The 57,671-nt window shown below is 68.2% G+C and carries 47 protein-coding genes and 3 pseudogenes (1 of these 50 running past the window's edge); 32 read left to right on the plus strand and 18 right to left on the minus strand.

Features of this window, described 5'->3' with window-relative positions; translation table 11 throughout:
- Positions 1–568: 568 nt before the first annotated feature.
- The 3 genes from ACFFRH_RS39830 to ACFFRH_RS39840 all read right to left on the minus strand — a co-directional run bounded on the left by ACFFRH_RS39830 (position 569) and on the right by ACFFRH_RS39840 (position 3,109).
- A complete protein-coding gene (locus tag ACFFRH_RS39830; protein WP_386162814.1) occupies positions 569–889 on the minus strand; it encodes a hypothetical protein in 321 nt (106 codons plus the stop codon).
- A gap of 32 nt (positions 890–921) precedes the next feature.
- Positions 922–1,407, minus strand: coding sequence for a GmrSD restriction endonuclease domain-containing protein (locus ACFFRH_RS39835; RefSeq protein ID WP_386162817.1), 486 nt, complete (start codon positions 1,405–1,407; stop codon positions 922–924).
- An 857-nt stretch (positions 1,408–2,264) separates the two neighbouring features.
- Positions 2,265–3,109, minus strand: a protein-coding gene (locus ACFFRH_RS39840) for an IS5 family transposase (protein WP_386162953.1) whose coding sequence is annotated in 2 segments (ribosomal slippage) — positions 2,265–2,749 and positions 2,749–3,109 — 846 coding nt in all. Because the reading frame shifts where the segments join, the coding sequence is not laid out codon by codon here.
- 72 nt (positions 3,110–3,181) lie between these two features.
- On the opposite strand from ACFFRH_RS39840, the gene ACFFRH_RS39845 reads away from it, so the two are divergent.
- The 3 genes from ACFFRH_RS39845 (at position 3,182) to ACFFRH_RS39855 (ending at position 8,344) form a co-directional block, all read left to right on the plus strand.
- Positions 3,182–4,432, plus strand: coding sequence for a hypothetical protein (locus ACFFRH_RS39845; RefSeq protein WP_386162819.1), 1,251 nt, complete (start codon positions 3,182–3,184; stop codon positions 4,430–4,432).
- A gap of 38 nt (positions 4,433–4,470) precedes the next feature.
- On the plus strand, positions 4,471–4,764 hold the full coding sequence (locus ACFFRH_RS39850; protein WP_386162822.1) for a hypothetical protein: 294 nt from the start codon (positions 4,471–4,473) through the stop codon (positions 4,762–4,764).
- A gap of 1,069 nt (positions 4,765–5,833) precedes the next feature.
- Positions 5,834–8,344, plus strand: coding sequence for a tetratricopeptide repeat protein (locus ACFFRH_RS39855; protein ID WP_386162825.1), 2,511 nt, complete (start codon positions 5,834–5,836; stop codon positions 8,342–8,344).
- Positions 8,345–8,560: 216 nt separating this feature from the next.
- Here the strand turns inward: ACFFRH_RS39855 and ACFFRH_RS39860 are convergent, their stop codons facing one another.
- Positions 8,561–8,836 carry a hypothetical protein gene (locus tag ACFFRH_RS39860; RefSeq protein ID WP_386162827.1) on the minus strand — a complete coding sequence of 92 codons (276 nt, stop codon included), beginning with the start codon at positions 8,834–8,836 and terminating at the stop codon, positions 8,561–8,563.
- A gap of 194 nt (positions 8,837–9,030) precedes the next feature.
- Here ACFFRH_RS39860 and ACFFRH_RS39865 point away from each other — a divergent pair, with 194 nt between their 5' ends.
- Together ACFFRH_RS39865 and ACFFRH_RS39870 are read left to right on the plus strand one after the other, a co-directional pair.
- Positions 9,031–9,441: a hypothetical protein gene (locus ACFFRH_RS39865; protein ID WP_386162830.1), complete on the plus strand. Its 411-nt coding sequence runs from the start codon at positions 9,031–9,033 to the stop codon at positions 9,439–9,441.
- Complete coding sequence (locus ACFFRH_RS39870; protein WP_386162832.1) at positions 9,438–10,103, plus strand: tyrosine-type recombinase/integrase; 666 nt, start codon at positions 9,438–9,440, stop codon at positions 10,101–10,103. The genes ACFFRH_RS39865 and ACFFRH_RS39870 overlap by 4 nt, the downstream gene beginning before the upstream one ends.
- Positions 10,104–10,190: 87 nt before the next feature.
- On the opposite strand, the gene ACFFRH_RS39875 is transcribed toward ACFFRH_RS39870, so the two are convergent.
- Entirely contained in the window at positions 10,191–12,731 is a 2,541-nt protein-coding gene (locus ACFFRH_RS39875) for a tetratricopeptide repeat protein (protein WP_386162835.1), read from the minus strand.
- Positions 12,732–12,957: 226 nt separating this feature from the next.
- On the opposite strand from ACFFRH_RS39875, the gene ACFFRH_RS39880 reads away from it, so the two are divergent.
- Both ACFFRH_RS39880 and ACFFRH_RS39885 read left to right on the plus strand, forming a co-directional pair.
- On the plus strand, positions 12,958–13,353 hold the full coding sequence (locus ACFFRH_RS39880) for a hypothetical protein (protein WP_386162838.1): 396 nt from the start codon (positions 12,958–12,960) through the stop codon (positions 13,351–13,353).
- Positions 13,350–13,475 carry a hypothetical protein gene (locus ACFFRH_RS39885; RefSeq protein ID WP_386162841.1) on the plus strand — a complete coding sequence of 42 codons (126 nt, stop codon included), beginning with the start codon at positions 13,350–13,352 and terminating at the stop codon, positions 13,473–13,475. Before ACFFRH_RS39880 ends, ACFFRH_RS39885 begins: the two co-directional genes overlap by 4 nt.
- Positions 13,476–13,581: 106 nt before the next feature.
- Here the strand turns inward: ACFFRH_RS39885 and ACFFRH_RS39890 are convergent.
- From ACFFRH_RS39890 to ACFFRH_RS39900, 3 genes and pseudogenes are all read right to left on the minus strand, one after another.
- Positions 13,582–13,893: pseudogene (locus tag ACFFRH_RS39890) on the minus strand (MazG C-terminal domain-containing protein); the annotation flags it as partial.
- Between the two features lie 504 nt (positions 13,894–14,397).
- Positions 14,398–15,048, minus strand: a complete 651-nt coding sequence (locus ACFFRH_RS39895) for a response regulator transcription factor (protein WP_386162844.1) — start codon at positions 15,046–15,048, stop codon at positions 14,398–14,400.
- Entirely contained in the window at positions 15,045–17,051 is a 2,007-nt protein-coding gene (locus tag ACFFRH_RS39900; protein ID WP_386162846.1) for a sensor histidine kinase, read from the minus strand. The genes ACFFRH_RS39895 and ACFFRH_RS39900 overlap by 4 nt, the downstream gene beginning before the upstream one ends.
- A gap of 155 nt (positions 17,052–17,206) precedes the next feature.
- Between ACFFRH_RS39900 and ACFFRH_RS39905 the strand changes: the two genes are divergently transcribed.
- Positions 17,207–17,803 carry a hypothetical protein gene (locus ACFFRH_RS39905; RefSeq protein WP_386162849.1) on the plus strand — a complete coding sequence of 199 codons (597 nt, stop codon included), beginning with the start codon at positions 17,207–17,209 and terminating at the stop codon, positions 17,801–17,803.
- Positions 17,800–18,534, plus strand: coding sequence for a calcium-binding protein (locus ACFFRH_RS39910; RefSeq protein ID WP_386162851.1), 735 nt, complete (start codon positions 17,800–17,802; stop codon positions 18,532–18,534). Before ACFFRH_RS39905 ends, ACFFRH_RS39910 begins: the two co-directional genes overlap by 4 nt.
- A gap of 85 nt (positions 18,535–18,619) precedes the next feature.
- On the opposite strand, the gene ACFFRH_RS39915 is transcribed toward ACFFRH_RS39910, so the two are convergent.
- Positions 18,620–18,925, minus strand: a complete 306-nt coding sequence (locus ACFFRH_RS39915) for a hypothetical protein (protein ID WP_386162854.1) — start codon at positions 18,923–18,925, stop codon at positions 18,620–18,622.
- A 182-nt stretch (positions 18,926–19,107) separates the two neighbouring features.
- Between ACFFRH_RS39915 and ACFFRH_RS39920 the strand changes: the two genes are divergently transcribed.
- Positions 19,108–20,184: an ATP-binding protein gene (locus ACFFRH_RS39920; RefSeq protein ID WP_386162857.1), complete on the plus strand. Its 1,077-nt coding sequence runs from the start codon at positions 19,108–19,110 to the stop codon at positions 20,182–20,184.
- A 203-nt stretch (positions 20,185–20,387) separates the two neighbouring features.
- Here ACFFRH_RS39920 and ACFFRH_RS39925 read toward each other — a convergent pair whose 3' ends face one another.
- Positions 20,388–20,528 (minus strand): hypothetical protein, encoded by a 141-nt coding sequence (locus ACFFRH_RS39925; protein WP_386162859.1) that lies wholly within the window; start codon positions 20,526–20,528, stop codon positions 20,388–20,390.
- A gap of 673 nt (positions 20,529–21,201) precedes the next feature.
- On the opposite strand from ACFFRH_RS39925, the gene ACFFRH_RS39930 reads away from it, so the two are divergent.
- Positions 21,202–22,110 carry a tyrosine-type recombinase/integrase gene (locus ACFFRH_RS39930; RefSeq protein WP_386162861.1) on the plus strand — a complete coding sequence of 303 codons (909 nt, stop codon included), beginning with the start codon at positions 21,202–21,204 and terminating at the stop codon, positions 22,108–22,110.
- Positions 22,111–22,168: 58 nt separating this feature from the next.
- Here the strand turns inward: ACFFRH_RS39930 and ACFFRH_RS39935 are convergent, their stop codons facing one another.
- On the minus strand, positions 22,169–22,369 hold the full coding sequence (locus ACFFRH_RS39935; RefSeq protein ID WP_386162864.1) for a hypothetical protein: 201 nt from the start codon (positions 22,367–22,369) through the stop codon (positions 22,169–22,171).
- Between the two features lie 788 nt (positions 22,370–23,157).
- Entirely contained in the window at positions 23,158–24,144 is a 987-nt protein-coding gene (locus ACFFRH_RS39940) for a helix-turn-helix transcriptional regulator (protein WP_386162867.1), read from the minus strand.
- 62 nt (positions 24,145–24,206) lie between these two features.
- On the opposite strand from ACFFRH_RS39940, the gene ACFFRH_RS39945 reads away from it, so the two are divergent.
- The 11 genes from ACFFRH_RS39945 (at position 24,207) to ACFFRH_RS39995 (ending at position 38,407) form a co-directional block, all read left to right on the plus strand.
- Positions 24,207–25,337, plus strand: a complete 1,131-nt coding sequence (locus tag ACFFRH_RS39945; protein WP_386162870.1) for an epoxide hydrolase family protein — start codon at positions 24,207–24,209, stop codon at positions 25,335–25,337.
- A 75-nt stretch (positions 25,338–25,412) separates the two neighbouring features.
- A complete protein-coding gene (locus ACFFRH_RS39950; RefSeq protein ID WP_386162873.1) occupies positions 25,413–26,573 on the plus strand; it encodes a winged helix DNA-binding domain-containing protein in 1,161 nt (386 codons plus the stop codon).
- 242 nt (positions 26,574–26,815) lie between these two features.
- Complete coding sequence (locus tag ACFFRH_RS39955; protein WP_363956133.1) at positions 26,816–27,166, plus strand: hypothetical protein; 351 nt, start codon at positions 26,816–26,818, stop codon at positions 27,164–27,166.
- Positions 27,163–29,748 carry a tetratricopeptide repeat protein gene (locus ACFFRH_RS39960; RefSeq protein ID WP_386162876.1) on the plus strand — a complete coding sequence of 862 codons (2,586 nt, stop codon included), beginning with the start codon at positions 27,163–27,165 and terminating at the stop codon, positions 29,746–29,748. The genes ACFFRH_RS39955 and ACFFRH_RS39960 overlap by 4 nt, the downstream gene beginning before the upstream one ends.
- Before the next feature lie 267 nt (positions 29,749–30,015).
- Positions 30,016–32,085, plus strand: a complete 2,070-nt coding sequence (locus ACFFRH_RS39965) for an NACHT domain-containing protein (protein WP_386162879.1) — start codon at positions 30,016–30,018, stop codon at positions 32,083–32,085.
- 320 nt (positions 32,086–32,405) lie between these two features.
- Positions 32,406–32,924 (plus strand): hypothetical protein, encoded by a 519-nt coding sequence (locus ACFFRH_RS39970; protein ID WP_386162882.1) that lies wholly within the window; start codon positions 32,406–32,408, stop codon positions 32,922–32,924.
- Between the two features lie 556 nt (positions 32,925–33,480).
- The gene (locus tag ACFFRH_RS39975; RefSeq protein WP_344748987.1) at positions 33,481–35,520 is read left to right on the plus strand and encodes a glycoside hydrolase family 44 protein; all 2,040 of its coding nucleotides are present in this window, start codon (positions 33,481–33,483) and stop codon (positions 35,518–35,520) included.
- A 452-nt stretch (positions 35,521–35,972) separates the two neighbouring features.
- Complete coding sequence (locus tag ACFFRH_RS39980) at positions 35,973–36,212, plus strand: hypothetical protein (RefSeq protein WP_344748988.1); 240 nt, start codon at positions 35,973–35,975, stop codon at positions 36,210–36,212.
- A 180-nt stretch (positions 36,213–36,392) separates the two neighbouring features.
- Positions 36,393–36,545: a hypothetical protein gene (locus ACFFRH_RS39985; RefSeq protein WP_344748989.1), complete on the plus strand. Its 153-nt coding sequence runs from the start codon at positions 36,393–36,395 to the stop codon at positions 36,543–36,545.
- A gap of 252 nt (positions 36,546–36,797) precedes the next feature.
- The gene (locus ACFFRH_RS39990; RefSeq protein WP_386162887.1) at positions 36,798–37,343 is read left to right on the plus strand and encodes a hypothetical protein; all 546 of its coding nucleotides are present in this window, start codon (positions 36,798–36,800) and stop codon (positions 37,341–37,343) included.
- A gap of 299 nt (positions 37,344–37,642) precedes the next feature.
- Positions 37,643–38,407, plus strand: coding sequence for a site-specific integrase (locus ACFFRH_RS39995; RefSeq protein WP_344748991.1), 765 nt, complete (start codon positions 37,643–37,645; stop codon positions 38,405–38,407).
- Positions 38,408–39,654: 1,247 nt separating this feature from the next.
- Here the strand turns inward: ACFFRH_RS39995 and ACFFRH_RS40000 are convergent.
- The 5 genes from ACFFRH_RS40000 to ACFFRH_RS40020 form a co-directional block, all read right to left on the minus strand.
- Positions 39,655–40,608: a helix-turn-helix domain-containing protein gene (locus tag ACFFRH_RS40000; RefSeq protein ID WP_344748992.1), complete on the minus strand. Its 954-nt coding sequence runs from the start codon at positions 40,606–40,608 to the stop codon at positions 39,655–39,657.
- Positions 40,609–41,309: 701 nt separating this feature from the next.
- Positions 41,310–41,714, minus strand: coding sequence for a DUF4279 domain-containing protein (locus ACFFRH_RS40005; RefSeq protein WP_344748994.1), 405 nt, complete (start codon positions 41,712–41,714; stop codon positions 41,310–41,312).
- A gap of 6 nt (positions 41,715–41,720) precedes the next feature.
- Positions 41,721–48,362, minus strand: a complete 6,642-nt coding sequence (locus ACFFRH_RS40010) for a polymorphic toxin-type HINT domain-containing protein (protein WP_386162892.1) — start codon at positions 48,360–48,362, stop codon at positions 41,721–41,723.
- Positions 48,363–48,838: 476 nt separating this feature from the next.
- On the minus strand, positions 48,839–49,204 hold the full coding sequence (locus ACFFRH_RS40015) for a hypothetical protein (protein WP_386162961.1): 366 nt from the start codon (positions 49,202–49,204) through the stop codon (positions 48,839–48,841).
- On the minus strand, positions 49,089–49,508 hold the full coding sequence (locus ACFFRH_RS40020) for a DUF4265 domain-containing protein (RefSeq protein ID WP_386162955.1): 420 nt from the start codon (positions 49,506–49,508) through the stop codon (positions 49,089–49,091). Before ACFFRH_RS40020 ends, ACFFRH_RS40015 begins: the two co-directional genes overlap by 116 nt.
- 394 nt (positions 49,509–49,902) lie before the next feature.
- Here ACFFRH_RS40020 and ACFFRH_RS40025 point away from each other — a divergent pair, with 394 nt between their 5' ends.
- The 3 genes from ACFFRH_RS40025 to ACFFRH_RS40035 all read left to right on the plus strand — a co-directional run bounded on the left by ACFFRH_RS40025 (position 49,903) and on the right by ACFFRH_RS40035 (position 52,220).
- Positions 49,903–50,817: a hypothetical protein gene (locus tag ACFFRH_RS40025; RefSeq protein WP_386162894.1), complete on the plus strand. Its 915-nt coding sequence runs from the start codon at positions 49,903–49,905 to the stop codon at positions 50,815–50,817.
- A 338-nt stretch (positions 50,818–51,155) separates the two neighbouring features.
- Positions 51,156–51,695, plus strand: coding sequence for a winged helix-turn-helix domain-containing protein (locus tag ACFFRH_RS40030; protein WP_386162897.1), 540 nt, complete (start codon positions 51,156–51,158; stop codon positions 51,693–51,695).
- Positions 51,696–51,962: 267 nt separating this feature from the next.
- Positions 51,963–52,220 (plus strand): transposase, encoded by a 258-nt coding sequence (locus tag ACFFRH_RS40035; protein ID WP_446697432.1) that lies wholly within the window; start codon positions 51,963–51,965, stop codon positions 52,218–52,220.
- Positions 52,221–52,661: 441 nt separating this feature from the next.
- Here the strand turns inward: ACFFRH_RS40035 and ACFFRH_RS40040 are convergent, their stop codons facing one another.
- Entirely contained in the window at positions 52,662–53,483 is an 822-nt protein-coding gene (locus tag ACFFRH_RS40040; protein WP_386162902.1) for an SDR family NAD(P)-dependent oxidoreductase, read from the minus strand.
- Between the two features lie 86 nt (positions 53,484–53,569).
- On the opposite strand from ACFFRH_RS40040, the gene ACFFRH_RS40045 reads away from it, so the two are divergent.
- The 7 genes and pseudogenes from ACFFRH_RS40045 to ACFFRH_RS40075 all read left to right on the plus strand — a co-directional run.
- Entirely contained in the window at positions 53,570–53,995 is a 426-nt protein-coding gene (locus ACFFRH_RS40045) for a MarR family winged helix-turn-helix transcriptional regulator (protein ID WP_355522279.1), read from the plus strand.
- A 25-nt stretch (positions 53,996–54,020) separates the two neighbouring features.
- Positions 54,021–54,284, plus strand: a complete 264-nt coding sequence (locus ACFFRH_RS40050) for a hypothetical protein (RefSeq protein WP_386162905.1) — start codon at positions 54,021–54,023, stop codon at positions 54,282–54,284.
- Positions 54,285–54,427: 143 nt separating this feature from the next.
- Positions 54,428–54,670: a PadR family transcriptional regulator gene (locus tag ACFFRH_RS40055; RefSeq protein ID WP_386162908.1), complete on the plus strand. Its 243-nt coding sequence runs from the start codon at positions 54,428–54,430 to the stop codon at positions 54,668–54,670.
- Positions 54,667–55,041 (plus strand): hypothetical protein, encoded by a 375-nt coding sequence (locus ACFFRH_RS40060; protein ID WP_386162911.1) that lies wholly within the window; start codon positions 54,667–54,669, stop codon positions 55,039–55,041. Before ACFFRH_RS40055 ends, ACFFRH_RS40060 begins: the two co-directional genes overlap by 4 nt.
- Positions 55,038–55,367, plus strand: a complete 330-nt coding sequence (locus ACFFRH_RS40065) for a hypothetical protein (RefSeq protein WP_386162913.1) — start codon at positions 55,038–55,040, stop codon at positions 55,365–55,367. Before ACFFRH_RS40060 ends, ACFFRH_RS40065 begins: the two co-directional genes overlap by 4 nt.
- Positions 55,368–55,673: 306 nt before the next feature.
- A pseudogene (locus ACFFRH_RS40070) lies at positions 55,674–57,337 on the plus strand (DUF4158 domain-containing protein).
- Positions 57,338–57,363: 26 nt separating this feature from the next.
- Positions 57,364–57,671: pseudogene (locus tag ACFFRH_RS40075) on the plus strand (Tn3 family transposase) (it continues 360 nt past the right edge of the window).

Below are 57,671 nucleotides of genomic sequence, written 5' to 3' on the forward strand. Positions count from 1 at the left end.
CGGCCCGGCTTTTTGCGTCCGCACCACACCGCAGCCATTCACGATGGCCAACAGCAGCACGGCGACAAGGGCAATCAAGATCTTCATGCCTCAACACTCGGACACGGCGAACCAGGACACAAGTCACGCCGGTGGCAGCGAGGCGATCTGGTCGTGTTCGCCACTTGGGGGTCGAGGAACATCGGACCGGAAATTGGCGCTTGTAGGCTCCGTGATGGCCCGCCACGGATAACAGTCTGTTATCCGTACCAATGGTGAAGATGGCCTGCGGCTTCGCACGTCTGTCTTCACCCGAAGCAGCCCCGTTATCTGCGGCAACGCCCTTACCGCCAGTTTCCGTGCGGATGTTCCTCAACCCCCGTACACGCCCCATACGGCCTCGTACGGGAGCCTGGCCAGTCCGTACACCCGCAAGCTCCGTACGGCTCAGGGCTTGCCCTCGCGTGCACACGGGCGCCTATGGCTCGCCGAGGGGCCCGCTCCCGTGGAGGAGTTCCACAGGAGGAGTAGCGCGCCAGCCCCGCTCAGGAACAGTGGTGCGCCTTGGGGGGACGTTCCGGGGCGCTCCTCACCGGTTGCCGGCCTTGTCAGGGAGTTCTTCGGGGAGCCGGTCGCGAACGGCACGCACGATCGCGCTTCTCACCGCTTGCGCGGTGCGGCCGGCGAGCGGGACGGGGCTGCCGGTCATCGTGTACCACTCCTCGGCGCCGGTGTACTGCACCCGCACCTGCGCCTGCGTCTGGTCGTTGGAGAGGGTGATGGCCACGGTGAGATCCCCGGTGATGACGCCGGCCTCGTCGGTCATCACCCCACCCGGCCCGGCAACCGCCTCACCCCGGTACTGCTTACCGGCCGCGTTGCTGATGGCCTTACCGCTCGCGTCGCTCATCGCTGCTCCGATCTGCCCGGCCCGCACCCTGCTTACCTGCAGGTGTCCAGCATCGTGGCCAGCGTTTTCTTCTCCGGGGCGGTGACGGTAAGCGCGTAGCACTTCTTGACCTGCACCCAGGCGCGGGCGTACACGCACCAATACGAGCGCTGGGGCGGCTGCCACTGATCCGGGCTCTGATCGCCCTTGGAGCGGTTGGAGGCGGCCGAGACCGCGATCAGCTGCGGGCGGGTCAGGTCGTTGGCCAGCGCGCGGCGCCGCTGAGTGCTCCAGGTGTTGGCGCCCGAGCGCCAGGCGTTGGCCAAGGGCACCATGTGGTCGATGTCCACGCTGGCGGCGCGGGTGTAGGTGCGGTTGTCATACAGCGACCGCCAACTCCCCGAGATCGCTTTGCACTCCTCATCGCGGGTGACGTTGCGGCCGTCGCGGGCCAGCACCACCTCCCGGGTGTCGCAGCCGGCGCCCTTGCGCGACTGGCTGATCCAGTGCGGGAACTTCGCGCGGCTGTAGCCGGCCATCGAGGCCCGGCGCTCGGGTCGGTGTCACCAGACGCAAAGTAGAGCGTCCGCGCTGGTCAGAGGACCCGGACGGCGGGTGGCCGCCGGAGCGGTTACGGCTGTGGACAACCGGGGCGGGGCAGTGGCCGAATCACGGCGTTCAGGCGTCCTAGGGCGCTGACCTGGACGGATGTGATTCAGAAGACCGGACAGAGTTAACGTTCTGTCCGGTCAGACCTCACGCTGAGCTACTTTTCCCCTGGTGACACCGACCCGAGCGTCGGGCCTTTCTCGGAAGTGCCGAGCTGGGGTTTCAAACCGGAATCACGTGTGTTCTCGAAAGTCGGTAGTGTCTCCCCTTCCGAGAACACGATCTTCTTGGAACCTCGGTGACCTGCACTGATCAGCTCAATTGGGGCTGGGGCCACGTTCGGGAGGAGGGCGCCGGTTTCTTACCGCCGGGGCTCGTCGTAGGGAGCGACGGTCCTGATGGGAATGGCGGGCGTTCACCGACGGTCAGCGACGCATGGTCCCAATGCTTGTCAAGACGCTGATGATATTGCCGAACCGCCCTGTTATGGCCGCCTTGAGCGATCTTGTCACGCTCCAACGCTGAGCGATTGGATCTAGAGGTGATTTTCTGCGGTGCGTCACAGGCGGATTTCGGATACGCGACCCATGTCGCCGCCTGTCCTGCCCGGCCCGGTCCTCTTGCCGCGGGCGGGCCATCGGCCCGCGCCGTCCTCCAAGAAAAGGAGTCGTGACCATGACCATGCTGACCTACACCCTCATCACCGACCCGGCGCCCCTGGAAGCGTCAGCGGCCAATCGATCCCCGTCCACGGGAACGGTGTACCTAGGTCGTGTTTTCGAAGTGCTTAGAGCCAGAGGAGAATCGCGGCGATGGTGATGACGGCGGTGTATGAAGTGGCGGTCTTGTCGTAGCGGGTGGCCAAAGTGCGGGACTGTTTGAGCTGGTTGAAGCAGCGTTCGACAACGTTTCGGCGCTTGTAGAGGTCGCGGTCGAAGGCTGGTCGGCGACCGCCTTTGCTACCGCGGTTGGCTCGGTTGGCGATCTGGTCGCTCCGCTCGGGAATGGTGTGGCTGATCCCGCGTCGCCGCAGGTAGGTGCGGATGGCGCGGGAGCTGTAGCCCTTGTCGGCCACCACATGGTCGGGGCGGGTGCGGGGGCGTCCCAGGCCCAGGCGGGGAACGCGGATGGATTGCAAGACCTGCTCCAGGCGAGTGCAGTCGTTGACGTTGCCGCCGGTGATGACGAACGACAGCGGTCGTCCGTGTCCGTCGCAGGCCAGATGGATTTTGGTGGTCAGTCCGCCACGGGATCGGCCGAGGGCGTGATCTGCCGGCTCGTCTGGGGCTGGTCCCCCTTTTTGGCCCCGGCGGCGTGCTGGTGGGCACGCACGACGGTCGAATCGACCGCGACCAGCCAATCAATGTCGGCTCGGGCATCAGCGTCAGCTTGAAGGGCTTGCAGCATGTGGGTGAAGGTGCCGTCCAAGGCCCAGCGGCGAAAGCGGGTGTAGATGCTCTGCCAGGACCCGTACCTGGCCGGGACATCCCGCCAGGCCGCCCCGGAACGGATCTTCCACACGATGCCGTTGAGCACGCGGCGGTCGTCGTCCCGTGGACGGCCCATCAGCCCAGATGGGAGAAACGGCTGCAGCTTCTCCCATTCCTCATCGGTTAGTTCATACCGGCGAATCACGCTGAGCATGATCGCAAAACAAGATCACATTGAAGACACGGCCTAGTCATCACCAACACCGGGCAGCAGGTGGCGTACTGGTCCACGATCACGGTGGAGGTGCCCGTCGGCAACGGCGCCGGCGACCTCACCTCGGACTTCAACAAGATCAAGCCCAAGGGCGAGCACGGCACCCGGTCGGGCACCCGGTCGTCGGTGAACGTCCAGCCGGGACCACAGGGCTCCAACGCCTTCCAGGCCACCGCCCCTGGCGGCAGAACCCCTTTCGCCCCCGGCGACTACATGGTGCTGACGCTGGAGAACGTCACCGTCGCCCCCACCGCCGGGCTAGCCGTGCTGACGGTGACCGAGAACACCAGCAGAACCAAAACCGCCCGCCTGAGCACCAGCTTCGCGGCGGTAGCGCTGGTGAAGACCGCACCAAAGGAGCTCCCGGCGCCGCGCGACTTCCATCCGGACAAGGCCATGGTGGACGCCGGTGAAAAGCTCACACTGCGCTGGGAGCAGTCCGCCGGCTTCCGCTACGAGATCACGTACCCGGGCGCGCCGCAGCCCGTCCCCGTCTCCCGGGGCAGCTGGTCACCGCCCGACGCTCCGAAGCGGGCTACCACCTACATCCTCATCGCCACCAACCCCAACACTCAGCAGCAGCACTTCCTCACCACGACCGTTCAGGTGCGCAATCCCGTCCTGGACACCCTCACCGCCACCACCGGCATCGACACCCCGTGGGTAGGAGGACCGAACAGCGGCGACGGAGCCGTCGCCTTCTCCCCGGGCGGGGCGACCGTACGGCGCGCGCGCGGCTCCAATGACCTGGGCACCTTGCACGCCGGCGAGGCCACCGTCAGCGGCGTGGCCACCGGGGGGGTCATCGCCGACAGAATCACAGTCAACCAGGTGAATACCGAACGGGTCCAAGGGAAGGCGAACACCGGAGGCCTCACCTTCAACACCTACGGGGTGGAGGTCTCCACCAACTCCGGCAGCCAGGGAACGGTCCTGGCCGACAGCATCGCAGTTAACCGGGTGAACGCCGCACGGGTCCAGGGGAAAAGCACCACCGACGGATGGATCAGCTTTCCTGAATCTGGCATACAGGTAAGCCATGGCGCGTACAACGACCCCCCCCGAATCGGCGCCGTGTACGCCGAGGCGGGCATATATCGGAGCCAATCCTTCACCAAAGGGGAGACGAATGCGTGGCTCACCCTGTCAGATGGCGGAGGGGTATCCCTGGAACAAAGGCATGAGGACGGGACGACGACCTACGGGGTCCTGAGGGTGTCCAGGATAGAAACCGATGCTGCCCGCTGGTGAGCGGATGATCGGCAGCCTGCTGCTTTAGGGTGGGCTGCATGACGGACGCCTCCGACCTGTATGAGGCGCTCGCCGCTGCGGCGCGGTCGGCGTACGCGGACTCCAACCTGCGGGTGCGCTCCAGCGGCATCGTGCACGCGGTCGTGATGACCCGGTGGCTCGGCGGGGAACGGATGCCCGGCCCGGCCTGCATGGTCGGCGTCAGCGGCTGGGACCCGGGCGCCACCCACCCGGACCGGGGACCGGTCACCTGCCCGCGCTGCCTGAAACTGGTGACCCCCGAGGAGCCCGAACCCAGCCAGGGCAAGCAACTGGAGCTGTTCGGGATCTGACCTAGACCCGGCGGTATTTTCTTGTCACACGCATACACGCATCTCTGCGGTGTACAGTCGGCGGCCGCGTCGGCCGCTTCCTACGTATCGCTCAAGAACGGATCCACTCGGCTGTCTCTGTACTTCACGCTTGTCATCTGCGCAGTCGCTGCGGTGGGGTTCATGATTGCGGCGATCGTGGCCTTTGTGAACGGCGACGATCGGTAGAGGCGCCCGTCCGGGATGGCGCTGACTTCCGATGGCCTGGCCAGGGGAACGGCAGATCATCGCCGATTTCCTACTCCGGCGGAGAGTGCGACCCTGCGGTCTCTGCGTAGAGGTAGAGGGCGCTGGCGGGCTCTCGGACGTCGCGCGCCACCGCGAGCAGGTACGCCACTAGGCGTTTTCGGGCCAGGACCGAGACCTTTCCCTGCGCGTCAACGACCCGTTGACACGCACCTCCGCCTCGTCGTTCCGCAACTCCATGGATAACTCTGATTATCCGGGAAGGCGAGCGGGTGGCCCCTTCCCTGCACACCAAGACGAGCGCCCGGCAGAGCTTGAGGGCGCGCGGTGAGCATTGGTGGTTACGTATTTGGCCGATCACCTTTCGTGGCCCTTTGGCAGGGTTGATGATGGCGTGTATGAGGAGAGGTGCGCTGGTGTGGGCGGGCGGGATCCTGATCGCGGTGGCCGCGGGGTTGGGCGGTTATGTGGCCGGGGTCGGGTTGGAGGAGGGGGATCGGCTGGCCAGTGTGATCGCCGCGATCACCGGCCTGGCTGGGCTCGGCGTGGCCCTGTACGGCCTGAAACAACCCTCCCCGGGTTCCGCACCGGCCGAAACGACTCCTGACGCCCCGGTCGTGACCAGCCCAGCGGCACAGTCAACGGCGGGAGCGGGAGCATCATCGCCCTCGCCCTCCCCGAACTCGTCATCGCAGCCTGGGGCGGGGCGTTCCTATGGCGGGGATCATGTGGAGATCCACGGCACCTTCCACGGCCCGGTCCAGGGCAAGGGCGTCCAGCACAACCACCCGCCTTCGCCTCGGCCCTCATCCGCACCTGCGCCGCCGTCTTCGTCGTCATAGCCGTGAGTAGCAACCCCCGCGGCGGCTACAGCGGTGATCACGTTGAGCTGCACGGTGCTTTCCATGACAAGGTGTTCGGGAAGGTCGACGCCTACATCGAGCACTACCACCCCCCGGCCGACCACCAGGAGCGGCCACAGATCGTCGAGGGTGACATTCCCCGCCAACCGCCTGGGTTTCAGCCCCGTGCGGAGTTGGTGAAATATCTGGCCGAGCAGGTGGCGGCGCGGGGGGCGGCGGTGGTGTGCGCACTGACCGGCACCCCCGGGGTGGGCAAGAGCGTGCTGGCCGCCTCCTACGCCTGGGCGTGTCAAGCGGCGCGGTGGCCAGTGGTGGCCTGGATCGCGGCCGAAAGCCAGGAGCAGATCCTCACCGGCCTGGCCGCCCTCGCTGAACGGTTGGGGGTGCGGGGCGCCGACGATGACGCACACACCGCGGCAAGCCGGGCAAAGAATTGGCTGGCGGCCGCCGATCAGCGGTGCCTGGTGGTGTTCGACAACGCCGCCGACCCTGAGCTGGTGCGGCGCTGGTGCCCGGCCACCGGCGCGGCGCGGGTGGTCATCACTTCTCGCAACGCCGCCTTCAGCCGCATCTACGCGCCGGTGGAGGTCGCCGCTTTCACTCCCGCCGAGGCTCGGCGCCTGCTGGCCGAGCGCACCGGCCGGACCGGCGAAGCCGACCAGGGTGATGCTGATCGGGTCGCCGATGAGCTGGGTCGGTTGCCGCTGGCGGTGTCTCAGGCCGCGGCCGTCATCGCCCAGCGCCGCATCCCCTACGCCGACTACCTGCGCCTGCTCCAAGACTTCCCACTGGCCGACTACCTGCCGGCCCAAGCTGGGGAGGGGTATCCGGCCGGGGCCGCGCAAGCGATGCTCCTGGCAGTGCACCAGGCCGAGACCACCATCGAGGAGGCTGGCTCTTTGTTGGGAGTGCTGGCAGTGCTTTCCCCCGCGGGTATCCCCCGCTACCTGCTGTATCCCAATCCCACCCCCGCTCCGGACACCGATTCGCAGGCTGATCTCGCCGGCCGGGCGCGGGTGGATGGAGTGCTGGCCGAGCTGGCCGACACCTCACTGATCACCTTCACCGCTGATGGTTCAACGATCGTGATGCACCGCCTGGTCCAGCGAGTCCTATGCGAACGCGCTCACCACGACGACCAGTTCAGCGCCCTCATCGACCATGCCACCACCGTGCTGGCCGCGCTCAACGACACGATCCCGGACGAAGAGGCGACCTGGAGCGCCCGTAGCGCTGTCGAGACACTCCACGAACAGACCACCGCCCTGCACACCCACGCCCCACACTCCGCTGAACTGCTCACTTTGCGCTCCTGGTGCGGCACCTATCTGTATCACCTGGCTGATCTGCCCCGCGCAATCGAGGTGCTCACCCACGTCCTCACCGACCACGAGAAGGTGCTGGGCGCCGATCACCCCGACACCCTACTCAGCCGCAGCAACCTCGCCGGCGCCTATGGGTCGGCGGGTCGGGTGGCGGAGGCGATCACCATGTACAAAGCGACGCTGGCTGAACAGGAGCGGGTGTTGGGCGCCGACCACCCCGACACCTTGGCCAGCCGCAGCAACCTTGCCAGCACCTATTGGTTGGCGGGTCGGGTGGCGGAGGCGATCACCATGCATGAGGCGACGCTGGCCGAGCGCGAGAGGGTGTTGGGCGCCGACCACCCCGACACCTTGGCCAGCCGCAACGACCTCGCCGGCGCTTATGGGTTGGCGGGTCGGGTGGCGGAGGCGATCACCATGTACGAAGCGACGCTGGCCGAGCGCGAGAGGGTGCTGGGCGCCGACCACCCCCACACCCTGACCAGCCGCAGCAACCTCGCCAACGCCTATGGGTCGGCGGGTCGGGTGGCGGAGGCGATCACCATGTACGAAGCGACGCTGGCTGAACAGGAGCGGGTGTTGGGCGCCGACCACCCCGACACCTTGGCCAGCCGCAGCAACCTCGCCGGCGCTTATGGGTCGGCGGGTCGGGTGGCGGAGGCGATCACCATGCATGAGGCGACGCTGGCTGAACAGGAGCGGGTGTTGGGCGCCGACCACCCCGACACCTTGGCCAGCCGCAGCAACCTCGCCGGCGCTTATGGGTCGGTGGGCCGGGTGGCGGAGGCGATCACCATGCATGAGGCGACGCTGGCCGAGCGCGAGAGGGTGTTGGGCGCCGACCACCCCGACACCTTGGCCAGCCGCAACGACCTCGCCGGCGCTTATGGGTCGGTGGGTCGGGTGGCGGAGGCGATCACCATGCATGAGGCGACGCTGGCCGAGCGCGAGAGGGTGTTGGGCGCCGACCACCCCCACACCCTGACCAGCCGCAGCAACCTCGCCAACGCCTATGGGTCGGTGGGTCGGGTGGCGGAGGCGATCACCATGTACGAAGCGACGCTGGCCGACTGCGAGAGGGTGCTGGGCGCCGACCATCCGAGGACCCGGACAGTACGAGACAACTATGCAGTGGCTCGTACGGCCAAGAGCTCGCGCTCCTCGTAGTGGCGGCGCCTGTTCGGCATCTAGCGGCGTGAGCACTGATCGACCTACCCAAGTGAATCACGGACGAGCAGAAGTGATCATCCGTTCACTATTGTGTCAACGCCCCGTTGACGCGGGTGGTGAGTCGGTCGGCGCGTTGGGCGGCGCCCTGGCGAGTGGTGCCCAACGCGCGGCCGATCTGAGCCCACGCCGTGCCCTCAGCTCGCAGCCCGGTGATCAGCGCCAGTTCGGCATGGTCGTGATGGGCGAGCAGCGCCTCCAGCTCAGCCCGCACCTGGGAGGCCAGGGTGAGGGCGGCGATCCGTGCGAGCGGCCCGGCCCCAGGATCGGCGGCCGCGGCGGCCAGCAGGGCGGGGGCTGGTGCGGTCTGCAGGTGCCGCTGCCAGGCGCGGATCTGCTCGGCCGTACCGAGCCCACCTCGGCCTCGACGGCCACCCCGGCGGCCCGCTCCAGCGCGGCGACCAACCGGCGAACCTGCGCCGAACGGCTCACGAGCTCTCCCCTTCGTCGAGCGGTCGGCTCCGCCGCCCGGCCCCCCTCCATCCCTCTATGTCAACGGCCCGTTGACGCGAGAGGTCTCCCGAGCGGGATCGCACCACCGCCACTCATGCGTCAACGACCCGTTGACAGGCGCCTGCGCCTCGCCGCCTCGTTACTCCCTGGATAAGAAGGAGGGGGTCCGGCGAGTGACCACGAGCGCCGACAGCAAGATCAACAACGGTGGCGACGGGGAGACCGGCAACCAGGTTGACGATCGCGATGGCGAGCAGGGCGGCGGCCCGGTCGACAATCGCATTGTCGATCGAGGTGTCTCCGGGGCGGGCAATGTGGTGGTGCTCCGGCCCGGTCGTGAGGCGGGGTCGGTGGCGGTCGCCGCAGAGACGGCACTCGCCGCGTTCGGCACGCATCTCGATCGGTGCGCGCTCGCGAAGAACACGGTGACCGCCTACCGGCGCCAAGCGCTGGCCTACCGGGAGTGGTTGCTCGCCCGGGCGGCTGAGCACGCGGACGCGTTCGTCGACCTGGTCGGCGCGAGGCCGCCGTCACTGCCTGGCGCCGGCACCTGCTCGCCGCGGGGGCGTCGCCGGCGACGGTGAACCAGGCGCTGGCCGCGGTGACGTTGCTGTATGAACACGGGCCCGCCCTGCGCCTGGCGGTCAAGCGCGCCCGGGTTCCTAAGCCCGGTGCCCCGGATGCGTTGTCGCGGGCGCAGGAGAACGTGGTCCACCGCGCCGCCGACCGCCGCGGCCCCCGCGACGCAGCCCTCATCGCCGTCCTGCTCGGCGCCGGCGCCCGCGCCGAGGAATGCCAACGCCTGCGCGTCACCGACATGTCGATCACCGCGCGCAGCGGCACCGCCCGCTTGCACGGCAAAGGGGATGAGGTGCGCACCGTCCCGCTGCCGGTCCCGGCTCGCGAACGCTTGACCGCGTGGTTGCAGATGCGCGCCGAGCTGCTGGCGGCGCGGCCCGCGCTGGCGGAGCAGGTCGGGGATGGGCTGTGGACCGGACAGCGCGGACGGCTGTCGGTCGACGGCGTCACCGACGTGGTCCGCGCCGTCGGCAAAGACGCCCGCTTACCTGGTTTGCGCCCGCACCGACTGCGCCACACCTACGCCACCCGGCTCCGCGAAGCCGACGCCGACCACGCCCAGATCCAAGCCCTCCTCGGGCACATCTCCATCGAGACCACTGCCCGATACTTCCGCGCCTCGGCCACCGAGGTCGCCGACCTGGTCGACCGCGCCCTGGACTACTGACGGCGAGACGGTACGAACGGCCGTGTTGAGCTCGTGGTCGTTGCAAGGGCTATGGGAGCCCTGTAATCGCCTCCGTTGGCTGATCGTCTATGCGAATCCCGCTTGCTCCTTCCAATACGCCAGGTTGTTGCGGGTGGTCAGGGTGTCAGGGTGGTCGGGGCCCAGCACCCGCAGGCAGTCGGCGAGAAGGTCGTCGAGTGCGGTGGCAGCGCTCATCGCATCGCCTGCCGCCCCCCGCCAGTGCGCCAGGTTGTTGCGGCTGATCAGGGTGTCGGGGTGGTCGGGGCCCAGCACCCGCAGGCGATCGGCGAGAAGGTCGTTGAACGCGGCGGCCGCACCCGCCCGATCCCCGGCCTGCCCCCGCCAGTCCGCCAGGTTGTTGCGGGCGGTCAGGGTGTCGGGGTGGTCGGGGCCCAGCACCCGCAGGTAGTCGGTGAGGAGGTCCTCGAACGCGGCGGCCGCACCCGCCGCATCACCGGCCAGCCCTCGTGAGCTCGCCAGATTGTTACGGGTCATCAGGGTGTCGGGGTGGTCGGGACCCGACACCCGCAGGCGATGGGTGAGGAGGTCCTCGAACGCGGCGGCCGCACCCGCCGCGTCACCGGCCAGCCCCCGCCAGGTCGCCAGATTGTTCCGAGCGGTCAAGGTGTTGGGGTGGTCGGGATCCAGAACCCGCAGGTAGTCGGTGAGGAGGTCTTCGAACGCGGCGGCCGCACCCGCCGCGTCACCGGCCAGCCCCCGCCAGTACGCCAGGTTGTTGCCGACGGCCAGGGTCTTGGGATGGTCGGGACCCAGCATCCGCACATAGTCGGTGAGGAGGTCCTCGAACGCGGCGGCCGCACCCGCCGCGTTGCCTGCCACCCCCCGCCAGTACGCCAGGTTGTTGCGGGTCATTAGGGTGTCGGGGTGGTCGGGCCCCAGCAACCGCAGGCGATCGGTGAGAAGGTCCTCGAATGCCGCGGCCGCACCTGCCACATCACCGGCCGTCCCTCGACAGCTCGCCAGGTTGTGTCGCGTGATCAGGGTGTCGGAGTGGTCGGCACCAAGCACTTCCAAGCGATTGGCGAGGAGGTCCTTGAACGCCGCGGCCGCACCCGCCGCATCACCTGCCGCCCCCCGCCAGTGCGCCAGGTTGTTGCGGTTGGTCAAGGTGTCGGGGTGGTCGGGGCCCAACACCCGCAAGCGATCGGTGAGAAGATCGTTGAACGCGGCCGCCGCACCCGTCGCATCACCGGCCAGCCCTCGCCAGTGCGCCAGGTTGTTGCGGGTGATCAGGGTGGCGAGGTGGTCGGGGCCGAGAAGCCGGGTCATGGTGGCATGCAGCCGGGTGTATTCGGTGACGGCCGCGTGAACCTGTCCGCTGTCGCCGAGGCTGGTCGCGGCGCGGAGCAGGATCGGGTGGGCCATGTCGTTCCATTCCCACAGGGCGGTTCCGGTGAGGGTGTGCAAGGTGGCGGTGTTCGCGCGCAGAACGGGGCCGGCCTGATCGCGTTCGGCGTCCGGCCAGACCTCCAGCAAGGCATCGGCGGCGACATGCGCGACGGCGGTCGACTCGGCGCGGGAGAGGGTCTCGCGGGTGGCGCGCTGGATGAGCCGGTGGATCCGTACCTCTTGAGAGGATGCGGTGGGGTCGTGGTCGATGAGGCTGAAGCGGTGCAACACCCGCAGCCCGTCGCGGGCGTCGGCAGCCGACACCTCCCTCGTGGCCCGGGGACGTTGTTCGGCGGCCAGGTGGGCCAGCACCGGGGTGCTGGTCAGGGCGGCCTGCGGGATGCCGTGCGGATCCAGCACCGCTGCCACCTGCAGCAGGGGCCGGGCCAGTCCGGCGGGCCGGGCACGTTCGGCGCGGTCGATCGACAACGACCAGGCCGCGGCCACGATCGCGGGGTGGTCATCGGGCAGAGCACCTTCCTCGGGCACCACCTCGGCCAGCCTGCGGCGCCGATCGGCCAGCCGCTCCCGGTAGCCGGCGCAGTCCAGGTGCGCGTCGATCAGGTAGGCGGCCGCCTGCGCCAGCGCCAGCGGCAGATATCCCAGGTCAGCGGTCAGCGCGTCGATCTCGGCGTCGCTGTCGACGCGGTCGTGAACGGCGAGCTTGGCGCTCAGGTAGGCGCGTGCCTCTGCCTTGGTGAACACCCCCACATCCACCACCCGGCGACTTTGACCGGCCAGGGCCGCGTCCCGGCGTCGGGTGGTGACCACCACGCGCCCAACTGCGCCCGAGGGCCACAGCTCCCGCACGTCGGCGGGGTCCTGCACATCGTCGAGCACCACCAGCCACGCCGTCGGCGTGGTCTGGGCCCAGGTGAGAAACCGCCTGGCGGCCTGTTCGACGTCGCCGGGGTCAGTGGGCAGGCCGAGCTCAGTGGCGGCCTGGGCATAGGCGGCCAGGATCTGCGAGCGGGAAGTCGCGCTCACCCACACCAGTACACCCACCTCCCGCTGCTCCCACGTCCGGCGGGCGTAGGCGGCGGCGAGCTGGGTTTTGCCGATCCCGCCCATCCCGGCCAGCACTTGTGAGACCACCACCGTCTCGCCGTCTTGAGCGGCCTCGGTGAGCCGGTCGGCGATCTGGCGGGTCTGGAAGCAGTCCGCGGCCCGGGGCACCACCCCAACCCAGTACCGCACCGGCTCGCTCTCCACTTTCTGCGAGGTGGGGGCCGGCGGGTGAGGAGTGAGGGGACGTCCACCACGCCCCCTCCCCTGCCGGCGCTCGGCCCGCGCCCGCTGACGGAGCTCCTCCCACCACACGGCAGGCGGCACACCATAGGCGGGAGACTTCTGCCGGGCGCGGCCACGCAGGAAGACGATCAACCAGTCGGCGACCTTCCGGTCCGACGGGACGTTACGGCCGTTGCGCCAATCACTCCACGACGCAAGCGACACCTTCAACGGCGGCAACTGCGCGGCCGCATTCCGCTGGATCATCGCCCCGTCCGGCGCACCGGCCGCCGCGTGCAACGCCCGGAGCGCGGCGGCGTACCTGCCGGTCGCATCCACCGCGCCCGCAGCCCCTGCCGCGTTCGTCGAGTCGCTGGAGCCGCTCACCTTGCTACCTCTCACGCATCCGGATCCGGATCGAAACCGTCCGGAAAAGCCACCCATCACCCCATTCCCCGAGGTCTCCTACCCTGCCTGCCCCACCGGGCCGATGCGAGCGGATCCGGAAAACCCTCCGAAGCGGCTTCATGAGGGCACCGCCCCGGGCGAGCAGCGCACCGGGGCCCGCGGTAAGGAGAACCGCTCATGATCGACCGCCCGTTTCTACGCCGCCTGGCCCGCGCCGCCCTGGCCGCCGCGGTGCGCAGCGCCGCCGCGGCCGCTGCCTCGGCACCCATCGCGCTGACCATCTGGTGGATCACCCACCGCTAACCCGCACCCCGCACCCCGCATCCCGTCCACCTCGCCCCCGGCTTTCGCGCCTAAAGCGGAGGCCGGGGCACACCCCGGGTAGCTGTTCGGCATCGTCGTGGGCGAGTTACTCGACGGTTAGCGTCTGTCGGTCCAGGTCGAGGTGGAGGGTGCCTCCTGCGTTCGCGCGAAGCTGTCGCCAGGCGGCGTATCCGGTCATGATCGCCTGTTCCCAGTCGGCGGCACGCAGGACGTTCACTTCGAGGTGGGAGGTCATGGTGGCGATGGTCTTGAGGAACTCGTGGTCGATGTGGCGTACGTTCTCGAAGTAGCCGTGGCGGGCGGCGTAGGAGAACACGAGCGCGGAGATGCCTTCTTCGATGGCGATGGCGATGGCGATGGCGCGGCCGCCGTCTTCGGCTTCGTCGATCCTGGGGTCGCTCTTGCGTTTCTACGCATCAGCCCGCATCCGTGATCTGGCCTAATGATTTCAAGCTTGCAAGCTTATGGACACACGCTCAGGCGTGAAGCGGCCTGTGTCTGGCGTCATCGGAGCTGGCAGTACGTCATCGAACTTGGCGGTGCACTTGGCAGTGCGCAATCGAGGTTGGCAGTACCGGCTCGAAGCTGACGTTAGTTCTGTTGCCTCCTGCTGCATAGTGGACGCACGTTTCGTCCTGATTTGAGTTCGGCTTTGCTTGCCCGCAGCGAAGCCTGCAGGTGAAGCTAGGGCGAGCGGTTGCGTGGTTTCGAACTCTGCCCGGCTGGTCACGAAGGCCTTCGTCGGAGGCCGCATACCGGCTGGCCGACGAACTCGGTGCGAACACTGAAGGCCGTGCTCTGCGCCAGAGATCGCCGAACTGCTGCACCGCATCGATGCGGCGAGGGCCGCGATCAAGGCCGTTGGCAAAGACGGCGACGAACGGCTACAGTCGCCCCTTGGTCATGCGAGGCCGGCGTTCCTTGCTCGAGTGATGGCCTCGGCGCGATCGGCGACACCGAGTTTGGTGTAGATGGCGGAAAGGTGGTTGCTGATCGTTTTGGTGTTGAGTCGTAGGCGGTCGGCTATGGCGTGGTTGCCCAGTCCTTGGGCGATGAGGGCGAGGACTTCGCGCTCGCGCGGGGTGAGCTGGGCGAAGGACTCGGCGTGCTGTTCCGGGGCGGCGCTGAGGAACGCCAGTATCCGGCGGGCGACGCCGGAACCGAAGACCGCCTCGCCACCGGCGGCGGCGCGGATCGCGTGGACGATTTGATCGGGAGCCGCGCCTTTGAGGATGTAACCGCGCGCTCCGGCGCGAATCGCGGCGAACAGGGAGTCGTCGTCTTGGAACATGGTGAGCATGACGACAGCGGTCTGAGGTGCGACCCGGCTGATCTCTCTGGCCGCCTCGATGCCGGTGAGGTCGGGCATCTGGATGTCCAAGATCAGGACGTCCGGGTTGTGGGTGACGGCGCCGCGGATGGCTTCCCGGCCGGTGGCTGCGGTGGCGACGGGTGTGATTCCCGGCACCGAGCGCAGCAGTGCGCACAGGCCGTCGCGGACAACCGGGTGATCGTCCGCGACCAGGACACGGATGGTGGAGTCGTCGCTCATCGCGCTTCTTTCGTCGCTGTGGCCTGGCGGTCGTTGGTCATGGGCAACCGGGCGAACACAAGTCCCCCCTGCTGGTCGGGGCCGGCCGTGCAGGTGCCGCCGAACTCGGCGGCGCGTTCCCGGATGGATCGCAACCCGGTTCCCTCGGCCCAGGGAATCGCCGAGGGCGTGTCGTTGTCATGGATCTGGATGGTCAGCACCTCGTCCGGTACGACATCGATGATGACGTCGACCCTGGTGGCGAGGGTGTGTCGCGCCGCGTTGGTGATCGCCTCGAGGCCGATGCGGTATGCGGCGATCTCGACCGGCGCGGGTATAGACGCCAGCGAGGGAGGACCGGCGACCGTGACCTGCAGCGGAGGACCGCCGGGGCGTCCGGTCAGATGCATGGCATGTTGGCGCAGCGCGTCGACCAGGCCCAGACTGTCCAGTTCCGAGGGCCGGAGTTCGTCGATCAAGTGACGGATGTGATCGATGGCGGCCATGGACTGTTCACGGATGTTCGTGAGCAGCGCGACGACAGCCGCGTCGGCGGGATCATGCATGTTCCGCACCGCCTCGGCCTGGAAGTAGATGCCGGTGAGCGTGGGGCCCAGCCCGTCGTGCAGGTCACGGCGCAGGCGCCGACGTTCCTCCTCCCGTGCTGCCACGATGCGCCCCTGGGCGCGGCGCAGGTCGGCCGAAAGGGTTGTGGCGTGGACGGCCAGCGCGAGCGGCCCGGCCAGCACGCGAAGCACCGCCAGGTCCGCGGGTGTGAGGCGGTGTTCACCGGCGCGGAGCCCAATCACCAGCGTGCCGATGTCGATGCCGTTGTAGTGCAGCGGCACCCCGTGTTTCCCCGGCCCGCAGGCCGCCTCGGCGCCTTCGAGCGCCACATACGGCAGACGTAACGCCTCGGCCATCACCTGGAGCACGCCGGGCAACCCGGCGCCCGCGTCCGCCGTCAGCCGGTCACCCACGCGCGAAACCGCACGCAACGGGTCGGATCTGTCGCCGTACAACGCCATGTCGACTATGCGTTGCAACCGGACCCGCACCGGATTGAACAGGACGGCGATGACCCCGGTGGCCAGCAGTGAGCTACCGAGCCCCACCTGCTGCCGGGCCACGTGGTCAAGCAGGGTCACCAGGGCAACGTAGACGCCCACCACTCCTGAGGTCAGCAGGCCGTACACCAACGTCCGGGACACCACCAGCCGGATGTCCAGCAGGCGATAGCGCAAGATCGCCACCGTGACCGAGATCGGGACCAGGTTGATCGCCAGCAGCGCCAGGATCGGTCCGCTACGTGTCAACACGAACGGTGCGATCACCACGGTCGACAAGACGGCCGCCAGTACCAGCCAGAGCAACTGCCGGCGCACCACCTCGTCGCCTCGGCGGTAGCGGGCCACCAGGGCAGCCGCGGCCAGAAGGTTGACCGAGAGGGCCCCCAGGTCGGCCACCAGCCATAACCCCTTCAGGTCCGCGAAAGAGTTCAGACTCAGAAAGCCCGGCGGCGCGCCGGGGATCCAAAATCCGGCCGGATCCAACCCTCCCTTGAGCGTGAACAAAGGCGCCACGATCAACGCGGTGGCCAGCGCGAACCGCCAGCCGCGACCGGGCGTACGCCCATCGGGGAACAGGATCAGAGCCACTGGGACACAGGCCGTAACCGTCCATGGCCAGGCGTACACCCCGACTGCGGTGAGGGTCCGGATCAGCGGAACCGGCCATGCCTCGGACATGCCCAGCACGATCAACGGCGGCATCATCGCGGCCGTGGTGTGTCCGATCGCGGCCGCCAAGAACAGCCAGCCGATGGGGTTGGCGGGCCGATGCCACCCCAGTAACCCGGCGCATCCCAGCAGCGCCGCTCCCGCCACCCCGTGGGTGATCACGAAGCTGTCGACGGCGATCCGCCACGTCATCGACGGTGCCCAGATCCAGGCCACCGCCAGCACAGCCAGCTCGGCGACGACCAGCGCGCACCCGACCGCGACGACCGTGCGGGACCTTGTCACCGCTCAATCATGCGATACCGAGTCAAGCCCGGCCTATCGATCTTCCCGGGCCGAACCGGGAAAACAGCCCGGATCGAGCCGGGACAGATCCAGCCCTGACGGGCATCTGGCCGCTGGAACATCGGAGTCTCAGCGGACCAGGAAGGACCGAGCCCTTGCGCTTCGTCGGAACCACTCGCTTCGCCTCGGCGGCCATCGTCGCGGGCTCGCTCCGGCACATCGCCTCCTGCGTGCGCGCCATCGCCGACCCAACCACACCCCGTTCCGCGGCGTTCGCCCACGCTAACAACCTCGGCTCCATCGCCCACATCCTCTGGCTGGCCGGGCTGCTCGCTCTCGCCGCGGCCTGGGCCGTCGACGGCGCGATCGCCCGCATCGGCTCCATCATCGCCACCGCCGCGCTGGTCACGCTCGTCACCGCCGAACTGATCATCGGCTTCTCGTACGACATCTCCGAGAACCTTTTCACCGTCTCGGTCCCTCTTAGCGGAATCGGCCTCACCTGCCTGGGCGCGGCCGTTCTGCGCGCCCGTACCGGCACGGTCTGGACCGGGCGCGCCACGCTGGCGACCGGCCTGTACGTCTTCGCCGTCATGGTGCCGGCCTTCGCCGTCTTTGGCGCACCCAACTACCCCGCCCTCATCGGCTGGGGCGTCACCTGGCTTCTGCTGGGTTCCGCGACCTGGACGAACCCGGCCGTGAACACAGCCACGAAAGCTCCGAACCACCACTACGAAAAGGAGACATCATGACAAACATCGGAAACGGTTTCGCGCGAGCGGCGTTCAGGGGATCGGGGATTCTGACGGCAACCGCGCTGTTACTGCTCCCCGCGCTCACGGCTCCCGCCTCGGCGACGGCCGTCCTCGCCGGGACCTGCAAGGAGGGCCCGGTCGGGGTGCTGACCTACACCGCCGAGCCCGGTATCGCCAACGATCTCGAAATCCACCAAAGCGGCAACCAGGTCCTCCTGGAGGACGCCGCCGGTCAGGTCGCGGGCTGCACCGCCGACGGGGACGCCGCCTGGGCCACGCTTGCCGGCCAAATCAGGGTCAACCTGGGCGACGAGGACGACGCTGTGGCCTTCTTCATCTCGGCTGGCCCGAAGGTGACCGTGCTCGGCGGCGACGGCGACGACGACCTGAGCGGCTCCAAGAGCACCGACGAGCTGAGCGGCGGCGCCGGTGAGGACACCGTCCGCGGCAACGACGGAAACGACAAGCTCAGCGGTGACGCGGGCGACGACGACGTGCGCGGCGGCGCGGGCGCCGACGTCGTCACCGGCGGCACCGGCGACGACGATCTGAGCGGCGGCGCCGGAGCCGACGAACTGAACGGCGGCGGCGGCGCCGACGAACTCCGCGGTGACGCCGACGCCGACGAGCTGAACGGTGGCGGCGGAGCCGACGAACTCGACGGCGGCGCCGGCACCGATGTCTGCAACGGCGGCCCTGGCACCGACACCACGGTCCGTTGTGAGTAACCTCCCTGTGCGATAGACGGGCGGCCCGCACCAGCGGGCCGCCCGCATCTTCTTTCCGGGACGTGCGGAACCGGCCACGCTGGCGTCAAAGCCGGACGATGGCCAGCAGCGGTGCAGGATCCAGTCCAAGCATCAGTGCCGTGAGTATGAGGAAGGCGATGAACGCCGTGAAGACGTACTTCCCCCAGGAGACGGGGAGGCTGATCGTTGCGGGCGCTTCCCTCGGGGCCGCGGTATTGGGCTGCACCTGATACACGATGACGAGCTGGGGCAGGGAGGGCTGCTCCATGGCTGATGGGACGGGGAGGTGCACTTCACGGGTGAGGTCTCCGAGGCCAGGTAACGAAGACGGCATGGCCGAGGTGACGGGGGTGCTGGGGGAGGTCTTCACTGATGGTCCTTTTCGAGAGATATAGCCCAAACTGAGTGCCGGGCGCATCTCCCATTTGCAGGCACCTGCCCGACAGATCCGATGGATTACGGATCCGAAGGAGATCGCGCGGGTTACGCTCCAGGCCAGCGTGGAATCCGGCCCCCTACGCCCCGGACCACCTCGGAGAAACGGAGCCCAGATTGGCCGGCTACTTTCGTCCGGCCGATGGGCCGTATGCCAGGTCGGTGGTACTGGCCGAACTGGCACGTCTGTGGGACCAGTCCGTCCATCGTGAGAGCGCCGAAGGCCGGACGATCACCCAAAAGCAGCTGGCGGAGGACTCCGAGGTACCGGCCACGACGCTGAACTCCTGGGCCACTGGGGCGAGCTTGCCGCGCGAACTAGACCAGCTGACCAGGGTCGGTGGGGTGCTGGCCGGTTGGGCCGGGGAGAAGCCCTCGGCGGGGACGGTGTGGTCGCAGCGGATAGCAGCCGACCGTAAGGCACGCAGGACCTCAGTGGCGGCTGGCGGGATAGACAGGCACCCAGGCTGGCCGCTGGAGAAGATGACCGACCCCTTCCTGCTGGAAGTGCATCGGCCCATCGAGGCTGGCGGGCCGAAAGCCGAGGCGTTGCCGGTGCTACCGCCCTATGTGGCCCGTGCCCACGACGAGCGCTTGGCGCAGGTGGTCGAGCTGGCCGTCGGCGGGCTCAGCGCGATGGCGGTCTTGGTCGGCGAGTCCTCTACCGGCAAGACCCGGGCCTGCTGGGAGGCGCTGGCCATGCTGCGGGAGCAGGGCGGGTGGCGGTTGTGGCATCCGTTCGATCCGACCCGGCCCGAAGCCGCGCTCGCCGAGCTGTCACAGGTCGGGCCACACACGGTGGTGTGGCTGAACGAGACCCAGCACTACCTGGACACCCCCGGTGATGTCGGAGAGCGGGTGGCGGCCGCGCTGCGCACTCTGCTGACCGATTCCGGCCGGGCACCGGTCCTGGTGATGGGCACCCTGTGGAGGCGCAACTGGGACATTCTCACTCGGTCGGCTGACCCGGACCGGCATGCGCAGGCCCGGGTCGTGCTGGCAGGAACCGACATCACGGTCGAGGAGAAGTTCACCGGCACCCAGCAGCAGGCGCTGCGGGAAGCTGCAGCCACCGATAGTCGGTTGGCTGAGGCGCTGGCTGAGGCTAAGGATGGCCAGATTACCCAGTACCTGGCCGGGGGGTTGAACTGTTGGCCCGCTACCGCAACGCCCCGCCTGCGGCGCGGGCGGTGATCTGGGCGGCGATGGACGCCCGCCGCCTGGGTCACCGCCATGGTCTGCCGTATGCGCTGCTGGAGGCTGCTGCCCCGGCCTATCTCACCGAGGCCGAATGGCACGAGGCGACACGTCAGGACCAGCAGCATTCCGACTGGCTGGAGCAGGCGTTGGCCTACACCGCGGCTTCCTGCAAAGGAGTCCTGGGGCCGGTAACCCGTCTACGCCCCCGCACCCACCTCGGCCGTACCGGTCCGGCCCGTGCCCGCCGGTCTGATCCCAGCACCCGTGAAGCCGTCGAGCAACAGGTCGGCGAAGGGGGCGGGCCGCTGTATCGACTGGCCGACTACCTCGACCAGCACGGCCGCCGCTACCGTCGCGACTCCATGCCTCCCGCCGGGTTTTGGGACGCTGTGACCGCTTGGGCCCACCCCGGTGACCTAACCGCTCTCGGGGCCGCCGCCCAAGCCCGCGGTCTACTGCGCGACGCTGCCCAGCTGTACAAACACGCCACCATCCATGGCAACTTGGATGCTACTCACCTCATCGAACTCCTGTACGATCTTCACCCTTTCGGCGTTGAGAGCCATCGCAGGCAACCCCCCTCCGTCGTACAGCGGACACCCTGTCGGGTCGACCGCGAGGACCGGGGGCGAGACTCGGCCCTTACGAAACAAGACGACGAACCCCGCCAGAATCGCCATGTGGTCGAAAACTCGTCGGTGACCAGGCAGATCACGACGACGGTCGGCGCTGGTTGGTCGCCGTGGCCGAGGAGGTCGACACCCGGTTGCGTTAAGCGCTGGGCGGGATGCCGAGTTGGCCGTGGGCGACGGCGGCGGGGGAACTTGCGTGCGCGCGATCATTCACTGCTCGCCGTGGCGGTCGGCGGCGGTGGCTCGGCGGATCTTCATCCCTCTCAGTGGATAACTGTGATTATCCGCTGAGCACCTCTATGATCTCAGTGGATAATGTCGTCTCGAGGCATCCACAACCCGGGGCGAAACTCAGCGGATAATAAGGACGGTGGCCAGCGTGACCGAATCGATGGGCGCTTCGATCGTCGCGCTCCACCCGGCCGCCGACGTCGTGGCGGCCGCCGCCGAGGCCTTGGCCGCCGTGGGCCGTCATCTGGATCGGTGCAAGCTGTCGGCGCATACCGTGAAGGCGTACCGGCGCCAGAGTGCCGCCTACGTCGCCTGGCTGGTCGAGCATGCCGTCGCCCACCCCGACGCCTTCGTCGACCTGGTCGGCGCCGAGGCGGCTGTCACCGCCTGGCGCAAGAGCATGGTGGCGGCCCGCCGATCACCGGCGACCGTCAACCAGGCGCTGGCCGCCGTCACCCTGCTGTATGCCGAACGCGGCCTGCGGATCGACATCAAGCGCGCCCGGGTGCCCAAGCCCGGCGAGCCCGACGCCCTCACCCCGGCCGAGCAAGGCGCCGTGGAACGCGCCGCCGCCCGGCGCGGGGAACGGGATGCGGCCATCGTCGCCGTCCTGCTGTACGCCGGGGTCCGCGAGGAGGAGTGTGCCCGGCTGGAGGTCGAGGACGTCACCCTCACCGCCCGCACCGGCCACCTGCGTCTGCACGGCAAGGGCGATGAGGTCCGCGACGTGCCGCTCCCGCCGCTCGCCCGCACCCGCATCTCGGCTTGGCTGAATGTTCGCGGCCGCCAGGCGGGCCCGCTGTGGAGCGGGCAGCGCGGGACCTTGACCGTCTCCGGGATCGTCCAGGCCGTCCTGGCCGTCGGTGCCGCCGCTGGCCTTTCGGGCCTGCGTCCCCACCGGCTGCGCCACACCTACGCCACTCGGCTGCGCGAAGGCGGCGCTGATCTGGCCCAGATCCAGGCCCTCCTGGGCCACGCCTCCCTGGACACCACCGCCCGCTACTTCCGCGCCGGGCTCGTCGAGCAGGCCGCCGTCGTCGAGCGCGTGTTCGCGTAACCGACCCCGGCCCGCCTCCGCCCCTGTGGGCGGGGCCTGGCGGTGCACGGTGGCCGGTTCAGCGTCGGCGCGAGGGCTGCGGCTCATCCGGCGATCCGATGACCTTGTTGGCGACGGGGAGTGTGCCGCCGAAGGCGGCCCCAGCGGCGAACAACGCCGTCGGCCAGGAGTTGCTTTCCGCGAACGCGAGCGCTGCGGCGACGGACGCGGCGACGAACGCGGCACCGAGGATGACAGCGGCCCGAACAGTGATGAGCATGTGAGTTCCCAAGGCATCGGGCGAGGTCGGGTGACCCCGCGACGGCCTACATCATGGGGATTTTTCGAGTTAGTGTCTGGTCCGGCCTGTTTCGGCAGGTCACATGGGGTGCGGCGGTGTCTGCGCTTTGAGGATCGCAACCCCAATGGGTGTCACGATGGTGATCTGGTCGGGATGTCACCCCCGCCGGTCTCCGTCGTCGGCGAGAGCGTCGGCAGCAGGCCCGCAGCGGGGCGTTTAGGTTGATCCTTATGGACGAGCGCGGCGGGTACGGGACGCGAGACGTCCCGGGCCTGCATGAGGCGCTGGCCACGATCGCCGCCGCGGCGCGGGCCGCCTATGCAGACGGCTCCAACCTTCGGGTGCGCTCCTCAGGCGTATGCCAAGGCCCCCAAGATCAAGAATTTGAAGGGTGAGCGGCGGGTCGCGACGTTGGTGGTGACGGCCCGGCAGCTGGAGCGGTCGTCGGTGGATGACGTGCTGCATGGGTTATCAGTGGTAGTTGAGCGAACTAGCTGGTCAGCGGCTTGTGGTCCTGTCAGTCACGTCAGGCACGTAGCAACTCCCCGAACCGCGTTTCCAACGCGTCGTGGGTGCGTTGAAGGGTTTGGTGGAGGCGGTCCTCCTGGCGGGACCGCGACCAATTGCGTGATCAGGATGGGGCTGCTCCGCCGTTCGGCGGCAGGCCGCTCTTGCCTGCTCCGGCGACCAGCCGTCCCGTCAGCTTGTGGCCGGTTTCCCGATGGCTTTCGGAGCTGGCGGTGTTGTGGTCATGCGGCGACGGGCGCTCACCCGGTTGGATCATCGGGTGCAGATGAGGTGGTCGCGCGGAGGTATCGGTGGGCGAGTCGGTGCAGGTGCGTGAGGAGTTCCGGCGGCCCGGTGACGTCGAAGTCCGCATCGAGCATGCCCAGATAGACACCGAGGGTCTCGATCGTGTCGGCGCCGGTGTGCAGGACGCAGGTGTGTTCGTCGAGGCGTTCGACCGTACCGGCCGCCGGGCCGATCCGATCGGCGATGACCTCGGCCGGTGCGTGCACGGTGACCTGCGCCCGGTAGCGCCAGGCGGCGGCGGACACCCGGCCGGAGACGTAGGCGGCGACGTCGTCGTCGGGCAGGTCCCGTGGGGTGAAGCGGGGGCCGGTCGGGGTGCGGGGCCGGATCCGGTCGACGCGGAAGGTGCGCCAGTCGCTCCGCTCGACGTCCCAGGCCAGCAGATACCAGCGGCGACCCCAGATGACGAGCCGGTACGGCTCGACCGTGCGCAGGGTAGCCGCTCCGGCGTGGTCGTGGTAGTCGAAGCGCAGCCGTTCCCGGTCGCGGCAGAGCGCGCTCAGCGTGGTCAGGACCGCCGGGTCGGCGCCAGGGCCGGCGTCACCGCGAGGCACCGGCACCGTGTAGGCCTGCAGGGTGTTGACCCGGCGCCGCAGCCGCGACGGCAGCACCTGCTCCAGCTTCGCCAGCGCCCGCAACGACGCCTCCTCGATCCCCGCGATGGCGCCACCGGTCGCGGTCCGCAGGCCGACGGTGACGGCGACCGCCTCCTCGTCGTCGAGCAGCAACGGCGGCAGCACGGCACCGGCGCCGAGCCGGTAGCCGCCGGCGGAACCGCGGGTGGCCAGCACCGGGTAGCCGAGGTCACGCAGGCGTTGCACGTCGGCCCGTACGGTCCGCCCGCTCACTGCGAGACGCTCGGCGAGTTCGGCGCCGGTCCACTCGCGTGGGGTCTGCAGGTGGGAGAGCAGCCGCAGGAGGCGGGCCGAGGTGTCCAACATTCCTCCAGCATGCCGGACCATTAGGAGCGGAACCGTCCTAATGGTCCGGCAGGGTCGATGCCATGACCGAGATCGACACGGCCGAGATCCGTGATTTCCGTATCGACATCCCGCAAGCCGACCTGGAGGACCTGGCCGAGCGCCTGGCCCGGGTCCGCTGGAGCGATGAGCTGCCCGAGGCCGGCAACGACTACGGCGTGCCGCTGCAGTACGTGCAGGGCCTGGCGCAGCGGTGGCGCGACGGCTACGACTGGCGCGCATGGGAGGCGAAAATCAACTCCCACCCCCAGTACACCACCACCATCGACGGGCAGAACGTGCACTTCCTGCACATCCGCTCACCCGAGCCGGACGCCACCCCGCTGCTGCTCACGCACGGCTGGCCGACAACCATCGTGGAGTACCTCGATGTCATCGGCCCGCTGAGCGATCCCCGAGCCCACGGCGGCGATGCGGCCGACGCCTTCCACCTGGTGATCCCGTCCATCCCCGGGTTCGGCTTCTCCGGTCCCACCACCGAGCGGGGCTGGGACCGGTATCGGATCGCCAGAGCGTGGGCCGAGCTGATGCGCCGCCTCGGCTACGCGCGCTACGGCGCGCACGGCAACGACTGCGGCTCACACATCTCGCCCGAGGTGGGCCGTCACGACCCCGAGCACGTCATCGGCGTGCACGTCACCCAGATCTTCTCCTTCCCCTCCGGCGACCCGGCCGAGCTGGCCGGCCTGTCGCAGGAGGACCAGAAGAAGGTCCAGTTCCTGCAGTGGTGGACGGACAACAGCGGCGCCTACGACAAGCTGCAGTCCACCACACCGCAGACCCTGGCCCACGCGCTGGCCGACTCACCGGTGGGACAACTGGGCTGGAACGCGCAGCTGCTCGGCCCGAACCTCGATGCGGACTACGTGCTGACCAACACCATGATCTACTGGCTCACCAACACCGCCGCGTCAGCCGCACGCCTGTACTACGAGGACTCCCACGCCACCGGCAGACCGGCCGAGCCCACCACCGTGCCGCTCGGGCTGGCGAACTTCGCCTGGGACTTCCAGTCGATCCGCCCGTTCGCCGAACGCGACCACAAGAACATCGTGTCCTGGAACGTCTACGACACCGGCAGCCACTTCGCCGCACATGACGTGCCCGGCCTGCTGGTCGACGACATTCGCGGCTTCTTCCGCCGGCTGCACTGAACCGTACCCAGCGGGTGCGCGCGTCGGACATTTCGCCGCGCGCACCCCCGGCTTTGAACTTTGGGGAGTATCGCCATGCAGACCCTGACCCGCCGCGCCCTCAACCGCGCCACCCTCGATCGGCAGATGCTCCTGCGCCGCGCCGACCTCACCCCGCTCCAAGCCGTCGAACACCTGGTGGGCCTGCAGGCGCAGACCCCGCACACCTGGTACGTGGGACTGTGGAGCCGGCTCGCCGGCTGCCGGCCCGAGGAGGTCGCGGCGCTGCTCACCCAGCGCCGCGCGGTGCGGATCGCCCTCATGCGCTCGACGATCCATCTCGTCAGCACGGCCGACGCGCTCGCGCTGCGCCCGCTCGTGCAGCCGGCGCTGGACCGCGACTTGTTCGCCAACCACACCCACGGCCGCGCGATGCGCGACCTGGACCCCCAAAAGGTGGTGGCCGCGGGCCGGGAACTACTCGACGAGCGGCCCCGCACCCCGGGCGAGCTCGGCCGGCTGCTGGCCCAGCGGTGGCCGGACCGCGCCCCAGCGAGCCTCGCCTACACGGTCCGCAACCTCCTGCCGGTCGTGCAGACCCCGCCCCGCGGAGTGTGGGGCACCGGCGGCCGGACCGTCCACGCACCGCTCGAGTCGTGGGCAGGCGCGCCGCTGCGCACCGACCACACGATCGACCAGCTGATCCTGCGCTACCTGGCCGCGTTCGGCCCGGCGACCGTACGCGACGTGCAGACCTGGTGCGGCCTGACCCGGCTGGCGGAGGTGCTCGACCGGCTCCGGCCTCGCCTGGCCACGTTCCGCGACGAGAACGGCGCGGAACTGTTCGACCTGCCCGACGCGCCTCGGCCCGATCCGCAGGTCGATGCGCCCGCCCGGTTCCTGTACGACTTCGACAACCTGCTGCTGTCACACCACGACCGCTCCAGGGTGATCACCAACGGCCTCCGCCGGCAGAACTTCACACCGCACGGACCCATCCCTCGCCTGGTACTCCTCGACGGCTTCACCGCAGCGACCTGGACATTCACCACCGCACACGACACGGCGACACTGACCGTGCACCCGTTCGCACCGCTGTCCGCGCCCGACCGCGACGCGTTGACCGCCGAGGGCGGCGGCTTGCTGGACTTCCTCGCTGCCAAAACGTCACACGAGATCCGCTTCACCGCCTCAGGTCACCGAGACCATAGCGATCCCGGCAGCCAGCAGCCGGTAGTACCGAGGCAGTGCACCTGACATGGCCAACATGCCTGAAGACCCCCGAATACCGTGAAGGCAAGTACGCGCTTACGCTACTTGCCTTACATGACTGACTACAGATAGTCACTCATGATAACTGCTGTTCGGCCTGCTGATGTCGACGAAGCTCCTGTCGGGGGCGACCCGGGCGAGCAGTCCACTCATGAACCGATCTTCTCGTATGCGCTGATCGCGGGTAACGCCCGCGGTCGCCGAGCAGATGACCAAAGAAGGCGAGCATGACCGGAAGGGATTCTGTGTCCGACGACGACCTGCGTGACGCCCTTGTACAGATCGAAGAGGCCACGGGGATCGGTCGCCCCATCGGGGGCGCCAAGCTCCCTGACGCGATCCGCTTCTTCCGCGTGCTGACGTTGCTGCGCGACGCCGTGTGCCCGCGGCTCACCGACCTGGCCGCTGCCGCGGACGGCAGGAGCGGTGACCTCGTCGTCGTCCTGGCCGACCTCATCGTGGCGACCGTCGGCAAGGTGCCCGTGCCCGCCGCGACCGTGGCCAGGGCCATCGTCGGGATCGGCGCCGACCGGTTCTGCGCGAACCCGGCGGCCCTCGTGGAGACTCCACCGGAATGACCGGCCCGGATGACTGGGCTCCGTTCGTCGCCGCGATCACGGAGCACCAGCAGCGCTCCGAGCGCGGCGGCGCGTTCCTGCGCGCCGCCGCGGAGGTCGAGCAGGGGTTCGCCGATCGCGCGGCCTTCCACCGGGCGCTGCACGCCGACGACGTCACCGCGGAGGAACTGGCCGCGCTCTGCGGGGCGACGGCGGGGGAGACGGCGCGGCTGCGCGCGGATCTGGAGCCCGGCACGATCCGCTTCACCCCGGCGGAGCCCGCGTCCTGCGTCATCCACCTGTCCAGGTCGTTCACGCGGGTGAGCAAGCTCATGGGGCTCGACGGGACGCACGAGTTCCTGTTCGCCACGGACTACCGTTACCGGCCGCACGCCTCGGTGCAGCAGTGGGCAGACAGCCGCTACCTGGTCCTGATGGGCCGCTATGTGGTGCAGGACATGTGGGCGCTGTCACTCGTCCTGGCGCAGCTCGTCGTGGTGGCGGGCCGCGCGTTTCCGGGCCTGGAGGAGCCGTGGACGCACCCGGCCTTCCCGCGGGTTCTGCTCGACACGGCCCACACGAATCCCTACCTGCACCAGCAGATCGCGTACGGCATGTGCGCCATGGTCGAGGGCGAGCGGTTCAGGACGGCCATCGGGGTCGACGATGACGAGACGCTGGCCCCGGTGATGTTCGAGATCGCCCGGGGCGCCATGGACTTCCTGGTCGGCCACGAGCTGTCGCACGTCTACCGTGGTCACCTACACGCGGCCGGCCGTCCCGCCGACGAGTTCCCGTGGTTCGCGGGCGAGGCCTTCGACCGGGTGCGGGAGTCTCCGGGCGGCGCCGCCGCGGTCGAGACCTACCTGCGTGACTACTGGCCGGCGCACAGCCTGGAGCTGGAAGCGGACAGGTTCGCGATGATGTCCGCCGCCGACACCGGCGCGTCCGTCGCGCGGGACCTGCGGCTGGTGGGCATCGAGTTCGCGGTGAGCGTGCTGTCCTTCCTGGACCGGGCCAGCTACCTGACCGAGTACGGCGACGACCCCGCGGAGGCGGTCGGCCTGCGGGAGTACAGCCGGGTGCCAGGGCTCGTGGACGTGCTGCTGCCGATGGAGACGCATCCCTGGGGCAAGACCCGGGCAACCGCGGTGACGTCAGAGGTGCAGCTCGTCTACCGGAGCCTCGTCGAGCCCGCGGAACTACGACGCAAGGCGCTGCTGATGCAGGCGGTGGGCAATGTCCTCAGCTCGATGAGCGGGCGGGCGCTCAACGCGATCCAGTGGATCAACAGCCGGCCCGGTGAGAGCCTGGCCGTCATCCTGCCTGACGACAAGCTGCTCACCCACTACTGGCCGCCGGAGGCCACCACCGACGACGCCAGGCTGGAACGGCTGGAGTCGAGCGCGTCCCTCTTCTACTCCGACCTCACCGGCGCCGATCCTCCCGCCGACGCGCAGACTGTCGCGACGGCCTGCCGGGTCGCCTTCGCCCGGATGCGGGAGGAACAGGGCATCCTGCCCGAGGCCATCCTGCGGATCATGTCCTGGTACGCGCCGGGCGGCATCCCGCTCGACCTCTTCCGCCAGGGGGACATGTTCCCCACCGACGAGCTGGACGCCGCGCTGGCCACGCTGGAGGAGCACTCGCTGATCGCTCTGGACGGTTCAGCCGTACGCGTCGATCCCCTCGTCCAGGCGGTCGGTCGCGACGCGGACGAGGTCGAGGAGGAAGAGGTCTTCCCGGCCGGAGAGACGCTGGACGTCGCGGTGGTGCTCCTGTCGTCGGCCGTCCCCGAGTGGCACGATCCGGCGGGACAGCCGGTCTGGCGCGAGCTCCTGCCGCACATCGACGCCGTCGCGGGCCATCTCGCCGACGTGGAGCGGGAACCGCCGCTGGTGCTCTGGAACGACACGGCGCAATACCTGCTTGACCAGGGGATGGTGGAGCGCGGGCTCGGCTACGCGCTGCGGGCGCTGTCGGACGGGCAGCGGCTCAACGGGCCTGATCACCCCGACACGCTGGCGCTGCGGCACAGCCTGGGCCTCGCCTACACCGCAGCGGGTGACCACGCCAAGGCGATCTCCGTGCTTGAGCGGATCATCGCTGACCAGGAGCGGCTGCTCGGCGCCCGCCATCCGGTGACCCTCACCAGCCGCAACAGCCTGGCCTCCGCCCATCTCGCCGCCGGGGACTTCGCGCGAGCGATCGCCCTGCTCGAACGGACGGTGACCGACCGTCGCCGTGCGCTCGGCCGTGATCACCCGCACACGCTGGCGTCCCAGAACGACCTGGCCATGGCGTATTCCGGGGCTGGAGAGCTCTCCCGGGCGATCCAGCTGCTCAGGAGGGTCGTCGCGCGCAGCGAGCGCGTGAGCGGGGCTGATCATCCGGATGTGGTGATCGCGCGCGGGAACCTCGCGTACGCCTATTACGCCGCCGGGCGCGTCGCAGAGGCGATCCCGCTGCTGGAACGGTCGGTCGCCGACCACGAGCGGGTGTTCGGGCCCGACCACCCCGACACGCTGACGACGCGCACGGTCCTCACCGACGCGGTTGAGGGAGCGGCCCGGCCTGGAGGCGCGCCCGCGGGGGACCCGTGAGAAATTCATGGGTCCCCGCATGATGAGCGCGCTCCCGCCGGTCGGCGAGCTGGGACAGCGTGCGCAAGCGCAGCTCATGTACGTGATTGTTTCTTATCGCAACCCAGAAACCATGATCAACTCCCGCCGGGCCGACCCTGGAACCGGGCCGGAACACTGTCCGGCAGCCGTTGCGGGCGGAGCCGTATCCGCCGGGAGGTCACAGCCCGGCTGCGGAGGCTTCCTCCCCCTGTGGTCGCCGTGCCCGCTGGGCCATCATCGGAGGTCATGAGGCGAGGACGTGGGAAGGCATGGTTATGGGGCGCCCTGGGCTTGGCGACGCTCGCGGCGGCCGCCGTGATGATTCCCCGGCTGCTGCCGGAGCTGAAGACCGGGGACGTCGACCCGCTGGGGGCGCTGATCGGATCGGTGTCCCTGGCCACCACGGTGATCTTCGGCGTGGCCTCGCTGTATCTGGCCTACCGGGCCCTGCACCCGCCGCCCACTCCTGCTGAAGCCGTCTCCGACCTGGCCCAGGAAGTGAAGAGGACCGAGACCATCGCCCGCCGCCAGCTGCTGGGTGACCACGATAAGACCATCGATGTGGCCTTCACCCTGTGGCCCGCCCCCGGCCACCCCGCCGCACCCCGGCCTTCACCGCAAGGCGCGGCCGCCGCGGGCCGCCTGGGCCAGGTGACCGGCTACTACCGCGCGCTGTTCCCGCGCCGCCTGGTCATCACCGGCGCCCCGGGCGCCGGCAAGACCGTGCTGGCCGTCGATCTCATCCTCGGCCTGCTCGAAGACCGCGCCGAAGGCGAGGCGGTGCCGGTGCGCCTCTCGGCCGCCTCCTTGATCACCGAGACGGCCGACGCGGCTGCGGTGGAGAAATGGCTGATCGGCCACCTGACCGAGGTCTACCGGCTCAAGAAGGCCATCGCCCGCGTCCTGGTGGACGAGCGCCTGGTCCTCCCGGTGATCGACGGCCTGGACGAGATGGACTCCGAAGGCGCTCTGGGGTATGACTCCCGGGCCGGGCGGGTGCTGCGCGCCCTGAACGCCTACCAGGACGGCCGAGCCAAGGCCGCCGTGGTGCTGACCTGCCGCACCACCCACTACCAGGACTTGGAGGAGCTGCGGGTCTGGGCCCGGGATACCGCCCGGGTGGAGTTGTCCCCGGTCGAGGCCGCCGGCGCCCGCGACTTCCTGGCCGCCCGCGCTGAGGATCCCAGCCGCTGGGAGCCGGTCCTGGCCGCCATCGCCGGCGATCCCGGCGGGCCGCTGGCCCAAGGCCTGTCTACTCCGTGGCGGCTCACCCTGGCTGCGGCCGTCTACGACCAGCGCGACCGCTCCGGGGCCTTCGTCCGCGACCCGGGCGACCTGGTCGACCTGGCTGACTGGACCACTCCTGAGGAGGTCCGTGACCACCTGCTGGGCCTACTCCTTCCCGCCACCCTCGCCCTGCACCCGGCCCTCGGCGGCGCCGACGCCGCGCGGGTGCACCGCTGGCTGACCCACATCGCTCGCCACCTGGAACGGCAGGCCCGCGAGGTGGGGATGTCGCCAGTGGACATCGTGCCGCACCTGATCTGGCCGATCGGTGGCCGGTACCTGCCCCAGCTCCTGCAGTTCATAGCGACGGCAGGGCTGTTCCTGATCGCCATGGCGATATGGCTTGTCCCGGCCCCACCCCCTGAGCAGGACCTGTTCGAAGGCCGGGAGGAGCCGTTTCTCGTCATAGGCGTGCTCGCCGGGTTCTGCTGGATTGGGGTCACGGCCCTTTGGCGAGGTGAACCCGCGATCTGGGGGCGGAACAGGCTCGCCTGGTATCGCTCAGGTTTCTGGTGGCTGATAGGCGTGATCATCACCAGTTTCATGGCGCTGAGATTTCTCTCCGGGGTTGCAGCCGATGTGGCGGCGTGGGCCTTCTTGCTGTCCATCCCCATGGCGGTCGTGATGATGCTGGAGGACTATACCGATCGGGGCCGGTGGCATGCCGGAGCCGACCTCGCGACGCCGCATGAGGCCGTGCACGCCGATCTCCTGTGGGGGCTGTTACGGGGAGCCATCCTCGGGTTGATCCTCGGACTTCTCGCTCTGCCTGGCGCCGGGGTCGTTCAGGGATTGATGCCAGGAGTCTTCGCGGGGGTCGCTTTCGGTCTCACACTGAGGCCAGGGGGAGCGAGATACGTGTGCGGGCTGGCGAGCGCCGCGCTGAGGGGGCGGTTGCCTTGGCGGTTCGCGGCGTTTTGTCGGTGGGCCTGCGGCGCTGGGCTGCTGCGCATCGCCGGCGTCGCCTACCAGTTCCGCCACCGCGAACTGCAGGACTACCTGGCCCGCTCCCCCGCCCCGCAGCCATGACCCCCGGGCCGGGCATGCCCCTCCGGGGCCTGCGGCGCGGCTTGCCGGCGCCCTCGCCCGGGCCGCCGAGCTCACCATCCTGCGGGTGATGATCGACGGCTGCGATCCCGCCACCTTGACCGGCCTGCGCGACCGCGCCGCCCTGGTGCTCGGCTTCGCCCTGATGGGCCGCCGCGCGGAACTGGCCGCCCTCGACATCGAGGACCTGGCGCTGACCGTCGACGGCCTGGAAGTTACCATCGGCCAGTCCAAGACCGACCAGGACGCCCGCGGCGAGGTTGTCCCCTGCCGTACTCAAGCTCCCTCCCCGGCGGTGCGCGATGAGCGCGGCCGCGCCGGGGCCGGCCTGCCCGGTGTGCGGGAGTCCGATCGCCTCGGCGCGGACCGGTCGACCGGCCCGCTACTGCGGAACACCGTGTCGTCAGGCCGCGCACCGGGCCACGCGCCGCGCCGAGGCCGCCCTGCAGCAGGCCGCGTGGCAACGCCGCCAGCTGACGCGCACCGTCGAGCGCCTGGCCGTGGTGGCCGCCGAGCTGGTGGAGGCTGAGCACCGCCTCCTCGACGTCGACCAGGGCGACGGCGAGGACGTCGACCAGGCGGCCGCAGAGCCGGTGACCGGGTGGGAGGCGCACCTGGCCGAGCTGGCCACCACCCTCGCGCGCCTGGCCTCCAGCGCGGCCGGCACCGCCCGGGGCCACGCTGGCACCGCCGCGAACTACCGCCAAGCCGCGCGCCTGGCCGGTCGAGTCCAGCAGCACGACCAGGACGTCCCGGACGTCCGGCAAGACGTCCCCGCAGGCGGTCAAGACGTCCCGGAGGGGTGGGAACTGAATACGTGAGAAAGGGGCCACGACGAAACCGGAACCCGCCGGCGCCGCAGCACGGGTCACCGAGGAACCGCGCCGTCGCGGTCAGTCCTTCGGTGGTTTTCCGGAGGGGCGAGGTCTTGCCCGGGGGGGTGCCACCGGAATACGGCAGAAACAGGCCACGGTGGCCGCAGACCGGACAGAATCTTGGCTCTGTCCGGTCAACCGAACGACATCCCCACAGGTAGGCGCATCGGCAGTCATGCGGGCCGCAATCCGGCCCCAGGCTGGGCATGGTCATCCACAGCCGAAACCCCAGCCCTCGGCCTCACCGTCCGGCCTGCGGATTCGAGCGACCGCGGCCCGTTTCTGCCGTATTCCGGTGGCACCCCAAATAGGGGAACGGTCAGCCGCCGCTGCACCGCCGTTACATCGCCGCCGACGTCCGCCTCACGCTCCCCCATGTCGTACCGCTCCGAAACTTTCACGCCCGGACGGCCACGATGGCGCTCGCGCACGGGCCGTCCTTGACGGGTGTGCGTTCCCCTCCCATCGTGGGAGCGCTCCCAGTCGATGGAAGGGGTACGACGTGCGTATCAGAGCACTGTTGATTAGCGTGGGCCTGCTGGCCGCCGCCACCGTTCAGGTCAGTGGCGGCGCCGCCCAGGCCGCGGCCGGTCCGGTGCTCAGCGTGGACGCGTCCGCCTCGCGTCACGCGATCAGCCCGTACGTGTACGGCATGAACTTCGCCGACGCGGCGCTGGCGCGGGATCTGCGGCTGCCGGTGCACCGGTGGGGCGGCAACGCCACCACCCGCTACGACTTCCGCAACGACACCAGCAACCGGGCCGCCGACTGGTACTTCGAGAACATCCCCAACGACAACACCGACCCCTCCACGCTGCCCGACGGGTCCGACAGCGACGAGTTCGTCGACCAGAACGTGGCCACCGGCGCCGACACGATCCTGACGCTGCCGCTGATCGGCTGGGCGCCCAAGGCGCGCGCCAAGGCGTGCGGGTTCAGCGTCGCCAAGTACGGGCCGCAGCAGTCGACCGACCCGTGGCAGCCCGACTGCGGCAACGGCAAGAAGCCCGACGGCACCAATATCACCGGCAACGACCCGCACGACACCAGCGCCGAGATCACCCCCGCCTACGTCACCGACTGGATCACCCACCTGAAGTCCCGCTACGGCGCCGCGAACAGCGGCGGGGTGAGGTTCTACAACCTGGACAACGAGCCCGACCTGTGGTTCTCCACCCACCGCGACGTACGGCCGGAGGGGCTGGGCTACGACGAACTCCGCGATCGCACCTACGCCTACGGCGCGGCCGTCAAGGCCGCCGACCCCGGCGCCAAGACGCTCGGCCCGGTCGGCTGGGGCCTGAACTCCCTCATCTACTCCGGCCTGGACCAGGACGTGTGCGGGCGCACCGGCTGCTGGTCCAACCCGCCCGACAAGGCCGCGCACGGCGGCCAGGACCTGGGCGCATGGTACCTGGACCAGATGAAGGCCTACGAGAGCGCGCACGGCACCCGCATCCTGGACTACTTCGACAACCACATCTACCCCCAGCAGAGCGGCGTCCTCGGCGACAACGTCGACGCCGCCACGCAGGCGCTGCGGCTGCGCAGCACCCGCCAGCTGTGGGATCCCACGTACGTGGACGAGAGCTGGATCAACACCCCGGTGCAGTTCATCCCCCGGATGAAGAACCTGGTCGCCCAGCACTACCCGGGCACCAAGGTGGCCATCACCGAGTACAACTGGGGCGCCTTCGGGCACATCAACGGCGCGCTGGCCCAGGCCGACGTGCTGGGCATCTTCGGCCGTGAGGGCCTGGACCTGGCCACGCTGTGGACGGCGCCGACGACCGCGCAGCCGGTCGCCTACGCGTTCCGCATGTTCCGCAACTACGACGGCGCCGGCGGCGCGTTCGGCGAGACGTCGGTCAAGGCCACCAGCGCCGACCAGGACAAACTCGCCGTGTACGCAGCCGAACGGGCCGCCGACCAGGCGCTGACCCTCGTCGTGGTGAACAAGAGCGGCGGCGAGCTGACCAGCGATGTGGCCCTGACCGGCCGGGCCGGCACCGCCCAGGTGTACCGCTACGGTGACGCCGACCTGACGACGATCCAGCACGGGGCGAACCTGACGGTGTCGGCGTCCGGCTTCACCGGCACGTTCCCGGCCAACTCGATCACCACGATCGTCGTCCCCAAGGGAACCACGACGTCCCCCTCGCCCTCGCCTTCGCCGAGCCCGTCCCCGAGCCCCAGCCCCAGCCCGTCCCCGAGTGCCTCGTGCACGGTCGCCTACACGATCGTCAACCAGTGGCAGGGCGGCTTCCAGGCCGGCGTGAAGATCGTCAACACCGGGGCGAGCGCCGTCAACGGCTGGCACCTGGACTGGACCTACGCCAACGGCCAGAAAGTCACCCAGTCCTGGAACGGCAGCTACAACCAGAGCGGCGCGAACGTGAGCGTCGTCAACGTGAACTGGAACGCGTCCCTGCCGGCCAAGGGCGGCAGCGCCGAGTTTGGCTTCCTCGCCTCCCGGACCGGGACGGCCAACGACGTGCCCGCCCAGTTCAAGCTCAACGGCGCGACCTGCGTGAAGGTATGAGAAACGGGACCGGCCCGCGCTCGGGTGAGCGCGGGCCGGTCCAGGTCTGGCGAGGTCAGGCCTTGAGGTTTCGGGAGGCACTCACGCGCGCGCATGCGTGAGGGCCCGCGCCGTCCTTGCGGCCGCCGACGATCTCGTGCGGCCGCAAGGACGGCGACCGCGATTCGTCGCCCACCGCGGCGGGCGCCAGCGAGCGACGAAACCCATGCCGGTCGCGTCACGGTGACCGCCCGTCGACCCGGCGCCCCGGGCAAGACCTCGCCCCTCCGGAAAACCACCGAAGGACTGACCGCGACGGCGCGGTTCCTCGGTGACCCGTGCTGCGGCGTCGGCGGGTTCCGGTTTCGTCGTGGCCCCTTTCTCACGTATTCAGTTCCCACCCCCCGGACGTCCTCGCGGACGTCCCGGGCGGGGAAGACGTCCCGGCCGGGCGGGAGTGGAGCGAGACCGATGTGTGCCTGGCGCGCGTCGACGGCCGCTGGCACCTGTACGGGCCCGACGGCGACCTGCACGTTCCGGAGTTCGGTCTGTTCGGCGACGGCATCGCGGCCCGCGACCAGGCCGGGGCACAGGAAGCGGCGGCCGCCGTCGTCACCGCCCTGACCGGGCGAGCGGTGACCGGCTGGGACCGCGACGCCTGGAGCCGCTCCATCTACGGCGAGTCGACCTGGTACGTCTGCCTGGCCGACTGAGCGGCGCCTGGCACGCCGGGGATAACGCGCCTCATCCCAAGTTCACGTCCCGGGTTTCCTCGTCGGGTGCGACTTGGCAGCGGCGGGATGAGATCAATGTTCCAACCTCTGCTCAGGCTCATGGTGGTGCGTAAAGATGAGGCCCTCGCGTCGACTATGGCCAGGAGGTCTGATCGAATCATGGACAAGATGATCAGAAGCACGTTGTGGTCGCGAGTGAGCCTGATTCTCGCGGTGATGTGCGCGGTGATTGCGGTGTATCTACTGGTCCTGATGTATCAGAACTGGGGCGGCGGTGCGCTGGTCCTCTCCCTGCTGCTCCTGTCTCGGTGACCGGTCCCCCCGTGTACCGACCCTTGGCACTTGGTACGAGAGGCTGCGCGCCGCGCAGCGCGGCCCCGGGTTCCGCGACTTCCGCGACACCCCTACGCGCACCCGCGCGAACCGGGACGTTCCGGCCCGGCCGCGGGGTGGTGTCGGCGTCGGTCGGCGGGTGTCGGCCGGGGTCGTCCCCCGCCCGGTTTCGATCTCACACAATGCTAATTACGTGATCTTTCCCTGTTGCCTGACACTGAGAGGAATCGCGTGAGCTCAACGGTGGAGACCGTCGTCTCCGGAGACTCCGAGAACACCGTCATCCGTGCTGAGTTCCCCGTGAACTACGCGCAGTTCTACCTGTTCGACGGCAATACGTATCGAACCGTGCACCCGGAGCCGAAAGCACCTGGGGTGTCGAACGCGGGCATCCTGCGAACCGTACGGGGAGGAGCTCACCTCGTCACCGGCCTCTATCTCGGAAACGTCGACTTGACCGTGTCCCTGCACCACCACGAGCCTGAGCCGCTGCTGGAGGAATACGAGGACGTGGTCGAGGCCAGCTTCCAAGCCGACGTCGACCCGATCACGGTCATTGCCTGGGATTCCACAAAGTACATCGCCCTGCCGCAGCTGCCGTCCAAGGCCGGCTGGTATCGGCTGCGCTACCACGCCCGCAACATGGACCAGGCTTTCGACCTACGTTCCACAGAGATCATCGACGCGTTTCACCTCCAGATATGGGCCGCCCCTCCAGGTGACGCCGAGGTTCTCCAGGTGGTGTCGGACAGGGCCCGCCGCAAGCTGTCCCGCTGACCGGCCAGCCTTAGCGTCGGTCCGGGGCGCTCCAAGCCGTACGGCGCGGTCCTGGGTTCTGCGACTTCTGCGACCCCCTTACGCGCACCCGCGCGAACCGGGACGTTCTGGCCGGTCGTCGGGTCGTGTCGGCGCCGGTGGGCGGGTGTCGGCCCGCGTCGGTGCGCTGGGTTGCGATAAAATGCCTTATCGCAACCCAGAAACGGGCATTTCGCACGCACCGAAGGAGGCTTCCGGATGACCGAGCTGGCACGGCCGGAACCCGACCCCGCACCCCCGGCGACCCGGCGGCCCGCGCGGTGGCGGCCGGCATCGACCGGGAGCTGAGCGCGGCGGCCCGCGCCCGGGTCGCCGACGGCATGGCCGACAACACCAACCGCGCTTATGCCCGCGACTGGGAGACCTTCACCACCTGGTGCGCCACGACCGGCCGCTCGCCGCTGCCCGCCTCAGCCGAGACGCTCGCCGAGTACGTCACTCACCTGGCCATCACCCCGACCCGGCGCGGCACCCTCCCGGCGCCCTCGACGATCGAACGGGCCCTGGCGTGCGTGCAGTCCCGCCACAAGAAGGCCGGCCTGACCGTCAACGCCGAGGGCGGCCGCCTGGCCCTGCGCGCCTACCGCAAGGAACGGGCCAAGACCGGTACGCGCACCCGCAAGGCGCCGCCCGCCGAGCTCACCGTCCTGCGGGCGATGATCGACGGCTGCGACCCCGCCACCGTGACCGGCCTGCGCGACCGCGCCGCCTTGGTGCTCGGCTTCGCCCTGATGGGCCGTCGCTCCGAGCTGGCCGCTCTCGACCTGGAGGACCTGGCGCTGACCGCAGACGGCCTGGAGGTCACCATCCGCCAGTCCAAGACCGACCAGGACGCCCGCGGCGAGGTCGTCCCCCTGCCGTATGGCTCACACCCCGAGACCTGCCCGGTGCGCGTCGTGCAGGCCTGGGTTGCCGTCCTGGACGGCCAGGGCATCACCTCCGGGCCGCTGCTGCGCGGCGTCGACCGCCACAGCCGCATCACCACCGCCCGCCCCGGGGCGCGGGGAAGGCCTCCGAGCGGATGAGCGGGCACGGCCTGAACCTCATCGTGCGCCGCGCCGCGACCCAGGCCGGGCTCCCCAACGCGGAGACCTACACCGCGCACTCGCTGCGCGCCGGCGGGGCCACCACGGCCGCCAAGCACGGTTCCCCGGTCTCGGCGATCGCCCGTCACGGCCGCTGGTCGGAGAAGTCCCCGGTCGTGCACGTTCGGGTGCGCTCCTCAGGCATCGTGCACGCCGTCGTGATGACCCGCTGGCTGGGCGGGGAGCGGATGCCGGGCCCGGCGTGCATGGCCGGAGTCAGCGGCTGGGACCCGGGCGCGGCCCATCCGCACCGTGGTGCGGTCACCTGCCGCCCCGGTACCCAGCTTCCCCAAAGGCCTATTTTATCGCTTCAGCGGCTGGTTAACGCCAGCGGTAATGCAGGTCTACCTTGTCGTTGCTGGGGTTGTAGGTGCAGTAGTAAGACTGGTACTTATTTGAATAATTCACTGCCGTGCTTAGGCATATCCCACACTGGCTCGCGGAAAATGACCGCTCAAAGTAACTGTTGGGATAGGCCGAGGTCCGCAGACCGCATTGGTTTCCGAGGATGCCCACGGAACCCGAAGCCGATGCGGACGCCGGTGTCGCCGCGACGGCCGGCACCACGAGCGCCGATGCGCACAGGACCATCGCTGCGAGTTTTCTTGCCACTGCCATGAATTCTCCTTCGTAACAGTCCCGAGCAGGCGGCCTCCTCGCCTCAGCGGATATCCGCCTGTGCTCGGAGACGGGCTTTCCCCGACCGGATCGAGGGTCGCGATACCCCCCGCCCCTGGCCGGGATGGGCCGTGGTCACCACCACGGCCTGCTACAGATTGTTTTGGCTGCGGTCCTCGTCAAGCCAGGACCGCAACATTGCGGAACTTTCCTCTCAGAGTCTCGGGGACGGCGGGAGATATGTCCTTGTCGATCTGTGCCAGGTTGTTGAAATGCGTGCCATCGGTGGCCGGCAGGGCAGTCATGGAGTGACGCGGTAACAGGCGGGCCGCTCAGAAACGCCCATATGACCGACGTCTTAGCGGGTGCCTGCCGGACGGATCCTGAGCGTGAGGCGACCGTCGGAGTGAGCGATCGCCATGGACTTCGTCCGATACGGCACGTAGCCGGTCGACGACCCGCCACTCCCCTGGAAAAGCTCTCCGACGGGCTGGCAGGCCACCGCTCGAAGCGAGACCGGACTCGGGAGGGCAACCACTGCGGACAACGGCTAAAGAATGGCCAGAATGTTATTTCAGAAACCGAGCCGACTGGCCCAGTTGGCGCCGATAGTCGCGGGGGTTGAGTCCATATGCGGTGGAGAATGCATGAGAAAAGTTGGTGACGTCGGTGAAACCCCATCGGGTCGCGATGGCGTGGATCGGCCGGTCATGGAGGGTGGGGTCGGAAAGGTCACGCCGGCAGCGGTTCAGCCGCTGAGTGCGGATCCAGGCGGCCACGGTGGTGTCCTGGGTCTGGAAGAGCCGGTGCAGGGTGCGGATGGAGATGCCGTGAGCGGCGGCGATGGTGGCCGGAGACAGCTGCGGGTCGGCCAAGTGCTGCTGCATGAAGGCGTGGATGCGCAGCAGGAGGATGCGCTGGCGGCTGGCGGGCGGCACGACCGTGTCGGCTTCGAGGCGGTGGGCGAGCAGCGCGGTAAGCAGATCGGTCAGGACGGTCCCGAGACGTAAGCGATCGGCCATCCTGTACTGGTCGCTGCCGTTGACTAGACGGGTGAGGAATCCCGAGATCAGCGCGCCGATTCCCTCACGGCCTGATAGCGGCGTAGCGGTTAGCCGCTCCACTTTGTGCAAAGGCAGCGGTAGCAGCGTGGCGGGAAACACCACCATTACTCCGTAGGTGGTTTCCTTGCTGAAACCCGTTCGTATCTGATGGGGACGCGAGGTGTGGTAGAGCACCAGGTACGAAGGTTGTGACAGAACGCATCTGCGGTCCTGCGTTATCGCGGTCTCTCCACGCAGGTTGAATGCAATCTGGAACAGTTCGGGATCGGACTGGCGGATCATTCGAGATGTCCTGTACGCCTCGCAGGGAGAAGCCTCCACTGCGGAAACATGGACGGCACCCAGATCTATAGATTCGATACTTCCCCGGAAGCTTGCAGGATCATCGCAAGTGATCATCATAGGAGCCACCACCTGCTGGAACATGTGGTCATGCCAGGAATCGAACCGCTCGTCCACCGGTAGATCCTCTGTGTGAATCACTGTCCTCACTGGTCACTCCCTCACCACAAATCATTTGATGGCTGATATGCCCCAATTCTCACATATCATCTCAAAGTACTCGCTTTAATTGCAAACTATCTGAAAATGGTGAGCTTGGTGCTTGCGTTGTGAAGCTGGCCCGCCAACGGATCTGCGCTGAACGGCTCACATCCCCTCCCTCGTGCGGCCGACCCATCACCCGGTGCCCTCCACCGCTCTATGTCAACAGCCCGTTGACGCGCGCCTCCACCTCACCGCTCCACATCTCCCCGGATAAGTCACATTATCCGGGGAGTCTCGGTAGGATCTCCCCGGATAACCACCGGGCAGCGGCCAGGCTAACTCCGGAAAAACTCCCCGTATAAGAAGAGGGCAGGGGTGACCGTGAGCACCAACAGTAAGATCAACAACGGCGGCGATGGCAAGGCCAGCAAACAGGTCGGCGACCCGAACGGCGATAGGAGAACAATGGTGGTGATTCGGTCCGACCGAACCGACCTCTGAAATCCCAGGCGCAGGGTCATGTCGCGACTCGACAGCAGTTGGCACAGGGTGGTTTTGGCGATAGCGCGGGGAGACGGTGAAGGCTGCCACCGGTTCGATGGCAGCCTTCGCAGATGTCATGGAAGGAAAAGTGCGTCCACTCAAGGCGCACCGCATTTACTGAACGCTACGATTTAATAATAAACGTATTGGTCAATCTCTAGGCCGGCACCTGCTGCAGCAATCCATTCTATGACCTGAGTATTTAGTGATACACCTTTCTCCATAGGGTTATCGGTGTTGCGAAATTCTTGAACGACAACAAGGGAGATTTCCCAGTTGCTTTCCGATTTTAATTTCCGAAAAGTGTAGGCGGTTGGAAGCCCCCACGAAACAAGCTCCTCAAATGCCTCTTCCGGTCTTTCGAAGCCAGATTTCGGCCCAACGCTTGCGCTCCACGAACTAAACTTGTAAAGCTTCCCTGTTTTGATTGATCTGTCTCCAGCTCGAACCGCATGGTCAGCAACCATCCCTGTGGCGGCCGATACCTGAGCTGGATCACCGTCATCACTAACGAGACGCAGGGATATCTTGAACATGCTAAATTATTCCCATTTGTAGCCAGTCTTGATTTTTGCCTTGCCGTCCTTGCTGATTAGCCAGTAGTAGCCGTCCGATCCTCGATATACATCAAAGCGGGCTATTTTCGCACCTCGACCTAGTTCGTCTTGCTTTAGCTCGTGGGGATCTATGCCATATTTCTCTTCGAGCTCCTTTTCGAGGCGCTTCTCTCTTATCTTATTGAAGGAAACGGCCTCTTCTGCCGCTTCCTCTGCAGCATCCCCACAATCAGGATTTTGTTGTGTGTTTGAATTGTGGACAAGGACGTTTTTGTTTCCTGCAACCACATGATAGGTGTGGAAGCTGTCGACAGTCAGGTTGTGTACACGCTGATGTCCGGTAGTCCACTTCGCGATCCCCACGACTTGGAGTCGGTCGCCGGCACTGGTCTGCAGCCATGTCCCGGTTTGAAGCTTGGTGGCTTTGACCCAGTTTCGCTGATTGCTGACCCAGAAGGGGTGCTGATCGGTAGCGATGACGACGCCAGTGGCGGTGCCCTTGTCACCGTCGGTGTCGACGGTGATCTGGACGAGGTTCTTGGCGCCCTGGCTGGTGATGAGCGCAATGACGGGTTTCGCCGTCGTGATGCCCGTCTTGGGGTCGGTGGCGATAACCTTGTCGCCGACCTTGATCTGTTCGATGGGTTTCTCGGTGCCGTCGGCCATCGCCACCTTGGTGCCGGGGACGAAGCTGCTTGGTCGTTTACAGGCCGCGTAGGCCTTTTGTGCAGTCTCCCTGGCCTTTTCAGCGATCTTCAGTTTGTCCTTGGACGTGACCCAACTTTTGAAGGCGTTGATGGCGTCGCCCGCGTGTTTCCAGACCTTCTTCCCGATCTCATAGGCCTTCTTCCACTTCCATGGCACCGCATACTTCGTGGCGAGTTTCCCGGCGAGGCCGCCAGCGAGTGAGCCGAGAATGTTGAGCGCCGTTTCCCCGCACGCGCCGAGGTTGCCACTAGTGAAACACTTGATGCCGGCAGTGATGCCGAGCTCGTCCGCGGCGATCTTAGCCAGGGCCAGCACCGCCTCGAGCATCAGCTTGAACTGCCGGTCGACTTCGGCCTTCGCGGCGGCGGCGTTGGCCTCGGCCACCTGCTTCCGCTGGAGCTTGCAGGCCCGGCTGCTGGGCTTGGCGCAGGGATCCGCATTTCCCTCCGGCAGGGGCGCGGGGCGCAACCCCGTCGGGTCGGACGCTCCGATCGGGTTGTTGCCGCCGTAGCTGTAAGGGTTGAGCCACTGAGGTTTGTCGAGGCTGAGCAGTGGGTCGGTGGAGACGAACTTGGCGATGGACGGGTCGTAGTAGCGGGCGGAGAGGTAGTTCAGGCCGGTGGAGTCGTCTTCGATCTTGCCGAGGAAACCGCGGTCGGTGAAGGGCAGGTCATCGGAGCCGCGGCGCTTGCCGTAGGGCAGGTAGCGTTCGCGGGCGACCTGGCCGGTGGCGTCGTCGACGGCCAGCTGGGTGGAGCCGTGCAGGCCCGAGGCCAGCCATTTGATGCCGGCGCCGGTGCGCAGGGCGACAGTGGAGCCGTCGGGGCCGGTGTAGTAGCGGGTGGCCTTTACCGTTCCGGCGGACAGCTCCAGCTCCATCGCGCCCAGGTAGAGGGTGGCGGTGCCGTCGGGTTCGCGGCGGATCAGCCGCTCGCCGTCGGCGTCGTAGACCATCGAGGTCTCCGCGCCGTCGATGACGGCCTTGTCCAGTTGGCCGAGCGGGTTCCAGGTGAAGGTGCCCTGTTTGCCGCCGACGGTGCGGGCCGTCAGCTGCCCGGCGTTGTCGTAGCCGTAGGTGTCGGTGCCGACGGTGCCGCCGGCGCGAGCGATGGAGGTGACCGCGTTGGGCCGTACCGCCGAGGCGCCCGGGGCGGGGTAGGTGTAGGTGGCGGTGGTCGCGCCGTCGGTCAGGCTGGTGAGGTTGCCGACTCCGTCGTAGGCGTAGCTCTGGTTGTAGGGGTCGACGCCGCCGGTGGCGGGGCCGGTGGCGCAGGAGGAGGCGGTGGTGGTGAACGCCGTGCTCAGCCGGGACAGGCCGTCGTAGGTGAAGCATTCGGACTGACCCGGTGTGGTGCCGGGGATGGCGGAGGCGGCGTCCAGGATCCGGGTGATCTCACCGGCGGCGTTGTAGGTGACCTGGTCGTCCTGGGCGATCTGCGGGGTGGCGGTGTCGGCCTTGGCGGTGGTGGTCAGCCGCGACAGCCACCCGGTCGAGGTGTCCCAGGTGAAGGTCCGCTTCACCTGCGCGTTGGCACCGTAGTGGCGCTCCGACAGCCGGGCTGTTTCCGAGTAGAGGGTGTCCTTGACGTAGGTGGTGGAGCCACCGTGGTTCGAGGTCAGCGCCTTGGGCAGGCCCAGATCGGTGTAGGACAGGGCGAGCGTTTCGGCGGAAAGACCACCGGCGGCGGGCATGCCCTGTTCGATGGGGTTGCCAGCCCGGTCGTAGGCGGCGGTGAAGGCGTAATCGCCGGCCAGGAGCCCTTCGGAGCCGGGGATGGTGAGCTTGGTGCCGGTCGGTCGATAGGAGTCGTCGTAGCCGGTGACGGTGTCGGTGTATGCGTTGGTGCCGACGTAGCGGGTGGCTGACGTCAGTTGTCCCTTGGCGAGGGTGTCGTAGACCCACTGGGCGACCTTGGTGCCGGTCCCGGCCTCACCCACCCACTGGGTGGTGCGGCGGCCGAGGTCGTCGTAGCTGTAGGAGAGCTTCGTGCCGTTGCCGTTGATGCCCCAGAGGATCCGGCCCATGGCGTCGTAGCCGGTGGTGCCGTTGCCCGCGTCAGGGTCGGTGGAGGCGGTGCGCCGTCCCAGCCAGTCGTAGGTGAAGGTGCGGACGTTGCCGTTGGCGTCGGTGACCTTCGCCAACTGGCCCGCCACGTTGTAGCCGTAGAGGGTGTCGTGGTGGACGGTCGCGTCCTTCCACTCCTCGGTCTTCACCGTTCGCCCGGCGGCGTCCGAGACGGTGGCGGTCTTACCGCCGACCGGCGGGGTGACCTCGATGCGGTCGGCGCCCGGATAGGCGGTGGTGGTGCGGCGCAGTTCGGTGGCCAGGCTGCGCTCGATCACCGCGGTGGGTCGCTGCAGGGTGTCGTACAGCGTCTCGGTCCACTGTGGCAGGGTCGTGAGCACCGGGTTGAGCAGGCCACTGCCCGGCGCGGCGGTGTTGTAGGCCGGCTGGGTGACGGCTCTGGTCAGGCCGCGGGCGTCGTAGGTGGTGGCCACCACGATCCGCCCGCCCGCCGGGGAGGTCGATTGGACCTCGCGGGTACGGCCCAGACCGTCGTCGTAGGAGTAGGTGGTGAGGTATTTGGCGTTCGTCCCGGTGCCGGACAGCAGCTTGCGCATCGTGGTCTTGGCCGGTGCGGTGGCCGAGACGGCGTAGGCGACGGTCGCGGTCGGGGTGGCGCCGCTGCGCGGCTCGCCCGGACCCCACAACGTGGTGGTACGGCCCAATGCGTCGTAGTCGATTTCCAGCCGTCTGCTGTTGGCGTCGACCAGCGAGGACGGCAACCCGCTCAGGTGTGAGGATTTGGTGGTGACGGTGTGGCCGAGTGGGTTGGTGACGGTGGCACCGGCACTGGGCCAGCCCACCGCTGGGCTGTAGGAGGTGGTGGTCGTCTTGTCCAGCGCGTCGGTGGAGGTCAGCGGGCGGCCGTAGTCGTCGAAGGTCGCCTTCGTCGTGGAGATGCTGGTGGCACTGGCATAAGTGCGGGTCTCGGTGACGTTGCCGTCGCTGGGGGCATTCGTCGCCGGGTCGGTTCCGCCGTCGTACAGGCTGATGCTCTTGGCGAGAACCGTCCCGGCGGCGCAGTCGTCGCCGGAGCGCCGCTCGACGGTCGAGGGCAGGTTGGTGAACCACTGCCCGGAGGCGACGTTGCGGGCGTACGTCGTGGTGGAGCAGGTGTTGTCAGTCGTGATGGCGGTGTCGCCGTAGTCGTTGACCTTGTTGGGCAGGCCGTCGGCGTTGTAGGCGGTGCGTGACTCGGTCCACCGCCAGGTGCCGCCGGTCACCTGTTCGCGGCCGCGTTCCTTGGTGCGCAGCACGAACGCCGGATCCTGCACTCCTGGGCCGCTGCCGGTGGACTGGACGGTGTACTCATACCTCGTCGACTCGACCTCGGCGAAGGTGCGGGGGCTCAACGAGGTGAGCTTCCAGCTTTGTTCCTGCAGGACCTGGCCTTGCAGGGCTTTGACGTCGGTGACCGTGGTGCCCTCGAAGGTGGTGACGGAGGTGCCCATGCCGCGCAGGAAGGTGTCGGAGGTGACGGTGAAGTCCGCCGCGTCCGAACCTGATCCCCGGGTGGTGCGCACGGTCGCGTACCCGCGCCAGTCGGTCGATGGCGGCACCAGCCCCGGCTGGGCGTACTCCACCGGCGAGGCCCAGCCCGGCCCGCCCAGGTACTCATAGCTGTTGACCATGTCAGGGGAGGCGGCGACGGTGTCTTTTTCGGTAACCTTGGTGACCAGCTGTTTGTAGTACAGCGTCCAGGCCTCGTTGCCCCCCTCACTCATGTCGATCTTGTAGCAGTCGCCGGTGTGGTCGGCGTGGTAGTTGGTGCCGTCACGGCCCTTGCCACCTGAGCACGGGTCGGCCTGGCCGTAGGCGACCTCGATCCGCCCGCCCATCCCGTTGGCGATCGCGCCGATCCTCGGCACCATCCGCCATGACAACAGGTCCGTCCAGTCGGAAATGTCGTCATAGACCATCTTCCCGGCCAGCATGGTCGCGTCGAAGTCCGTGGGGGGCAGCGTGATGCTCCCGCCGGCCAGGCCGGTCTGCTGGATCGTATCCAGCCACAACACCGGGTCATACGGCGCGCCGAAGTCGGTACGGGTGTACACCCACGTGTAGGTCAGGTTCAGCCGGGTCACCGGATCCCACGCGCTGGTGGCCGGATTCAGCGACTCGGTCAGTAGCGAATCCAGTTTGCGGGTGGAGTAAAAGGCGATCGCGCCGTTGGCACACCCCACCTGGGCGTCACACCTGAGGTCGGTCGGCGCATCGGTCGAGCCGCGATCAGAGGTCGTGAAACTCGTCCGGGTAGTCGGCACGCTACCGGCCACCTGGGTGTTGTGGCCCCACTCGGCCTTGGCCAAAAAGCCGCCCCGGTCGTAGGGCAGCACCCGGTAGCTCTCGTGGAAACAGCTGGGCAGGCAGAACCAGTTGGTCTCGCGGTTGTAGGTGTAGTCGACGACGTTCTCGTTGGCGTCTATCGACTGGTCGAGGTTCCAGCGCCACACCCCGGTACAGGTCGGCGGGATCGCATCGGCGATGTACCGGTCGTAACACGGTTCACCGGACTCGTTGCCGACGTAGGGCACCTGCCACTGAGCATCTTTTCGGTAACCGAACCGCGACACCTGCCCCTCGGCCGAGGTCACCTTCCAATACGCCTGGCTGTCGGCGCCGCCGGACAACTGCTCGATCTTCCAGCCGAAGTCCGGCACCGTCTTCCACAGCCCCGAGATCCGATCCTTAACGATCTGCGCCGAACGGCCTCCGACGTTGAGCACCAGCTCCGACTGCGACATGTCGTTGGTCGAGGCGTCACTATCGTTGGCGTCGGGCGATTCCCAGCACAACGCCTTACCGAACGTGCCGATCTCCTCGGCCGTCCAGATCAGGTCGGCCTGCTCGTTGTAGAAGTTGTCCACCACGCACCGGCGGTACTTACGCTCGATGAAACCCGTGTTGAGCTCCCAGCCCGCCCCCACCGCGCTGGACTGGTTGTTGGTCCAGTTCCCCTGACCATCGACGGAGGAGGCGTCATAGCCCAGCGACAGGTCAGGGCCATTGCCGATCGGCGACGGCGCCTCAGGCAGCGGGTAGTCATAGCTGAAGCCGCCGCCGGAAGTGCCGGCCTGCCAGGTACCCGAGGGTTTGAGGTCGGTGGCGCCGAAGTTGCCGTCCGGGCCGGTCAGCCCGGCGGCCATCAGATACACCGCCCCCTCGGCGAGCTGCTTGGCCGCGGCCGCCTCGGCGGCGGCTTTCGCTGTCGCCTTCGCGTCATTCTTCGCCGGTGCGGGAATCTTGGCCGGTGTGCCCTGACCGATCTCGACCTCGGCGATCAGCGCACCGGATTTGAGGTCGTTGGAGGTCTTCACCACCTGCGGTTGGATCACACACCCGCGTGGGCGCGGTGTCTGGACGGCACAGGCAGGCAGTCGCAGGATCTGCAGGCGGCCGGCGAAGTTGCCGCCGAACCCGTCACGGAAGCTCGCGTAGGAGAACTCCGCCCGCACCTTCCCGGGTTGATCCCCGCCGTCGGCCCGCTCGAACCGGGCCGCCACTCCCACTCCGCCCAGCGTGCGTACCGCCTCGGCAGGCAGCGTCTGCACCTTCACCGTGCCGACATCGGCACCGGAGCCCACCGCCCCCACTCGGACCGGCAGCTCACCGGCCCGCACCAACGTGGACTTCACCTCCACCTCGGCGCTGCCCGCCTTGGGCCATACCGGAGGCTTCGGCGTCACCACTGGCGCGCTGTCCTCCGCACCCTTGTCGGCCTTGGGTTTCGGCACGGCGCGCCCGTCCACCGAAGGCTCGGGATCAGGGGTGGGAACGGCCGCGGCCGCTGGTTGAACGAGGCGTTCGGGAACTCCCACCCCGGAGATCAAAACCGCCATCACCACCCCGATCACCAGGGCAATAAGACGAAATCGCGCGCGCCGAACCCGCATCCCGAACCCTTCCGCAGGCACGCTGACGCAGACCCCGAACAAGGGGCCGTCACACGTCAGCGAGCAGATAAAGAGCAAATAAGAGGACGATCACCGTGGATGTTGATCGAGATGACAAGAGCGGTCAACCCGCGGGAAAGTGTCTTACCAGTTACGCGGGGCGATGATCCGCCGTGCTGCCACAACATCGAGAGCTTGTTGACCCTGGTCAAGATCACATCTACAGGCGCGTTCCAGTCAGGGCGACACTTCGTAAATCAAGGAATGTGACTTGCCTCACACCAAGGCCCGAAAACGCAATTTCATGAGGGTGCTGACCGGAAACTATGGGCACTTGTGGGTGTTTCCATCTTTCTCGTGAATATCTATGCATGCGGCATGAAATGCCAATGACCGCTCGACGCGACCAATGACAGATCCTGAACCCAAGTAGCAGGTCAGGTGTATGCGGTCACCGTCGTGTGCTGGGTGGTCAGCACGGTCAGCTCGGCCAAGACCGGGGCGAGCTCAGCGCGTAGGGGGGCGAGGTGGGGGGCGGTGATCTCGTGCAGGATTACGCGGAGCCGGGCGGCGATGAAGCGCATCCGGGTGATGTCGGCGGCGGGGATCGGCTGGGTGGGGTCGGTGGCTGCCGCTGAGAGGGTGGCGAGGCTTTCGGCGAGTTCGGCCAGGCCGTCGGCGAAGTCCTCATCGCCTTGCGCGGCGACGCGCTCGGCGTATGTTGGCAGGTGGTGGGCGGCGGTGAGCAGGTGTTTGCCGTGTTCGGCCAGCCGGGCGCTCCCCCTCGATGCCCAACGGCGCAAAGAGATCGAGGACGGCTTGCAAGCTGCCCTCCAGGTCGCCATGGGCGTCGGGGAGAATGCGGATCGTGCAGTTACCGGAGACCTCCACGACCTCCGTAACCCACGTGATGCCCTCGGCGTCGGTGTCGATGCGAACCACATCGCCACAGGCGACTCCGCGCACGAAGAAGGGGATGTTATCCAGCCTCGCCCGATCTGGACCGAGGGGAATCGCCCACAGACGCTCAGAGCCGACCGGAGGCCAGCCGTCATCTGGTGAAAGCTCGAACACCACCCGCACGTGCGGGGCCGCAGCGCTGTGCATCACGACAGCAGAATGCCCTAAACCCAGACACCGCACCGCACGGGTGAGCAGATCGCACAGCCACCCGGCATATCGATCATCACCATGCCGTCGCGGCGATCAGCAGGCCGGTGATGACCGTTTCGTCGAAGAGCCTCGGAGCGGGAGGCTCTGGCCAGGCAAGGAAGGCGGGGTGGCCAGGAGGCGGCCGCAGGGGTTCGCTGCCGAGCCGATCGGCCAGGTCGCCAGGCAAAGTCTGCCTGTGGCGATCGGTTACGAGGTCAATGGTGGTGGTGTTGGGTGTTTCTCGGCGGCGAAGTGATTATCCGGTCGGACCCTTCGAGGTGGTTATGCGGCGTCGCATCATGATCGTCGACGGTGGGGTGAATGCGGGCTTATGGCATGATCATCTTCCATGAGGTGGACAGTGACGATGGCCGGTGTGGTGGGACTGGCGGCCCTACCGGCTCCTGCCCAGGCTGGGGCGGCCGTCGATGTGGTCGCGGCGGTGCAGCGGCTGCAGGCCCAGAGCCAGGTGTTGAAGGTCGTGCAGCACACCGCGGCTGACTGGCCGTATGATCCTCGCTTTGGTGAGATGCCGCGCGGCGCGTGCCGGGGGGACAACGGCGACCCCCACCTGAGGGGGGTGGCGCGGCTGGGCCGGGGCGGGGTGGTCGCCGCCGATGTGACGCGCTCGATGCTGCTCGGCAAGTGTCACCTGCAGTTCCTGCGGGATGACGCCGCGGGTGGTGACCGGCGGTCGGCCGACCTCGCCAAGGTCGGCTCGGCAGCCCACAAGGTACGCAGCGTCGGCGGTGTGCTGTATGGCTCGGGGCCGGCCTACGGCGGGAAGTCATGGGCGCGGCTCGGCAGCGCCCCCGGTGGCGCGGCCCTGTACGGCGACCAGATCATCGATGTCTTCGACCTCGGCACGCTCAAAGCCTTAATCGCCTCGGCCTCCAGCAGCAAGTCGGGTCCGACCGTCCCTGACGCCGACAACCGGGCCGTCAAGACCTGGAGCTATCGCGGCACGACCACCTTCGGGCAGCTGTTCAAGGCATCGAAGCCGTTCAAGCAGATGCTCGGCGGGCGGCTGAACCCCAAGTACAGCCGCATCACCCTGCACTGGGGAATCTCGACCGACCTGTCTGGCAGGCCCGTCGTCGTGCAGGCGATCTGGCGACCGGGCGAGGGGTATCCGATGCAGGCGGTGGCCGTGGCCACCCGGTTCAGCTGGAACACCAGGACCGCCGCCATCACGGCTCCGCGTGCCGATAGGACAGCGCGGGACCCCTACGGGGACGACGTCATCGACCTCTTCCGACCCTGACCGGCGATCCCCTTCAGGATTGATCGAGATCTGAACGGTCAGGCAGCGCGAGGACAACAATGGGAGCAACGGGACCGTCATTGGCAGTGCGGATTGTTCGAGCAGGTCTGGGCGGTGCACGACCAACAGCGTTGAGTCGGCTTTTGGCCCGAACACGGCGGGATAGTCCGGCGCGACAACACGATCTTTAATGTTTCCGCAGGTCGCGGCGACTATCTGTACCATGATCCATTTCACCGCCACTGGCTGTCCCCGCGTTCTTTGATCCCGAGTTACTGAGGTTGAACTCGTGGTGTCATAGATCCTGACGTGCCTTGATTTGCGGGTACACCGGCATCATGAGGTACGCGCAAGGCGGAGGATTGTCCTCCGAGCGAAGAGCGTTCCGCGAACGACTGCGATTGCAGGCGTCTGAGAGGTTCGCCCGCAACGAATCCAGCACGGCCATCGCCCGGGACCTGCGAATCACCGTCCGGTCCGTTCAGCGATGGCGCAGGAACTGGCAGGCCGGCGGGACCGGTGCGCTGCGCTCGCACGGGCCGGCCTCCCTCCCCCGGCTCGGCGAGCGGCAACTCGCCGAACTGGAGCAGGAACTGGCCAAGGGGCCGACCGCGCACGGCTGGCCCGACCAGCGCTGGACCCTGGCACGCATCACGGCCGTGCTCGGGCGGCGTTTCCATCTGACCTACACCCTCCAAGGCGTGCGCAACCTACTGATCCGCAACGGCTACTCCTGCCAGGTGCCGGCCCGGCGTGCGATCGAGCGCGATGCGGCGGCGGTGACCGGCTGGGTGAAGGAGACCTGGCCAAACGCGGAAGATACGCGGCGCCGCTCGGCGCCTGGATCGTCTTCGAAGACGAGACCGGCCTGTCGATGACGCCGTCCATCATGCGCACCTGGGCACGGCGCGGCCATACCCCGGTCATCACCGTACGAGGCCGCTCCCGGCGCCGGATCTCGATCGCGGCCCTGGCCTGCTACAAACCCGGCCACCGCTCCCGGCTGATCTACCGGCCCCGCCCAGAGACCCGGCCCGACGGCCGTAAATCCTTCGCCTGGAGTGACTACCGGGACCTGCTGATCGCCGCACACCGCCAACTCGGCGGCCCGATCGTGCTCATCTGGGACAACCTCGGGCACCCACCTGACCGCGGGGATGCGCGCTTTCACCGCCACCCAGGACTGGCTGACCGTCGTTCAGTTGCCCAGCTATACCCCCGATCTGAACCCGGTCGAGGGCATCTGGTCACTGCTGCGGCGCGGGTTCCTGTCCAACATCGCCTTCACCAGCCCAGAACACCTGATCCGCACCATCCGACAAGGACTGCGCACCATCCAATATCGCAGCGACCTCATTGATGGCTGCCTCGCGGGAACCGGCCTGGCCCTCACACCGGCATAGCCACTCACGACGTCACGAGTTCAACCTCAGTAACTTGCGCCGCAAATCCCAGTGGATTCGGCCCCAGTGAAGGTCTGCGCGAAGGAACCCTGCCGCCGTCGCGGAGCCGGGTGGCGCCGGGCCGGTAAGTCCGACTTTTCACACAACTTGTGTCCCGTCCGGGTGAACCTTGCGAGTTCTGGACTTACCTTGCGAGGGATCTTGCAACGTTCGGATTAAGGCTGCGACCCGGCGACTGCTGAACAGTCCGATGCGGTCGGTGCTGAGCGATATGCGGTGGCTGCCCGGCAGAGTCTCGGAGCCGACATCGTTCTGATCTACGCCTACGCATGGGGCTGGGAGGAGTTACACCGGATCGAAGCCGAGATGGCTGACGAGGCCGACCCACAAGCCGTGACCTCCATGGACGATCCCAGGCCGCCGGATTTCGTTCGAGGTCACTCAATGTCCCGAAGCCTCGAGGTCGTGGGCACGGTGCAAGCCCAGTCTCCGGTTCAGGTGCCCGATCAGCCGGGTGACTGTGGTGCGGGGCAGCACGCGGGGGACCCACGTCGCCGCCCTGTTGGTCGCACGCCCCGGGTAGGAGTTGACGGCGCCCTTGGCGAAGGCGTCGAGGGTCTTGATCGCGACGCCTTCCGGCGCGTCGGTGAAGGCCGGGTTCATGGTGGCGGAGGTGTGGTCGAAGAACCCCGTGTCGGTGGCTCCGGGGTGCGCTCCCATGACACGAACTCCCGTGCCGCGAAGTTCCTCGGCGAGCGACTCGGTGAACGACAGCACGAACGCCTTCGTCGCCGCGTAGCTGGCCTGGTACGGCATTGACTGGAAGGCGGCTGTGGAGGCCACGTTGATGATTCCGCCGTGCCCCCTCTCGGCCATGCGGCCGCCGAGCACGTGGGTCAGGCTCATCAGGGCGGTGATGTTCAGCTCGACCGAACCGACGTTGCGCCGCAGCGAAGTGCTCAGGAAAGGGCCGACGGCGCCCGCGCCCGCGTTGTTGACCAGCAGATCGACGGTACGGCCCTGCCGGTCCAGTTCCGCGATCAGAGCCGTCACCCCGCCGGGGTCGGCGAGATCGGCCGTCACGGGGTTCACCTCGACCTGGTGCGCCGTGCGGATCTCGTCGGCGACCCGGCGCAGCGCGTCGCCGGAGCGGGCCACGAGCACGAGATGAGCCCCTCGACGTGCGAGTTCGTGCGCGTAGGCCTCGCCGAGTCCCTTTGACGCGCCGGTGACGAGTGCGGTGACACCGCGGTATCTGTACATGATCGTCCAACCCCATTTACTTCGAGTCTCAAAACAAAAATAGGCTAACAGCTTCGAGTCTCGAAACAAACTGCTATCGTCAAGGCATGACGAACCAGGCGCTGGAGCAGGTGGTGCGGGCCAGTCATGAGGTCTTCATGCTGACCAGTGACCGCATCGCCAAGGCACTCGAGGAGCTCCGGCTCACACATGCGACGGCGCAGGCCCTGTGGGCGATCGATCCCGGGGAGCCCGCGCCGTCGATGAGGGTGCTGGCGGGCCGGCTGTTCTGCAACGCGCCCAACCTCAGTTTCATCGTCAACCAGCTGGCCGATCGCGGGTACGTCGAGCGTGCCGTGGACCCCGGCGACCGGCGTTCCCGGGTCGTCGTGCTGACCGAGCAGGGCCGACGGGTACGCGAGCGAGTCATCGGCGTGACGCTTGCCGAAACCCCGTTCGCCGACTGCGAGCCGGAAGATCTGAGCCGCCTCGCCGAAATCTTCCAGCGGGTCCTGAGCCGCACCGGCCAGTAAGGCCGGCGTTGTCGGGACAGCCCTCGTGGTCGGGCTTGTGTTCGGGCTCGCAGCCGGGCTCACGCTCGGAAATCACCATGCTTGGCCGGCCTACACGATCGCCGTCCGGCGATTAGCCAAAAAGGAGCACCTGCTCCGCAAGCTGATGGCCTTCCTCGACGACGCCCACCGCCTCGGCCCGCTCCGCATCATCGGCCCATCCACCAGTTTCGCCACGCCGAACTCCAAGACCGCATCGCCGCTCTATCCCCACCGAGCGGCAAGCCCACAACACCAAGATCCCAACTGAATCCGAACAGCCCCGCCTCGCATCGTCCGGATCAATCTGACGCCTTCCAGTTCGGCGACTTTGCTCTCGCCGCCTCGCGCCGGAACGGACAACTTGCTCCGGGATGATCATGAGCAAAGTGCGGCGCCGCGGTCGGTCTCGGCGTGATCGACCGCCTCGAGGACGCCGGGTGGGTCAGCGGCCGGTGGGAGGACAATCCTCAGCCCAACAAGCCGCGCCGCAAGCTGTACGTGCTCACCCCCACCGGGGTGGTGGAAGCACGCGCGCTGCTGGCCCAGCGGCGCCCTGCTCCCGTACAGGCTCAACCGGGCCGGCTCAGGCTCGGCACGGCCTTCGCCCGCTGGCTCGGCCTCGGCACCCGGAGCACCCCGAGGAGCAGCTGGTGAGCACCTCGGACATCATCATCGGCGTCGGACTGGGGCTGGCCGTGAACGAAATGAGTGACGTCTGTCCCTGGCTCGCCGTCAGGCTCGCGGCCCTGGCCGCCCGACTGCGGTACGGCGACACCCCGCGCGCCGCCGAGCGCGGCGAAGTCGTCGCCGCCTACATCAACGACCGGCCGGGCAAGCTGCTCAAGCTGCTGACCGCCCTGGGGTTCGTGACCGTCGGGGCGGTCGTCGGCCTGCGTAGGCACAAAAGGTCCCTCGGCCTCGATGTGCGCTGGCGCGCGAGCGAGGGACTGATGGCCACCGCCCTGGGAGGGATGATCTGGGGGCAGACCCCCTGCTGTGGCCGGATCAGACGATCTGGTCCATGATCGGCGGCGTCATCGTCATGTCCAGCGGGCTCGTCCAGATCGTTGCCGCCTACGCCAACCGGCCCTGGTACACGACAGCCAGGGCAGCAGTGCTGATGGCCTGCTCGGTGGGCTTCGCGCTGGGCGCGGTGGCCAGGGTTCTCACCGTCGACGTCTTCCCCATCGCCATCATCGATGTCGCGATCACGGCCTCTCTGTCCATCGGGGCACTGGCGGCCTTCGCCATCGGCCTGACGAAGATCTTCAGGCCCGCAGACATCCCGAGCATCGCGCAGATCCTCGCCTCCGAGGCCGCGCGCCGAGCCGAGCGGGACGATCCGCGATAGGTCACGCTGGCGCAGGCCGGTGCGGTGCCGGTTTCCGGTGCTCACCCGGGCTGCGCCGCACCGGCGTGACCGACGGTGCCGAAGTCCAGGTGCCGGTTCATGTCGAGCTCGAAGCGACCGTACAGGTTCAGGTGAGTCCAAAACAGTGCCGACAGGCGCGCCGGTCGGCCGGGGTGAGCCGGTCGGCCAAGGCCGGATGGCCCGCGAGGAGGATGAGTGCAGGAATTAGCGGTAGCTAGCTGATCTTCGTTTCGGTTCGGTGACGAGGCGGGTTTGCCCGGATGAGGGGTCGTACGTTCCGGGGTCATGCCCTTCGAATTTCTCTCTGATGAGCAGGTCGCCCTGTACGGGCGGTTCCGGCAGGAGCCGTCGGCGGCGGAGCTGGAGCAGTTCTTCCGGTTGGACCGGGTCGCGCTGGAGCAGGCGGACAAGCGGCGGCGCCCGGCGACGAAGCTGGGCTGGGCGGTGCAGTAGGGCACGGTGCGGATGCTGGGGGTGTTCCTGGCCGAGGACCCCACGGCGGTGCCGGCCAGGGTGGCGGCGTTCGTCGCTGAGCAGCTCGGTGTGGCTCCGGAGGAGTTCGCCGAGTACGGACAACGGTGTACCAACACGCGTGGGAGATCCGCGAGTTGCTGGGCTACCGCGACTTCGCCGAAGGAGAGGACGAACCGCGTCGCTTTGTGGCGGCGCGGGTGTGGTCGACGACCGAGGGCCCGCGGGCGCTGTTCCACCGGGCGGTGGTGTACCTGGTCAAGGAGCGGGTGCTGCTGCCGGGTATCACGGTGCTGACACGGCTGGTGGGCGAGGTGCGCCGGGAGGAGAACGCCCGCCTGTACGGGCTGCTGGCCGAGCGGACACCGGCCGAGACCGCCGTGGCGCTGCGGGGCCTGCTGGCGGTGCCGGAGGATCGGCGGGTGTCGGAGCTGGAGCGGCTGCGGACGTCGCCGGTGAAGGCGTCGGGCCGGGTGCTGGTGCGGGAGCTGGACCGGGTCTCAGAGATCGGCGGGCTGGGTGCCGGGCGGGTGGAGGTGGAGCCGGTGCCGGCGGTGAAGCTGGCGTCGCTGGCCCGGTACGGGATGGCGTCCAAGACCCCGACGCTGCGGGACCTGGAAGAGCGGCGGCAGACGGCGACGCTGCTGGCCACGGTCCGGCATCTGGAGGCCGCGTCGATCGATGACGCCTTGGACGTGCTGGGCCTGCTGGTCACCTCGAACCTGCTGGCGCGGGCCGAGCGGGCGGGCAAGGCTGAGCAGCTGCGGACGCTGCCCAAACTGCGCAGTGCCGCACGCCACGTCGCCTCGGCGATGGAGATCCTGATGAGCGCGCCGCAGGCGACCGAGGACCGCCTGGTCTCGTTGGCGGAGGTGTGGAACGAGATCGAGCGGGTGGTGCCGCGCGAGAAGTTGACGGCGGCGGTCGAGGTGATCGCGGCGTTCGTGCCCGAGACCGACGATGACGCCGCGGCGGCGTGGCGGGCCGAGCTGGTCAAGCGGTACCGGACGGTGCAGCAGTTCATCGAGCTGCTGCTGAAGGTGACCGAGTTCCGTGCGGTGGAGGCCGGGCAGCCGGTGCTGACGATGGTGGCCGCGGCCGCCGCGATGGCCAAGTCGCGCCGCCGCTACGATCGCGCCGATGTCGCCGCGCACGAGGAGCTGATCACCGGGTCGCGGCGGCCGCTGGTGTTCGCCAATCCCGACCTGCCCGCAGGGCAGGTCGACAAGGCCGCGTTCACGTTGTGCGCGGTGATGCACCTGCACACCGCGCTGCGCCGCCGGTACGTGTTCGCCGCCGGCGCCGACCGGTGGAGCGACCCGCGCGCCCGGCTGCTGGAAGGCACGGGCTGGGACGCGGCGCGGCCGCGGCTGCCGGCGGCGCTGGAGCCGGAGGAGGAACCGGCCGGGCACCTGGCCGAACTCACCTCGTTGCCATCCACACCCTTGACGGCGGCCCGCGGCCGGAGACTGTGGTGACGGACACGGGCTCGTACTCCGACATCGTGTTCGGGCTGTTCGCGATCTGCGGCTACCGGTTCTCCCCGCGCATCGCTGACCTGGGCGACACCCGCCTGTGGCGCACCAAAACCCGCGCCACCTACGGGCCCCTCGACGCCATGTCCCGGCACACCATCCGCCTGGACAAGGTCCGCGGCCACTGGGCCGACATGCTCCGCGTCGCTGGATCGTTGACGACGGGGTGCGGGCCTACGACCTGATCCGGATGCTCCAGGCAGGCGGACGCCCCACGGGCCTGGGCGAGGCGTTTGCACACTACGGGCGGATCTTCAAGACCCTGCACCTGCTCCAG

It is taken from the genome of Streptosporangium vulgare (assembly GCF_042428775.1).
GTDB classification, from domain to species: Bacteria; Actinomycetota; Actinomycetes; order Streptosporangiales; family Streptosporangiaceae; genus Streptosporangium; species Streptosporangium vulgare.

What these genes read in the sequence shown, in the direction of transcription:
- ACFFRH_RS39830 (WP_386162814.1), bottom strand. Translation starts at nt 889, where the DNA reads ATGAGCGACGCGAGCGGTAAGGCCATCAGCAACGCGGCCGGTAAGCAG.
- ACFFRH_RS40025 (WP_386162894.1), top strand. Translation starts at nt 49,903, where the DNA reads ATGAGGTGGACAGTGACGATGGCCGGTGTGGTGGGACTGGCGGCCCTA.
- ACFFRH_RS39850 (WP_386162822.1), top strand. Translation starts at nt 4,471, where the DNA reads ATGACGGACGCCTCCGACCTGTATGAGGCGCTCGCCGCTGCGGCGCGG.
- ACFFRH_RS39985 (WP_344748989.1), top strand. Translation starts at nt 36,393, where the DNA reads ATGGACAAGATGATCAGAAGCACGTTGTGGTCGCGAGTGAGCCTGATT.
- ACFFRH_RS40065 (WP_386162913.1), top strand. Translation starts at nt 55,038, where the DNA reads ATGATCGGCGGCGTCATCGTCATGTCCAGCGGGCTCGTCCAGATCGTT.
- ACFFRH_RS40045 (WP_355522279.1), top strand. Translation starts at nt 53,570, where the DNA reads ATGACGAACCAGGCGCTGGAGCAGGTGGTGCGGGCCAGTCATGAGGTC.
- ACFFRH_RS39960 (WP_386162876.1), top strand. Translation starts at nt 27,163, where the DNA reads ATGACCGGCCCGGATGACTGGGCTCCGTTCGTCGCCGCGATCACGGAG.
- ACFFRH_RS39950 (WP_386162873.1), top strand. Translation starts at nt 25,413, where the DNA reads ATGCAGACCCTGACCCGCCGCGCCCTCAACCGCGCCACCCTCGATCGG.
- ACFFRH_RS40040 (WP_386162902.1), bottom strand. Translation starts at nt 53,483, where the DNA reads ATGTACAGATACCGCGGTGTCACCGCACTCGTCACCGGCGCGTCAAAG.
- ACFFRH_RS40005 (WP_344748994.1), bottom strand. Translation starts at nt 41,714, where the DNA reads ATGTTCAAGATATCCCTGCGTCTCGTTAGTGATGACGGTGATCCAGCT.
- ACFFRH_RS39885 (WP_386162841.1), top strand. Translation starts at nt 13,350, where the DNA reads ATGATCGACCGCCCGTTTCTACGCCGCCTGGCCCGCGCCGCCCTGGCC.
- ACFFRH_RS39965 (WP_386162879.1), top strand. Translation starts at nt 30,016, where the DNA reads ATGAGGCGAGGACGTGGGAAGGCATGGTTATGGGGCGCCCTGGGCTTG.
- ACFFRH_RS39970 (WP_386162882.1), top strand. Translation starts at nt 32,406, where the DNA reads ATGAGCGCGGCCGCGCCGGGGCCGGCCTGCCCGGTGTGCGGGAGTCCG.
- ACFFRH_RS40020 (WP_386162955.1), bottom strand. Translation starts at nt 49,508, where the DNA reads ATGCACAGCGCTGCGGCCCCGCACGTGCGGGTGGTGTTCGAGCTTTCA.
- ACFFRH_RS39895 (WP_386162844.1), bottom strand. Translation starts at nt 15,048, where the DNA reads ATGAGCGACGACTCCACCATCCGTGTCCTGGTCGCGGACGATCACCCG.
- ACFFRH_RS39940 (WP_386162867.1), bottom strand. Translation starts at nt 24,144, where the DNA reads ATGTTGGACACCTCGGCCCGCCTCCTGCGGCTGCTCTCCCACCTGCAG.
- ACFFRH_RS40030 (WP_386162897.1), top strand. Translation starts at nt 51,156, where the DNA reads ATGAGGTACGCGCAAGGCGGAGGATTGTCCTCCGAGCGAAGAGCGTTC.
- ACFFRH_RS39945 (WP_386162870.1), top strand. Translation starts at nt 24,207, where the DNA reads ATGACCGAGATCGACACGGCCGAGATCCGTGATTTCCGTATCGACATC.
- ACFFRH_RS39835 (WP_386162817.1), bottom strand. Translation starts at nt 1,407, where the DNA reads ATGGCCGGCTACAGCCGCGCGAAGTTCCCGCACTGGATCAGCCAGTCG.
- ACFFRH_RS39910 (WP_386162851.1), top strand. Translation starts at nt 17,800, where the DNA reads ATGACAAACATCGGAAACGGTTTCGCGCGAGCGGCGTTCAGGGGATCG.
- ACFFRH_RS39955 (WP_363956133.1), top strand. Translation starts at nt 26,816, where the DNA reads ATGACCGGAAGGGATTCTGTGTCCGACGACGACCTGCGTGACGCCCTT.
- ACFFRH_RS39935 (WP_386162864.1), bottom strand. Translation starts at nt 22,369, where the DNA reads ATGCTCATCACTGTTCGGGCCGCTGTCATCCTCGGTGCCGCGTTCGTC.